We start from the raw sequence: 57,671 nt of genomic DNA, 5'->3' as shown, positions 1-57,671 counted from the left end.
TTGAAACTTCGCCTCAGCATTTTTCATGAGCCGAACAATCTGCAAGAGCATTCTTGTTTTATCTTACTGCTTTAGAATTTTGACTGTGTTGCAGTTATGGATATTAACTGTATTTGATTTACGACAAATGACCTAGCTAGCGATCCATTTAGAAGACATCACAAGTTTTCGTGGCATTTGAGTTGAAGTCTTTTTGAAGAAGATATTTAATAATAGTTACATTGCGAAGCATGTTAGACAGCAACAAAATATTAGAAATGATCTTAATCGAATGAGCAAATTGAATTGAGCAGTCTGACTATTTTTGAGGTCGAGAAGCAGGATGTTGGCAATGTAACTATAGCAGCAGCAAAAGTTTGAAATCGCAAATATCTAGCAAACTTAATTTAGCGGATATAGCCTTTTTAATCATGGCTGAGAATAGGAACTCGTAAACTTTTAAAATCATGCTCACCAAATAAGACCCATATTTTCGCCATAAAGACAGTCCAACAAAATTCAGCAAAACCGCAATGATCAGCGCTCCCTCCATATCCATTGGATAATGCACACCTAAATAGACTCTCGACCACGCCACAAGAAAAGCGAAAGCTAGAAATACATAGCCGACAGCTTTTTGCTTTGAAAAAATATAAGAAAATGCAATCGTACTAAAAAACAGCATGTGATCACTCGGGAATGATCCATTCGGTGAATGTTCTATAATCGTGCGTCCAACATCCAAGACAAAGGGCCTAGGATAGTAAAAGAAACTTGAAATCACTTGGCTGATTAGAAATGCGACAATTGTAAAAACAGTGGCTTTAACGATTTGTTTTTTGGTGTCAAAACTGACTTTAAACCAAGCCAAAAACATCAAAAGAATCACGATATAAAATAGATCATTGGCTATAAATATGGCAAAAGAAATGGTGAAATCTAAAGCATTGTCCGAAGCATTGATTGAATTAAATAAACTTAAGTTAAATTTCTCTATATTCATGAGATGGTTTAAAAAATGAAAAGATCATAGCTCTCTGTAAAATCAAAAATTGCGTTTTATTCATATAAAGATTTTTCAGTATGTAACCGCACAGTTTATTTATGAAAAACTGACGGCTTGAGGCTGAATCCAAATTAAATCCAATGTTATACCAATCGTTCTATTTGAAGAAAAATTTGCAATGGCAGTGCTGCCTAAATAAGCAAAACTTTGCAAATGTTCAGATCATTGAGTAAATCATTGTATACTAGCTTTTTCTTCTGAACTCAGAACAAACTGTCGATCTAGACCGTTTATTCATTTAGTGAATTTCGATGAGTACTCTATTACTAATTACCTCCTCACCCACTTCGATATTGGCTTGGCATGCTTTGGGTCTTGCCCAAGCGCTGAAGCAGAAAGGCGAAAACTTTCGGGTTTTTTTCTATCAAGATGGTGTAAATGTGGCAAATGCCCTGCAATGGGTGCCAGATGATCAACGCAAACTCAGTAGTGAATGGCAAAAACTCAGCATTCGCTTACCTGTTTGTGTAAGTGCAGCGCTCGCACGTGGGATCACAGATCAGGAAAATGCACAGCGTCACAATATTCAGCAACATAATCTAGCTGAGCAATTTGAACTTGTGGGCCTAGGCGAACTTGCCGATGCCGTCCAAGCTGCTGACCGTTTATTGCAATTCTAAGTATTTTGATTGCCGCGCATTTGTAGCATTGAAAAGGAAAATTACGTGAAATCTGTACTGGTTGTTTTAACCCATGCAAATCTTGCAAGCTTACAAGTACATGAAAGTCTTTCTGCGACCATGGTGCTTGCAACCTTCGGTTGTGACGTTAAAGTGTTGCTTAAAGATGCTGCCCTAAGCTTACTTCAAGCAGAACAAGAGTTTAGTCAGTTCAAGCATGCATTTAAACTCGCATCCAACATGGTTGATAGCTTTGAATTTTATGATCTCACCCCGATTTATATTGAACAAAAAAATTCACAGCATCCATTTGTGATCAACAGTGAACAAGAGCTTGAGTTTGTTCAATTTAATACCGAATTAATTCAACAATTTGATCATGTGTTGTATTGGTAAAAGAGGAATGATGATGTCAAATTCTACGCTGTATTTAGTCCAAGCCAGCTATGCCAATACCCTACAGCACATCCAGCAGTTAGCCAGTTTAATCAACCCTGAAGATGTGATCATCTTGATGGGTGAAGCAGTCTTACATATTGCAGATGAACAAATTCAGCAATTTGGCACATGTTATGTACTTGAAAATGATGCTGAGATTTTAGGTAAAACTATGAATTATAGTCATATGAAAGTGATTAACTATGCTGCTTTTGCTGATCTATGCCTTAGATTTAAAAGATGTATTTCACTCAAATAATTTGTGTAAAAGCGATCCATTTCTACAATCTTCTCTTTTGGAATGAATATGAATCTTGAATTAGACCAAGATGGCCATTTGGTGGATTACACTATTTGGAATGAAGCTGTTGCCCAAGAACTGGCTAAAAGTTTAGAGCTTGAGTTAAGCCCTTGGCATTTTGAAGTTTTACAAGCTGTGCGACAGTTTTATCAACAGTTTGGTCACTCACCGGCAACTCGCCCACTCATTAAATTTTTAATGAAAACGGTAAGCGCTGATATTAATAATGCGGTGTTACAAGACAAATTTAACACGGGTTTGGTCGCTCGGCATTTAAGTCGTTTAGCGGGAATCCCTAAGCCTGCAAATTGTTTGTAATTTTAAAGCAATCTAAATACTGCTTAGGCTATTTTGGCTAAATAGATGCAAATCAGCATCTTGAAGAAAGCCATAAAACAGCTTAGGCAGGTTTTAATTGGTTGAGAGCGATGTAATAGGCTTGGGTAAATATCGGTTTGACCTGTTTGGCTTGGATCGGTTCAGCACAACATGAGCACACCAAAACCGGTTTAAATTTTTGCCCACATGCCTGATGCACATATTCAACAGGTGATCCTAAGCCCTGATCCATATATTGATCAGCCCAATGGGTCATAGCTAGAAGGATGGGATACAAATCTAAGCCTTTTTGAGTCAGCCGATATTCAAACCGTTCCTGACGCTCGACATAAGCAACTTTGGTTAAAATACCCTCTTCAACCAAACGCTTTAATCGGTCAGATAACACATGACGCGTCACACCGAGATTTTGTTGAAAGTCATCAAAACGTCGAATGCCCATAAATGCATTACGGATAATCAACATGGTCCAACGATCCCCTAGCACTGAAAGTGCACGAGCGATTGAACACGGTTGTTGACCAATATCATCCCATTTCATTTTATGAACCATCAAAAATAACGACCAACACCCAATTTAATTCATGCCTGTTGATTTTGCAAAATCCTTTTCAATAATCTTTGATGTACAAATCATAAATCCACCATCGTTTCAACGCATTCATTTTATCTGCTTGATCTGTAAATGAACTAAAAATGTATTTTGTCTTTATTGTCCTCAATTATTTCTAGCCATGCACGCGTTGCGGGACTCATGGCAACAGTGGTATTCCAGGCCATACTGAGTTTCCAGTCTAGGTTTGGATTTTCTAATTCAGCCATATGGTATTTTGCCGCATCAAGTTGTTCACAATAAATTTTAGGCAGGAGTGCAATGCCGACATTTGAATCTACCATTTTGGCGATGAAGTCCCACTGGCTACTTTTACACACTACATTTGGCTCAAATCCGACGTAATTTGCCGCCTGTATAATGATGTCATTGAGTGTAAAGGTATCGTCATACAATAAAAAAGATTCTTCTTTTAATTCAATCAACGAAACGGTTTTTCGCTTACGCCACTGTGAGTTTTTTTTAGATAATAAACATAAAGGTGACTCCATCACTGGAATACCACTTAACACCGGTTTCAAGTGACCCAAAATGATCCCGACATCGACCTGTTTTTTTAAAATGGCATTTTCAATACCTGTTGCCCCTACCTCAAAAAAGCTCAATTCAATATTCGGGTATTTTTTATGAAACAGCGCGATTAACTGACTAAACATCACCGATGCCAATGGCGGTAAACCTAGAGTCAATTTACCTTGTTTTAAGGCACGAACTTGGGTGACTGTATCAAGCATCCGTTGTTGTTCATTCAATATCACTAAAGCATGCTGATAAATCTGCTCTCCCATATAGGTGAGCTGCGCTTCCCTTTTACGCCCTGCTTCACCTTTATGAAATAAAGGCACGCCGATCTCATCTTCTAACTGACGAATTAATTTACTAATGGTCGGCTGAGTGACAAAAAGCGCTTCTGCTGCATGACTAAAACTCTGTTTTTGTACGATGGTCACAAAGACTTTTAGGCTTTTAATGTCCATTATTATTCCATTCAAGCATAATTAATAATTAATTATTCATAATTATACAGGTTATGCACTTTTAAAATAGCGTCATCTCCTATTCTGCTGTTGTCTCATGGATACGTTTCCACAATCTACTTCCAAATTTACCCAGTTTCTTAAAACTTTAGCGCAGATAAGTTTATTGATATTGATCTGGTGGATCGGCTCTTGCATTCAATCATGGTTTAACTTGCCGATCTCTGCTGGCGTAATTGGTTTATTACTGCTATTAGCCGCATTATTGAGTGGTTTATTTAAAATGCAATGGGTCAAACAAGGCTCAGATTTTATTTTGGCTGAACTGGTTTTATTCTTTATCCCCTGTGTGGTTGGGTTAATTAAATATCAAGATTTATTACTCAGCTCTGGCTGGCAGTTAATTTTAGCCGTGGTACTGGGTACCGTCTGTGTCATGGTGTTTACAGCATTTACGGTTTATTGCGGCTTTAAACTCGAGGCAAAAATTAAAGCGAAACACCAAACTGCGACAGATCATGATGTCAACACAGCAGGAAAAACCTTATGAACGATTTTGGGTTGAACAGCATCTCTGTATTGTTTTTCGTCCTGACCCTTGTCGGTTATATTTTGGCGAAAAAGCTACATCGTAAGTTACCGTATCTGGTTCTTTCCCCTGCACTATTCGTCCCGTTTGTGCTGATTATACTCATGCTTTGCTTTCATATTTCATATGACACCTATATGCAAGAAAGCCAATGGATTGTATGGATGCTCGGCCCTGCCACTGTGGCTTTTGCTATTCCCATCTATGAATATCGACAAATTATCCGTCAGCATGCGCTGAGCATTAGTTTAGGCATCGTGATTGGCATGTTAGCTGGGATTATTAGTGCTTTTTATTTGGCACAGTTATTTCAGTTTGACCAAGAAACGTCTTATAGCTTAATGGCACGTTCCATTTCTACGCCCTTTGCCATGGAACTTACCTCGAATATTGGAGGTTCAGTAGAATTGGTGATTCTATTTACCATGATTACTGGGATTGCCGGCGTGGCTATGGCTGACCTAGTTTTGGCTGGGCTTAAATTGCATTCACGCTTTGCACAAGGTGCGGCTCTTGGCAATGCCGCACATGGATTTGGTACAAGTAAAGCATTATCACGCCATAAAGAAGAAGGTGTAGCAGCCTGCTTGAGCATGGTACTTGCTGGAGTATTTATGGTCTTGCTTGGGCCATCACTTATTCATTTGGTTATTTATCTGTTGGGATAAAATAAAAAGCCCAGTGCAATAGCTGGGCTTTTTTTTAAATCAGGAGTTAAGTCATTTCACTGTAAAAACTAAGCAATTACATAATGTAGTGCTACGACAAACGCTAAGAGACTCGACACTTCTGTGATTTCAATCGCGGCACCAATTGTATCTCCTGTCACACCACCTATACGCTGAATAAATTTCCATCGTAAATACAATAAAGTACAAATAAATGTAAGAATACTGACCACTCCAGTCCAGCTAAAATACAAACATGCACTTAGGCAGAGTATAAAGACTAGGTATGCCGACTTTCGTGGAATAGTTTCTGCTATCGATGAGCCTAAGCCTTTTTCGCGAACATACTGAGTTGTTAAAAACAAAAATAAAGGGGCTAAACGTCCCAAGACTGGAAATACAATTAATGCCAAATACATTTGCTGTTGTAGCAAAACATAAAGTGCCGACCATTTGAGTAAGCAAATCACGACGAGGCTCAAAACACCGATCGGCCCACATGCAGGGTCTTTCATGATGTTAAGTGTACGCTCGGCATCACCAAAGCCACCGACCCATGCATCTGCCGTATCGGCTAAACCATCTAGATGTAATCCACCTGTGAGCCAAATCCAGACTACAAGCAAAATACTAGTGAGTAAGACGATCGGCAGACTATGCAATGTAAAAGCAAGCAAGGCAAGAATGCAACCGATCAACAATCCCACCGCTGGATAAAACAATAAAGACTGTCCATTTTGCTGTTTCGATGGCATCGCTTTAAGTTGAATCGGAAAAGTCGTGAGAAACTGTAGAGCAATCCAAAAAGGTGTCATTCACTTTGCTCCAAAAGACGAATATTTGCACGATTTTGCACAATGAATGAATTTAATTGTCCCAATTCAGCAGTCATTTTTAATAAATCATCTAAATGACTTTGCTGTGCCATACATTTTAATAATTTAATCACACCACCATGGGAAACCAATAAAACGCGTTGCCAATGATGCTGTTGAGCCTGCAAGACTAGCTCATCTAGACCGCTTAAGATCCTTTGTTGAAATTGCTGAAGACTTTCTGCATTCGGTGGCGTAAATGTGCTGGGACTTTGCCAAAACTGTGCGAGTAACTCTGGAGTGTTTTCATAGATATGCTTGGTTAATACCGCTTCCCAGTCGCCAAAATGCATTTCTTGAAACTTCGCATTTTCAAACATTGGACGTTTAAGTTGTTGAGACAAATCTAAAGCAAATAAACGGCAGCGCTGTAAGTCAGAAGTAATGATGACATCCCAGCTCGCTAAACCGTGTGTATGAATGACGTTCAATACATCATCTATGGTCTGCTGCATCTGCTGCCAACCTTTTTGCGTCAAAGCATCATCTGTAGAGCCACGTAAGGTATGGCTCAGCTCAGTCTCACCATGACGCAATATATCTAAACGGAAATGTTCCATTTAAACTTTTTCACCAATCACAGCAGCTTGTGCAAAAGTCGCCATGTTGTTATGTAAACGACATGCCAAACGAATTAAACCCAATGCCGCACCGGCACCGCTGCCTTCACCTAAACGTAAATTCAACTTTAAGAGTGGTTCAGCTTCAAGGGCTTGAAGTAAACGCTGGTGCCCATATTCAGCCGATTGATGACCAAAAAGCATCCATTCACGTACAGCAGGATTTAAACGAACAGCGACCAAGGCAGAAACCGTACTAATAAATCCATCCACGACCATTGCCAAACCCAATTGCGCACAGCGAATGTATGCTCCAACCATTGCGGCAATTTCCAAACCACCTACAGCACATAGAGCTTTAAAGACATCTTGGCCAACATAGTCCTGATGTAAAGCCAAGGCCTTATCAATCACTTGTTTCTTATGTGCCAATTGTTCAGCACGAATACCTGTACCAACACCTGTCAATTTTTCGGCCGGCTCATTAAATAAAAAACATGCAACAGCAGAAGCCGAACAGGTATTACCAATGCCCATTTCCCCTGCGACATAAATAGACGCACCTGCAGCGATAGCATCTTCAACACTTTTACGACCAAGATTCATCGCTTCAATACATTGTGATTCGGTCATCGCAACAGTTTTAGCAAAATTTGCTGTACCCGCTGCAATACAGTAACGCTCTACCCCTGCATATTCATAAGCGTCACCTACCGAACCACAGTCAATCACTTGTAGTTTGGCTTGATACTCACGTGCAATGACACTAATACATGCACCACCGGTCGTGAAGTTTTGTAGCATTTGGCGTGTGACAACTTGTGGGTAGGCCGAAATATTTTCTTCCATCACGCCATGATCACCTGCAAAGATGGTGATCCATGGGAAATCGATATTGGGCTGATCTGTGTTTTGTAATGATGCAAGTTGCACCGCTACATTTTCAAGTTCTGAAAGCGAGCCCGTAGGTTTAGTTAGCTGTAACTGGTGATTTACCGCCTGTTGCTTAGCTTCGATACTCGGATTTTGACAGGGTTCTTGCCACCAGTTCATGCTTTATCTCCTTTTAAGATTATTGGAAAACCTGCAACACAAAACACCACATGGTCAGCAATTTGACCAATTTGTTGATGTAAGCGCCCAGATTCATCGACGAATTTTCGACTGATTTGTCCCATGGGTACAACGCCCAGTCCAGTTTCGTTACTGACTAAAATAATGTCTGATTTTAATGTCGGTAACACCGCAAGTAATTTTTGGCATTGATGCTGTTGAAAGTCTGCTTGTTCATGCAGCAATAAATTACTCATCCAGAGCGTTAAACAATCGATAAGAATGGTTTGATGAGCTTGGTCTAATTCAACTAAGCGATCGGCTAAATACAAAGGCTCTTCAATCAGCCCCCAATGTTCAGGTCGGTCGGCTTGATGATGCTGAATTCGCTCCTGCATTTCCTCATCATAGGCTTGTGCTGTAGCCACATAGATGACGGCTTGAGCACTTTCTTTGGCTTTTTGTTCTGCAAGTCGGCTCTTACCTGAACGTGCCCCACCCAAAATGAAATGAATCATGACTGTGCCATCTCTATATTTTGTATAAAATGATGTTGATAATAAGGACTCAACGCCCCTTGTAGTACTTGAGCCTGATAATGACCAAAAGTCAGCTGCTCACTTTCAAAATCAAAGCTGTGCTGTTCAATTCGTTGGATTCTTTCAAAAATATCATCGCTATACCATGCCTGTTTATACAAGCCCAATGTGATATGCGGACAATATTCGATTGGTGCAATTTCATTCGAACTTAAATTCAAAGCTTGACGTAGATGCTCTAACTTACGCTCTAAATCCACAATTTCAATAAACAACGCGCTTTGAAAGCTATTGATCTGACCTGTACGTAACCGAATATTAGATAGCGATAACTGTCGAAGTTGTTGTTGGTGCAGTGCCAATTCATCTGCTGAGAAATTATCATTCCATCGTTGTTCAGAATCATCGATTAATTGGGCTTTATTTAACTCTTCAATAAAGCCACAAATAAACACGGTAATATGAAATTGGCGCGTATTTGGCGTGTATAAAAGATCTGAAAACTGCGCTCGAAGTGCTGAGAGATACGCCAATAATTCAGGATCCTGTATTTCTATATACCACAAAGCATAGTGCTGACGACCTTGATGCCAATCGGGATAATCCTGATTGAGCGTCGGTACGACTTGCATTGAGGGTTTTAAAAACACAGATAAATCACTTTAAATTTAATCCGCTTTATTAAAGCATGAATCAAAACAGACTTTGCCCAATTTTGATTTAGTAATATTCATTTAAAGCTGAAATTCATTCATCTAAAGCTTCTTTGTAAGAAAAAAATGCCGAGTCATACTCAGCATTTTGATTCAATATACATTGCGCACAGATAAGCATTATATTTTAGGCAAATTTCACAGTATCTTTCTGATTTTGCGTTACAGCATGGTTTTTCCAAGATGTGAACTGCTCTGTGGACTGATCAGAAAAATGCTGCAACTGTATCATTACATTGGCCTCAATCTGTTCAATACGTTCCAGTTGTTCAAGCTCGTTTGTCTTTTTCAGTTCTGAAAATTGCAACTGGATAAAGTTGATAACCTGATCCATCGAACATTGATTTACACTCACGGCATACATCAAACCATAGACAATCCCTTGCTGTAGGTGCTTTGTCTCCAGTCCATATTTCACATTGGTCGCCAACGAGCCCAACACTCGTTCATTAATTGCAAGTTTACGTAAAGGATCTCGTGCCACACGCGCACATGGGTCTTTATACGCATGTTCACAAGAGTTTATAAAGCTTTCTGCCAGTCGTGTTAAATCAAAAGCACGATTTGGTAAGCGCAGTGCTAAACCAGCCTGCACCTCGTCAATGAGTTCATGCATAAATTGATCAACACGATGATCTGCAAGTGCCACACCTATGGTTTGATGATTGAACAGTGCAGATTGCCAAGCCAACATGGCATGTACGCCATTCCATAAGCGATTTTTGATTAGCTGAATATCTTCAATATGATCGACCAAAATCATTTGACGCATTTTTTCTAACAAAGGACTGTTATTTTCTACATAGATCGGCATGTCAGATTCTGCGTTAAATAAAATTAAATCCATGCTTTGCAATATATGACTTGGGTGGAAATTTCGGCGCATATCCTCAACATATAAAGTGGCTTGACGTTCCTGATCAGGATTTAATTTCGTCGCATCTTCTAAGTCTAATTGAGCATTCACTTCAACTTCATCTAATTGAAATTGTTTGAAGATATTATATTTTATACGGAGCTGACGATATAAGTTTTGGTCACTTAACTTAGATACCATGCGGTTGACCACGGTATCGCAAAAATAGTGTTGTTGCATGATTTTCTCTGCAACAACCGCTCCAGCAAGCTCAGTTAAAGCCTGTTTTAAATGTGACATTAATAATTGTTTTGCTCCGACTTTGTTCAAAATGATCAGCATCGTTAGAGGTTCGATGGCTTTCTCATCATGTGCAATATGTCGTGCATACAGGCCTTGTGCAATGGTTTTGGCCTCTTCTGCAATCGCTTTTTCAGGCAAACAGATGGCAACCAAACTTGACTCTGTGTACATCTCTTGCATCTGCTGAATATTTTCAGCATCAATGACTGCCATGTTTTCAATGCGTTCGTCATAAGACAATTGACCATAGCGAATACAATAGGTACCAAATGCATTGACCGCAGAGCGATATAAAGGGTTACGTGTCGAAGCATAGATTTTTTTCGGGCGAGTATAACCATCCCAATGCGACAAAATTTGTGCTAAATAACCACCACCAATCGCCCCAAAACCATGAATACCAACAGTGAGCTGATTAAGGGTTTGTGGAAAAGCCTCTTGCACATGCGGCATCTCTAAATGCGCAGTGAACGGGTCAAGTTCCGTCAAACAGTCATACATACATTCATAATAATATTTGGCTTTGGACAGCATGTTTTGATTGGGCGATTTAATATCTTTAAACAGTACGGTAATACCGCCAGCGTCAAAGGCCGAAGTCACACCATTTTCCGAGTCTTCAAACATCAAACAATCAGCAGGATTTAAATTCAGCTTTGCGGCAGCACGCATAAATATTTCAGGATGTGGCTTACCATTTTCAACTTCATCGCCACAGACTAAGACATCAAAGAACTTATACACATTGGCATTGATGAGATATTCTTCTGCGATTGCACGGCGACTCGATGTTGCCACGGCCATCCTCAGTCCTGACTTGCGTAAGCGTTCTAATACTTGAACCAAGCCTTTTTTGATCGGTACACCAAACTGACGAACATGCTCCAGTTCTAATTCATCTGCCCGTTTGCGAATATCTGCGTATGGAATGTTTTCATCATATTCGGCTTGGGCCAATCGATGCGCGCTTTGTGCACTTAGCCCCAAACAATTCATCAGATATGATTCGGAAAACTCAACACCGGTCAATTCAAGAGATGCCTGTTTCAATGTTTGAAACCGTAAACGTTCAGTATCAAACATTGTTCCATCCATATCAAAAATGGCGCCCAGAACCAAATCATTATTAAATTTAAGCATTTAACCTCCGTTATTTTTTATGTGAAAAGAATAACGGAGAAAACTATTGATTCAGTACTTTGAGAATTAATGAAACAATTGTGATTATTTTTTAATCAAAGTGCTTGCTCTAAACATCTATTTTGTAAGATCAATCACCGATCAAGTAACATCATGTAATCAAAACCCACTATTGTCAGGATAGTCCTATCTTCACACCGACCTATTGAAGTAAGTATACAAGTCTCTGCATATTTCACTCAGTTACTCGCTTCACGGTTTGAATTTTGGTTTGAAATAAAAAGAATACGATTAAACCAAGCATCACTAAAAATAAAAAATAATACGGAAATTCTTTGTGCCACTGGTATAAACCCGTACTAATCAATGGCCCAACAACAAAGCTCAAAGCCTGAGTGGCCGTACACCAACTTGCCACCTTGGTCTGTAACGCACTGGGCGCCGTTTGCGCTGCACCCGTTGTAAATGCAGGGATTAAACACGCAACCGATATACCATATAACAGGTACGTGGCTTGAAATATCCGTAATTCATTGGTGAAAACCGAAATCAGCAAGGCTGCTGCCATGCTAAACAGCCCAACCCACAGTAAGCGATATACGGACCAATTTAAATACTTAGAAATCAGCGTTTGCATAATCACCAAAGCGATACCCACGACGAGAGAACACTCTGCAAAATGCACTGCACCCTCTGCAGCAGTCATATTAAAGCGGTCTTGAATATAAAACCCTGCCGTTAAATTCACTGTCACGATGGCAAGATAGAGACTGAATCCCAAAATTAACCATGGATAGCATTGCTGAATGCTCAAATCCGTAGCTGCTGCCTCATGCTTTTCTGTCACTGGCTTTTCAACGCTATGCTTTTCGGTATGTCGATCAAAGCTGAGTACCAAGACCGCAGAAATCAACGCTAAAATAATGATTGCTGCCCAAAGCGGCGTCATGATTCCACCAAAGCCCAACAGTAAGGTTGTTAGAAATGGACCAATGATCACGCCTGCACTGTTTAATGCACCGAATTTTGACATTGCTTGTGAACGCTGCTGCTCATTGTTAAAACGAGTCATCACATAAGTTTGCAAGGCAATCTGTGGCATCGCCATAAATACCCCAGTGGCTGCGCGTGACAACATTAATAAACTAAATAGCAGCAACATCCCTATATGAACAGTAAGGCCATACATCAACACGGCTGTAAATAGCCCCCATGTCACTGCCATGCCCACAAAACCGATACTCAAGAGTTGATAAATCGAAAACTTGGATTGATTTTTTGAAATGTAAATCGCACCGATGGCCATCAGCAGCGCACCGACGGAAACCATCGCGCCACCTTGTAGTTCAGAAAGTTTTAACTCACGAACCAATGGCGCCAACAGCGGCAATATCATCGAGAAACTTGCACCATTGGCAAGACTGGCGGCAATAAACAGTTTGTTATTTCGATCCATTATTTTTGTTATCCATTTTTAATGGCTACGTTATAAACAATAGAGGTGACTTAAGCCACCTCTATTTTGTAAGTCACGATACCGTGCTTTAAACCTGATTCAGGATTTAAATCAGTATTTCACTGTATAACTTAAACCGTAGGTACGACCTTGAGCAGCTAGACTAGAAATTGGGCCATAGACAGTTTCAACCGACTGACTGTATACCGACTTATAATCCGTATTCCACACGTTGTAGACACCAAAGCCCACATTACCCGGTCCTACTTTTGCATTGGCAATCACGTCCATCGTTGCAAAGCCTTTAATTGCCGCTGCTGGAGCAGATCCATATTTCACAGCGTCTTTTTGGGCTTTGTCTGTACCGCCAATCGCTAAAGCTTGAACACGTAGGCTCATGTCATTATCAAATTGCCACTCTGAAAATGCTGTACCTTTTAAAGGTGCTACACGAATGGCATCCAATTCTTGCCAGTCACCTTGGGTATTTTTAAATTGGCCCGTGGTATATGCAACTGTGCCCCCAACTGTCCAATTCGGTTGAACTTCATAACTGGCATTGGCTTCGACACCATAGATACGTTCATCGGTATCAATAACATCAATGGTGTAATTCGGCGCACCAAATTTCAGGCTTTTATCTGAGTCATTATAAAAAGCCGTCACTCCTGCATTTAAACCACCGGCATTTTGTACACGCCAACCGAGTTCATAGTTATTGACTTTAATCGGGTCAATGGTTTGGCTATTAATCACAGAATTTGCAGGCACATCACGCAGCATACGTTGCACATCGGGCAAGTTTGAACCTTGTGAGAAATTAGCAAACACTTGCTGTGCATCTGTTAAGTGATACACCGCGCCAACATTAAACAGCGTTGCATCATGTTTTACTTTACCGCCATTCAGCGTTTTCGCTACATAACCTGGGGTTAAATCTGCAGTAATGGCTTCCATATAAGGCACAGATGAATCGACATCACTCTCTACCCGCTCATGGCGAATGCCGGCCTGTAAGCCAAGACGGTCGGTTAATTCATATTGCGCTTGGGCAAATACGCCAAGTTTTTCTGTTTCAACATCTGGGCCAAAGGCATAATAGTTAAACGGCTGATAACTCAGACCATTACTTTGAATAAATGTAGCACTGTCATACATTTGGATATTTTGTTGATCTTTTTCATTTTCATAGTCCACACCATAGGTTAGCCCCAGTTCACGACCATTTAAGTTAAGATCTTTTTGTAGAGCAACACGCGCGCCTAAAACATCGATATCGGTTTCTGACTGATACACCAAGAAGAGTTCAGGTGCCATTTGACGTGCAGATGGGAACCACCGTGCTTTTTCATTTCGATAATAGGTTTCAGCATTTAGACGGTAGCCTAAAATATCTTGATTTTCATATTGTGCGTTGACGCTATAACGTTCAGTTTGTGGTTGTTCGGCAAGTTGTAAGCCTTTTACCGCATTTAAAGACAACGGCAGCTTGCCACCCACGGGCTGTGAGCGCAGCGCATTTAAATTTGGACCATAGTCAGGTCCATAATCACTATCTTGCTCATCATTATAATATTGCGCACCGAAACTCAGCGTTTGACCATCGGCAATTTTCCAACTGACACGACCATTTAGATCTAAGGTGTCGGTATCTTGACGGTCTGTTTGCGCAATCTCAGGTCCAATACGATTGCCATGGCTATCTTGTATTTCACCACGTTTGGTATAGCTAGCACCTAAAGTTCCGCGTAAATTGCCTTGATTAAAGTTCATGGTTTGAGCAGCTTCATAAGCTAACGCATCGGACTTAAAGTTATTACCAGAAGTGACACCGACTTTTGTTTCAAAACTCAGCGGTTCCGATCCACCACGTTTGGTGATGATATTGATAATACCGCCTGTTGCACCTGAACCATAAATACTACTTGCACCTGAGACCACTTCAATTCGTTCAATCATCGACGGGCTAATACTCGCCAGTTGTCGAGATCCATCACGATATCCCGTTTGCGGCACACCATCAATCATGTATTGCACCACACGTCCACGCATGGTCATCCCATAGTTAGACGTTGTACCACTCGATGGAGTCAGTGATGGCACCAATAAACCGACAATATCAGCTGTGCTTTTACCTGCATTGGCTTGTTTTTCAATTTCTTCTTTAGGAATGCTGTACACCGTACCCGCAATATCGGCAATGCTTTTCGCAGAACGAGTTGCCGTCACAACAATCGGTGCCATTTTAGTAGCTTCTGTAGTTTGTGTTTCAACTGCTGTATTTTGTGCAGTGTCTGTCGTGACGTCTTGCGCATAAAGCTGAGTGCAAATTGCTAAGCTGAGACAAGTCAGTTGCATCGGTAGAGCTAAACGTTTCATATTCTTTTCCATTTCTTAGAGTTCCGATTGAGTCGGAAGAGTTTGAGTTTTTAAATTTTGTGTTTTTAAAACAATGCGTTGACTAAGTAAGACACTGATTACTGAGCCGATTGCCAATACCAAGTAAAAATGTCCATAGCCTAATGATTTTGCGAGAAAGCCTGAAAATGCGCCGCCAATAAAGTAAACGAGCAATTCAAAGCACACTAATATAGTGAAATCGGTACCCGCCTGTTCTTTAGAACTGGTCTGCATGAAATAGGCATAAAGTGATGTCATGGCGATATAACGAATGGCTAGCATCAGCACGACAAATAGACCTAAAAGCAGATGCCATTGATTCAACCACCCCAATACAACGGCTGCCCCAATGACGGCATATAGCAATGTACGTAACCATCCTGCCCAGACCAACAATTGCGTTGCTTTGATTTTTTTCAGCAATACAGCTGCACTAACGGCAGCAATCAGACCGATACCAGCACCGACCACAGACATCAACACCCCGATCTGAGACAGTGACCATTTTTGATCGATCAACATGGGATTCAGCATTGCCATAGCGGGTGCTTCCACCACGCGATAACAAACAATGAGCAGCAAGGCCCAACGAATCTCAGGTCGTTTAAACGCTTGTCGTAGGCTTGGTTTGGCTTTGGCAAGTTGAGTTTCTGGTTCTTCTTGAATAAAAAACACAGCAAACATGGTTAAAAATGTCAGCAGCGCTAAAGTTGTGAGCGCGGACTGCCAACCCCAATATTGGTAAATCCATAAAGTCGCAGCGCCACCGAGCATGCTACCGACGGCCACCCCAATACTCTGTGCCATACTGCCCAGACGGTAATTGCCTTCAGTAAATTTCTCTACGGTATAACCATCAATCGCAATATCTTGCGTTGCTGCAAACGTTGAAATCCATAAACCAACAATGACAAATAAAGTCAGCCCATAAGAAAACTGCGTAAAGGCTAAAACCAATACCCCCAGTACCAATGCGATTTGCGTGAATAATAGCCATGTTTTACGTTTACCGAGTTTTTTGACATAGAGCTGATCGATCCAAGGCGCCCAAAAAAACTTGAATGCCCATGGAATGTAAAGCAGCGATAACATGCCGATCCAGCGTAAATCTACCCCTTGATGTCGTAAAATGGCAGGCAAAGCCACATTGTAAAAATACAAAGGCAATGCATGTGCTAAGTACAAAATGATCACGACGCTCAAACTCAGGACTGAAATTTGAGATGGTGAAATTGCATGATTTAATTTTCTTGAGTGTTGTTGCATATCCACCTCTGCACTGCCCATTGCAGCGCATCAGACTGTTCTAATGAAACGTAATAAGGCACACGCCACGCTGCATGCAGCGCGGGTGTATTTAAACGTTTGAAGTCATCTGGATCTTGCGCAATACGCACCAGCCCCAAACAATATTGAAAAAAGAGATGTTTAAACTTCTTGTACCAAACGGCCTGTATTTGCCGATATTCTTCAGGAAAAGTTGTTCCCTCAGCCGTTTGCATAACCAAAACAAAGGACTGACTTTTCAGAAAAAAGCGCTCAACTTGAGTCAACCATTGTTCAAACTCTTCCACTGAAACATGCGCTGAAAAGCGCATGTCCAGTATGTGCATGTGGGTGCAGCGATAACTCATGACACCGCCTTAGCTAATTGCTGATGCTGAAATGCCTTGGAGTCGTTTAAGTAATGACCAAATTTTGCATAAAAAGTTTCTCTAAAGCAGTAATACAACATGGCGGTCTTTTCAGGCATTGGGATTAGGCGCTGCGCTTCATAGCACATGTCTTCAACCACAACGGCATAAGGCTTCACACTATGATCAGGCTCTCCCACAATCTTGGCTGATGCGGCATTTTCAAAGATATAAAAACTCAATAAACGCATGACGGGACGTAAATAGCCTTTACCAAAAACGGACTTTTCACCAAATAACAAATGCCAACCTAGATCCAGCTCGTCACCGTCGTAGTACAAACCTAAACGATCCCGTTTTCCTTCGTAGATCTCTGTGTAGCCCACATCTTTACCGTTTACCCCTACGATCAAAATTCGGTGATGATCATCTGCCAGCATTTTTTCGTAATACACTTTTAGTTCAGTTTCTGACTTATTGAGTTGCCACTGTGGAATCACATGCGGTTCATGCATCCATTTATGAACCAAAGCCATATCTTGTGGATATTGCATTTGTCGTAAATAGTATTGCGTCTCATTCTCATGATATTCATAAAAATCAGGTAGTTGTCGTGATAACGTGGTCATGATGTCGTCCTTTAAATTTATTTAATCTTTTCTGTTCTTAGCTCAAAAATCTGCTTATGACGCAATACGGTTGGTTGTCGTTTTCTGTTCGGCGGTATGCTGCTGTTTCGCCCACTGATTTAACGTGTTTGGACTCACAGGATTTGCAATTGGATCTAAAAATACAGGTACTGGTCGTTCTGCTTCGTCGTTATAACTGGTGGTAAACAGCCGAACGCGGTTCAGACAAATTTTCTCGAAACTTGGACGGAACATACTGAATTTTTCAATACGATCTGCCAATTCAGGATGTGCCTGATGAAATTCGTCGATCACGCTGGAGATGGTTTGCCAAAACTCAAGTTCTGTATGCTCTGGATAATCTTCAAGGAAGACATTACAGATATAGCGGTAATGCACCATGAATAAACCTGTAAAGATAAAGTGACTAAGTTCTTCAGCATGATGGCGCAGTAAAATTTGCCCTTCGGGTGGTAAATTTTCGAGTTCTGGAAAATCTTCATCAACTAAATTGACATCATCAATAAAGTCCTTCAGCACCATTTTTTTCGGTAAGCCATTTTCATGGATCAACATGGTGTTTTCACCGTGCGGAGAAAACGCTAAACCATATTTGTATAAGCAAATCAGTAGTGGTGTTACGCAGACTTCAGCAAAACGCTTCAGCCATTGCAAAGGCGTCAAACCTGAAGCCTGAATCAACACGGATAAAATAGATTGACCGTTTATGTCTCGATGTAACAATGCGGCTTGGGAAAGTGCCAACTGATGTTCACCGATACAAGGCTCGACACTTTCACGCCATAAGCAACCAAACAATTCTTTAAATTGGTAAGGTGCACCATCTATCTGATCAAAACACGGCTGTTGTAAAGTGAGACTCGCAATTTCGCCCAAAAATGCCACCTGTGTTTTTTTCAGGTCTACATCATGACGTTGAATGTCCTTCAGCCAAGCGGTCACTGCCGGTGCAGCCAAATTTCGTTTTGAAGGCAGACCTCGATATACCGCGGTATTAAAGATACTGACAGGTAACTTTACATAATGACGTTCAGGATGACTGGTATTGCATAAAGTACGAATTGATTGCATTGGGACATAGTCATCTTGTCCAATGTCCAATTCGACAATGCGCTGATCGACGATTTCATTGGCATAGGTGGGGATTAACCACTGATGCCATTGCCACGCATGTACAGGAATAAAGAAATACTCAGCAGCATCTAAGGCATTGTCCGCTAATTGCTGTTGAAAATCATGTAATTGTGCAGAGTTCAACTCATGGCGATATAAGCTTTGCGCATCCCAAGCCTCGGTCGAACGAAACTCAGCTAAATCACGATGAACAGCTAACCACAGGACTTTAACCGTTGGAGAAATCTCTGGTGCGGAGCTTAAATAATCATCATAGCCAAAACCCATACGCCCTTTACTCATAATGAGCCATGGGTGTCCACGCAACATGCCTTCAATTTGATAGTGCGGTGCTGACAGCACAGCCTGACTCAGCAATCGCTGTTCATCAAAAACGTGTGCTTCAGCCAACCATGTATTGTTCATTTCTTTAATCAAATAAGCCTTGGTAAAAGGTTTCACTTCAGCTTGATTTGAAAAAGCACGAATAAATTCATGCAGATTCCATGCGGGCTCTGTTGTCGATTCACTTAACTCTCGAACGCTCCCTTCAACAATACGCCAATGCCCAAGCAGAAACTGTGTCGCTTGAAATTGATAGGTTTTGTCATCCAGTTTAAGTTGCCAAGTGTTATTTTCAACTTGCTGAATTTGAATAATTTCTTCATATAAAAATTCAGCAATCGCCATTTCAATCAGTCTTTGCCCTGCACGGCGCCACTGCGTTTGATTTATCTGTAATTTTGCAAATGTCATTATAATTTCTCGAGTTTAACCATATTCTGTTCTTGCTTATTTGGCATGGTCGTATTGCGGTTCATTGCATAGTTGGCAATGGTTTTTTTTACGGATAATGGTCTTTGGATATTGGTTGGTGCTGATTTCTTCACAATGCCCATACTGTGCATTTCAGCATTATCACTGGGTGAAAAATGTTGGAAACTTTGCGCTTGATCACCCAAATCGTATAAGTTAAAACCCAATAATTGATTGGCAATGACCGCTGCACGATGAGCACCCAACCCTAAATCAGGAGTCCCGACACCGTGACTATGCATTTCCTGATTTTGAACAAAGATCTCCCCAACAGCGTCATGCTGTACTCGGTAGTCCTGACTAATTTTCCAGCGACCGAATTCATCACATTGAATCAGTGGTTTTAGATATTTGAGATATTGCCACTCTGGACTGTGATATCCCGTTGAAGCCACGACAAAGTCCGCATCCAGATAGAATTGTTCTGCCGTGACTTTATGCTGAAACTGCAAACGGATGCCCGCACCATGAGGCTCGGCAGCAACCAAACCCACCTGAGCATGTAAATGCGTCTGTTGAATATTTTGACCAATGCTTCGGTGATACAGTTTTTGGTAAATATCACGGATGGTTTTTGCACTGATGCCCTTATATAACAAACCTTGTTGTTTCAGTTGTTCGGCTTTATTTTCAGGGCTCAGTTGATAAAAATGCGTAGTATAATCCGGACTAAAATGCTCTAAACCAAGCGGCGCATATTCCATCGGGAAAAACCCATTAGAACGGGTCAGCCAATGCAATTTAAACTGCGCTGTTGTGGTTTGATCCTGCAAATATTGACGATCAAACAGATCCATAAAGACTTCGGCCGAAGACTGGCCTGATCCCAGTACAACCACATTCCCTTTCAAGTGATTTAACGCTGCATTGCAATAATTTGCAGAATGTAAGCAGCGCTCCGGATATTGCTGTTGTATGTCTTTTAGACACTGTGGTAAATGCGGAACATTACCCGAACCAATGACCAAATTTCGGCATTGATAACGTCTAAAACGTCCATCTTGCTCAACCATGACTTCAAAGCCTTGCTCTTGGGCATAAATGGCTTTTACGGTTGATTGATATTGAATATGCTCTAGTTGGTCTGCAACCCATTGACAATAATGGTTATATTCACGTCTAGGAATCTGAGCTTGTTCTAAAAAATAGAATTTGTATAAACGCTGCTGCGCCTTTAAGTAATTTAAAAAACTAAAAGGACTGGTTGGATCGACCATGGAAACCAGATCGGCCATAAACGGCACTTGCAGTACTGTATTGGGCAATTGCATACCCGCATGCCAGTCGAACTGTGGTTTCTTTTCAAAAAATTGATACTGCAAATGATTTTGCTTATGTAGCAAACTCGCCAAACTAAGGTTAAATGGCCCTAAGCCTATCCCAATAAAATCAAGCATATTGCACATCCTTCTGTTCCACACATAAAGGATTTGGCAACTGTACATAAACCGATTGCAGATCGACTGGGGCAATCAATTCATCCAGCTCATACAAGCGCGTCAACAGATTACCCTTATACGGCAAGGTCGGCTGATAAAGTAATGAATGAATCAATGAACTTTCTGGATATGCCCGATGTAAGTCCAACAGTTCATTTTGCAATATCGATATCAACACTTGCTCTGTGACATATCCAGTTGCACCAATTGCATTGATAATGCCGAATAAATTATTACCAAAGAAATAATAGCTAAAGCGCTCATCGACAAAGGCTTTGGAACCCACGGCATGCGCTTTTTCTTGCAACTCTGGAAATGCGCTTAAGACCTCACCTGCAAGTTCTTCGATATAGTAAAAGCCTTGATTGTCACGCAGCCATAGATATTTAGGCATTGCATGTTCAAGCTCAAGTAAGACATTTTGCTGATGTGATTCAAAGGCCATTCCGTATTGATGGTACAAATACATTAATGATTTTAGACTGATAGCTAAGAATTGTTTAAACCAATTGATTGCAATGGTACTTTGATCAAGTTCAGGTTGTTGTTTTGCGATTTGTTCGAATAGTGCATTAAAACGGCTTTTCGGCTGTGCAGGATGCTCTTGGCACAATGACGCAATACAACTCACCTGCTGCTTTTCACTGAAAGGCTGATCACGGAAGATGCAAATAGTTTCTTCGACGATTTCATCATCTATGCTCAATGCCATCCACGCAGGATCATTCACCGCTTTGAGCGTTGGGCATTGTTGTAAAATACGTTCACCGAGACTTGAATGCCAAAGTCGATGGGTCATTTCACCACGGTGGCATTCTTTGGCAAGGTTGACTCGGATTGAATTGGTGATCATTACAGATAGTGATGGTTTTAACATCCACGGCGCTGCAAAACTTGCCATAGTCCGTACCGAAGTTGTTGGTGAAAATGCCCAACCTTTCTCGCCAAAATCGATAATTTTTAATTTGGTTTTTAAGTTTTTAAACCATACTTTTGACTGTAAATAACGTGCTTGCCAAGGATGCAAAGGCAATAACTTATAATGCGAATAAGCATTCAGTAGTGCTTGATCAGTTTCTGATAAATGCCATTGCAATTCGCTTTTCAATTGCGCTGATACAGCTTGATCTAAAGCTGAACCTTCTTGAATATATTCTGGAGCTACCAACCAATAATGCAGTTGGCTTAGACCTTTGGCTTCTGGCGAATACCTTTCCCAATCTTCATGCACAAAACCGACCCGACTTTTCGGTGCAGGATGCATGCTGTGCCCTAAAATTAAAGCTTGTTCCGATTCAATGAAACTTTGTTCCGCTTGGACCAAAGCCTCAAAATCATGTTCACGTAGTGTCAAAAATTGAATAAGCGCTTCACGACTTTCGATCCAACGCTCTAATAATGATGAAGCATCCAGTGTATGACCTGACTCTTGTACGAGCTGTTCAAGTAATAAACTCGCTATCGCGGTGATACTAAATGACTGTTTCTGTCCTTTATTAAAAACGTATGGGATATCTGCAAGACGATGTCTACCAACAAGGCTGACATAAGATAGTGGTACAAATAACTGTGATTGTATGCAATCTAAGGGGATGCATAACAACGTCAAGCCTTGGCTAAACGTCAATTGTGATGAATTCTGTTGATACTTTTCCAGCAAAATACCTTTACCGGTTTCTTGTGAGTATGCATTGACAAGATGCTGCATCGCCAAGCGATTAGCAAGCTCTTTCATCTGACCATATCCTCTATTTTTAAGCTTTTCCAAGCTTTGTCATGTAATTATGTTTCTTTAACTGTGCAAATAATGCTTAGTACGCTGGCCAGCGTGAAACTATGTTAATGATAATCATTATTGTTAATAATTGCATTTTTGTGAAGATTTGCTTCAGGATTGCAAATTTGGTCTTATCTCTATGTATTTAAAAATTAATTTTTTTGATATGAACTTTTCTGTTTTTACTTATACAATTTTCTGAAATGGAACTAAATGATAATTTTCTCATTTAGCATAGAACAAATAAATCATTTTGCTTATTTTTTAGCCGTATTATCACATTGTGCAATTTAAACTAAAAAACCCATGTCTATTACATGGGTTTTTATATTCTGCATCCAACCGAGCTTTTTTTTTAAATCAAGGTACAAAATGTGCAGTTAACTTTTAATCATTAAAGATTTTACTGGCATCATACTGATCATGCATCTTGATTGCCTATAAGCATGTATTTCATAACAAACACCTACTGATTTCTGATCTATATCTTCTATTCAGACTGGTTATACAGCATGAATTATGTACTCCAATGATTTGGTTGAAATCAATCAATTGATTTAACAACCCAATCCAAAAATTTGTGCTTATCAAAAAAGTCTGGCGCAGCATTCGCAAATATACTTTTTTCTCTGTTATTAAAAATTCCTTTGTAATAAAAAGACCTATCTGCGGTAAATTTTGACTCATCCCCTTCATGCAATTCTCTAAAGAAGATCGATAACTGCATAAATCGACTTTTAGAAGCTAAACCATGTTTTTCTAATACAAAATTATAGATTTGCTCAATAATCGCTTTAGTATTTGAATAAGGCATTTTGTTGTCTCTTTATTAGATCGCTCTTTCAAATTACAGCTTTTAAATTAAAATACAACTGTTTTAGTCTGATTTTAAATACCTATTTTTTATAGGTATTTTTAGATTTAAATATAATTAAGCACTGTTAATGAATTAACCTCTAACATGAAGTTTTACTAAATTCTACTTCTGCGACTACATACATTTTCGTTATTCAAAGCTAAAAACGAAACAACAAAAGTGTAGTCTTAGCTAGAACTTCCAAATTATAAATAATCAGTTGAAGTGAAATGAGCCGTATTAGTATGTACAAAATACGAATTAACCAAGATTAAAATGTTAAAAGTTTTAGCTGAACAAGGAATTCACCTAGATGCATAACAAAATTTTAAAGTTTATAAGTTTTCTCATTTTTAGCAGTATTTTAACAACAGGATGTAAATCTTCACCGTCTCCTCAACAAGAATTAGATGTACAGGCAAATTTTTTCCCGTCTATGTTGAGAATTGATGGAAATCTCTTTGCCTTAGCGAATCAAACACCTCCTAATGATTTAACTATGGAATTATTTAAATCAACACTACTCAAAGCAACTATGTTGAGAAAATACGAAGTTGAAGCCAAAAATAATTTTAGTTTAGAAAAAAATAGAAATCTAATTGAGCTGAATTCAATGTGTTTGATGACAAAATTTCTTCTAAATAAATCATATATTCAAAAAGCTAATCTCAATCCTGAATTTTATGAAGATATTTATAGTTGGATTAAAACAAAGAATAGTTCTTGGGAAAACTTACTTAAAGAGACTAAACCCGGAGAGTTCGAATATTCATGTGTGATTTCTCCTTCAAATATCCCCAATTAAGATGCGACATCGAACCACAAAGCCGCTCAATGCGGCTTCTGTTATTTTATAGATTGTGAAGTGGAAGGTATTCCCTCTAAATTCACTTAAATTTAAGTAGTGAAAAACCGCACTTAAACATCAATCACATCAGCAAAATTTGCACCCAAGACTTTTGCTAAATCTTCGGGTTTTAAACCAATATCCAAACCACGCTTACCGCCACTCACATAGATTTTAGCTAAGTTCTGTGCAGAAGCATCGATCACAGTTTTTAAGCGTTTTTTCTGTCCAACTGGACTAATACCACCAACCAAATAACCGGTTAAACGCTCTGCATCTTTTGGGTCAGCCATTTTGAGTTTTTTACAGCCAAATGCTGTGGCCACTTTTTTCAAATTTAGCTGATATTCAACTGGCAATACGGCAACAAAGTAATTTTTATCGTCCGTAACCATCAAGGTTTTAAAGACTTCTTCGACCGTTAAACCAAGTTTTTCCGCAGCTTCCAAACCAAAACTTTTTGCTTCTGGGTCATGGTCATATTCATGAATTGTAAAGTCGATTTTATTAGATTTTAAGAGTTTACATGCAGGTGTCATTGCTTTTTCGTCATTCCATTCGGACAACTAAGAAAACTCGATTATAAGCCTATTCTCGAAAGACCGGCGAAGACTTTTATATTTTTCATGAAAACGACTTGTGTAATAAGTTTGAGTTAAATACATTTAAACAAAGCAAAAATTTTAAAAAATATGACAACGCTGACTCAAGACCTCATCCAATTATTATCTGTAGTACCCAAAGATCAGGGCTACTTTTTAGCACAAAGTAAACCTCTGTTTGGTGACCATATTTTTGGTGGACAATTACTTGCTCAGAGCATAGTCAGTGCATCCTTTACCTGCACACTCCCACTCCACTCTTTACATGCCAACTTTATTTCTGCGGGTCTTGCAAATCAGCCTGTATTATTTAAAGTCGAAAATTTACGTGATAGCCATAGTTTTTCTACACGACAAGTGACCGCCATACAGCATGGCAAACCAATATATATGGTGATGTTGTCCTATATGAAAAACGAAACGGGTATGGAGTATCAAATACCTGAACCAGATCTGATCCAACAGTTTCCACCAAGTATGCTCAAAGAAGAGCAATTCTATAAAGCGCAAATCCAATCATCTATTTCACCTGAATATCTATCCACATTTTTACAGCCTTTTTAGCTTATATCTAAACCAATTGAATACGTGCTGACAGATTTGCCACCGTCCGGTCAAGCTTCTGTCTTAAATCAAAATCAATATGCAGAATATTTAAAACTCCATGATGCCTTAGATGCCCAATTTGACCAACTTCATATACATCAAGCCATTGCAGCATATTATTCAGACTATAATTTATATTCTGCGGCGCTCAAAACACATGGTTTAAATTATCTGTCTCCTGAACTCATCGCAACTAGTCTTGATCATTCGATGTATTTTCATCATACCTTTAGGGTAGATAATTGGGTATTCTATGACATGAATACTACCCGAACCTCTCAATCACGTGGGCTTACTCATGGGCAAATGTGGCAAGATGGAAAATTAGTCGCAAGTACTACACAAGAAAATTTAATGCGTTATATAGGCGAATCGTGAGGCCTGTGACAATCTTTAACATTCAAATTCTTGTTAAGCTAAGCATCAAGCGTATAAAATTCATGCAAATCATACCGCTATAACAATAATATGCCTTCGATCTACCAACTTAAACCTGCATTTCAAAACCTGCTTCGACCTTTGGTTAAATCACTTCATCATCTTGGTATTACAGCAAATCAAGTAACACTACTAGCAATGTTCATTTCGCTAGCTGTGGCATTTTTTATTTATATCTATTTCTCTCACAACGGTATTGGCATTTTACTGTTGATTTTCCCCGTGTGGATGCTTATTCGAATGGGCTTCAATGCCATAGATGGCATGCTGGCACGTGAGTTCAACCAACAATCCAAACTCGGTGCTTTTTATAATGAATTATGTGATGTGATTTCTGACTCAGCACTCTATTTTAGTTTAATTTGTTTTGCTTTTATTCAAGCCGAATTACTTATTTTAACCTGTTTTCTCGCCATACTTACTGAATATACAGGTGTGATGGCGCCATTAGTGGGTCAAGAACGTCGCTACGATGGTCCAATGGGAAAAAGTGACCGTGCTTTTGTATTTAGTATCATCTGTATCGTGATCGTGACTTCTTCTATATTTAACTTCGGTTTAAATACATTGTCTCTTATTTGCAATAGTATTTTGATTATTATCATCTTTTTATTATTTATCACGATTTATAACCGCATTAAAAATAGCATTATCAACCCACAATAAATTTCAGTTTAGATCGTCAGTCGATTTATTATTTTGAGAACAACACAATGTATAACAATACTCAGCATACCTTTACGAGCCATGATGGAACATCCTTGTTTTATCAACATTGGGAAAATAGCAGTTTAAAAAGCAACCGTAAGAAAAAAGCGGTGATCTTATTTCATCGTGGCCATGAACATTCGGGACGAATGGCGCATTTGGTCAATGAATTGAATTTGCCTGATTTTGATTTTTTCGCTTGGGATGCGCGAGGTCACGGCAATACCCCAGGTGAACGTGGTGATGCTCCTAGTTTTTCCGCATGCGTTCAAGACATTCAATATTTTGTTCAGCATATTGAACAGACTTACCAAATCCGATCAGAAAATATAGCAATTGTAGCTCAAAGCGTTGGCGCTGTTTTAGCCGCGACATGGGTGCATGATTATGCCCCTAAAATCCGTGCTTTATGCCTTGCCTCGCCTGCATTTGACATCAAACTCTATGTGCCTTTTGCAAAATCTGGCTTAACACTCCTCAACAAATTCGCTGGCAACTTTTTTATTAATAGTTATGTCAAAGCCAAAATGCTGACCCACGATACTGCACGTGCGCAAAGTTATGATACTGACCCAAAAATCGCTCGGGCCATATCGGTCCGTATGCTGCTGGGGCTATATGCAGCCTCAGATCGAATCGTTAAAGATGCACAAAATATTTTTGTTCCTACACAGGTTTTATGTTCGGGATCTGACTACGTGGTGCATCAAAAACCCCAATTGGCGTTTTATCAAAAACTCCCTCATCCAATGAAGGAATTTCACGTCTTAGATGGTTTTTATCATGATACCTTGGGTGAAAAACATCGCAAAATCGCCATAGATAAAATCCATCGCTTTATTCAACAATGTTTTAAACAACCCTATTCTGCACCTAAACTTTTAGATGCCGATAAAATTGGCCCGAGCTGTGCTGTAGCAGAAACCTTAAGTTCAACGCTTCCAAAACATTCTTTAAAACATGCATTTTGGAGCTTAACAAAACAAAATCTCAAAATTGGCAGTCTCTTTTCTAAAGGTTTAAAAATTGGTGAAGATACAGGATATGACTCTGGCAGCACCTTAGATTTTGTTTATCGAGATCAATCAGAAAGCCAAAATGCTCTTGGTAAAATCATCGATCGACAATATTTAAATGCGATTGGTTGGCGTGGTATTCGCGTTAGAAAACAAAATATTGAAGCACTAATAACGAAATATGCTTCTAAGTTAAATGATGCCCAACACGCGGTACGGATTATGGATATTGCAGCAGGCCATGGTCGTTATATTTTAGATGCTGTACAAAAACTGCCTGAGCATCCTGAATCCATCCTGCTTAGAGACTATAGCTCGATCAATGTACAAGCAGGTCAAGCAATGATTGAGCAAAGAGGTTTAAGCCAGATTGCCAAGTTTGTAGAAGCGGATGCATTTGATACCACATCACTAGCCAGTGTTGAACCTAAACCTACTCTAGCCGTGGTCTCAGGTTTATACGAATTATTTAGTGATAATGATTTACTTAGACAGTCCTTATCAGGCTTGAGTCAGGCCATTGAGAAAGATGGTTATCTCATCTACACGGGTCAAATTTGGCATCCGCAACAAGAGTTTATCGCCCGTGCCCTGACCTCACATCGCCAAGGAGATGCGTGGGTCATGCGTTTACGCTCACAAGCCGAAATGGATGCCTTGGTTGAGCAAGCAGGATTCAAGAAAATCGATCAAGTTATTGATGAGTTTGGTATTTTCACCGTTTCCGTTGCACAAAAAATTTAAGCTTGGACGGTCAATCTTATGCATAAACTGGATCCAGAAACAGGAACTTGGAAATACGGCCTACTGTGTTTGGCATTTCTGGCACCTTTTTTCTTCTTAAGTTATGGTTTTGCCAATCAATACGCTGCGGGTTTAGCGTCTGTACCTGTTATCGTCTTTGAATGGGAAAAATATATTCCACTTTGGCCATGGAGTATTGTGCCTTATTGGTCGATTGATCTGTTCTATGGATTGTCTTTATTACTTTGTTGGAATAAGTTTGAATTAAAACAACATGTCCTGCGACTATTTTCGGCACAAATCCTTTCAATTAGCTGCTTTTTAATTTTCCCGCTACGTTTTAGCTTTGAACGCCCCGAACTCACAGGTTTTTTCGGCCTATGGTTTGATGTCTTGATGGGCTTTGATAAACCGTTTAATCAAGCACCTTCCCTGCACATTGTGCTACTGGTGATACTTTGGGATTTTTTCCGTCGGCATAGCACAGGTAAGCTAAAATATCTGGTAGATGGTTGGTCCTTTTTGATTGGTCTCTCAGTTCTAACCACTTGGCAGCACCATTTTATAGATATCCCAACGGGTTTATTGGTCGGTGCCTTATGTTTATGGCTATTCCCAATGTCTGGCTCTGCGCCATGGGCTAAAAATATACAGAGTCGTCTAAGCTTAAAGCACATTAAAATCGGCATCCTTTATCTGTTTGCTGCCTTATTTTGTAGCGCAATCGCACATGCAAAAGGTTGGTGGCTTTGGCTGCTCTATCCTGCAAGCAGTCTGCTTTTAGTTTCGTTTGCATATTTATTCAATCGACCCCATTTTTTTCAAAAACTCAGTCATGGTGATATGACCATTGCTGCAAAAATATTGTTTGCGCCTTACTTTATATTTGCTTGGATCAATAGCCGAATCTGGACTTATCGCCATCCTGAAGATTCTAAAATCATCAAAATCAATCAGAGTTATATTTATTTAGGTCGCTATCCGTCCAAACAGGTCATGCAACAATATGATGCTTTACTCGATTGTTGCGCAGAATTGCCCACTTATCCAAAGTGCTCATATGCCCAAAACTTGAGTTTAGACCTGATTCCTTTACAGGCTAATCAGCTGCATCATGCTGTAGAGTCTTTAGAACTATTATTGAACTCTAAAAAAAGTGATGAAGCACAAAACATCTTGGTCTTCTGTGCTTTGGGATATTCACGAAGTAGTGCTGTAGTTGCCGCATTATTATTGAAACAACATCCTGAATATTCAGTCGAAGATGTTTTACGGATTATTCGCCATAACCGTCCGTGGGTCGTGCTTAAAGCACCGCAAATAAAACATTTAAATACTTATCGTTTAAAACTTAAAGGACTTGCACCATGAATTTACAACTTGTGGTGCTGTCAAAGTTGTTGCAATCCACCACTGGATTGCTCATCTCAGCTTATGTGGCAGCCATTTTCACGCTCTGGCTCATCATCCAGTTTGGCAATGTAATGCTATTCGATTTGCTATATGTAGTGATTTGTCTAGTTTTGCTCGGAATACAGCATTATTTAAGCTTGAGAATCAAATTTGATTCGGCACTTTTAGCCACTGTCGCTGAATGCAGCCAAACCCAAAGCCTAGAACAAACCACCAAAGAGCTGGACTTAAGTTTAATTAACCTAAAATTAATGCCTGCAAATAAATGTGGCCGCGCATGGGAACTACGTGAGTTAGGTTGTCTGGCTTTATTTAAATGGCAGATCTTTGTGCTTTGCTTGCAATACATCGCATTCATCTGCATATTTTTACTGTATAAATAATTCACAATAATTTGAATCTATGCCAAATCCATTAGACACTTTAGGGAATGCTCACTCACCAATGAAAGGTAATTTTTTAAGCCGTTCAATTGCTCGCTATATTGCCTTTCTCACTCGTCGTGGTGCGCGGCTGCTCACGGGTGCGCGGAGTCTATGGGTCGGGTGCAAACCGGTTATGAAACAGCGTATTTATTATGCAAATCATAATAGCCATATCGACTTTATTTTACTTTGGTCATCACTGCCGACAGATCTCAGACGGAGGACCCGTCCTGTAGCAGCATCAGATTATTGGCTAAAAGATGGCTTTCGACGTTTTCTCATTCAAGACACGTTTACTGGCGTCACTATTCAACGAAATCGTGAGCAAAATCAAGATCCATTAGAACCGATCAAAACCGTATTAGCACAAGGTGACTCGATTATTTTCTTTCCTGAAGGTACTCGAAATTTAAATGATGACGTTGAATTATTAGAGTTTAAAAGCGGTTTATTCCATCTCAAAAATCAATTTCCTGATGTTGAAATCGTACCAGTGTGGATCTCTAATTTAAAACGTGTCATGCCTAAAGGCGCGCTTATACCATTGCCATTATTATCTACCGTTATTTTTGGCAAACCTTTAGAAGCCCATAATGAACACAGTAAAACTGAGTTTTTAAACTACGCTCAGGAAGAATTACTCAAATTAAAAGCATTGGAGTATCAATAATGGAATTCACCAATGCGCAAATGACCTATGTATTGTTTGGTATCTTTGCAGTTATTTTGATTATTGCCTCAACCATTGGCTCCATTTTAAAATTTAAAGCGGGTTATGCACCTGCACCGGTCATCGACAATTTAAATGCGCGGATCAATGCATGGTGGGTCATGTTGTTGGTACTTGGTGTAGCAATTTCATTAGGTAAAATCGCCTTTGTGATCCTGTTTGCATTGATTTCACTCTTTGCTTTACGTGAATTTATCAGCTTACTTCCAACCCGTCGCGGCGATTATCTTCCGTTGCTGATCGCTTTTTATTTTGTCATTCCATACCAATATTACTTGGTGTATATCGACTGGTACGGGCTATATTCTATTTTTATTCCGCTGTATGTATTTCTTCTTATCCCTATTGCTACACTTAAAGCCGAAGATACCACGCGATTTTTAGAGCGCAGTTCAAAAATTCAATGGGGTCTGATGATCAGCGTATTCTGTATTTCGCATGTGCCTGCGCTATTAAATCTTAAACTTCCCGGATTTGAAGGTGAAAAAATTTGGCTAGCGATCTGGCTGATCATGGTGGTACAAGCCTCCGATGTCTTACAATATGTCTGTGGCAAGCTATTTGGAAAACACAAAGTCGCACCGATACTTTCACCATCTAAGACCGTTGAGGGTTTAATCGGAGGCATTGCTTTAGCCACTGCACTAGGTGTTGCTATGTCATGGCTTACACCCTTTAGCTATCTACAGGCTGCATGTATTGGTTTTATTGTTTGTATATTCGGTTTCTTTGGTGGTCTTGTCATGTCAGCCATTAAACGCGATCGTGGTGTAAAAGATTGGGGACAACTTATCCAAGGCCATGGTGGCATGCTCGACCGAATTGATTCCATCTGCTTTTCAGCACCGATTTTTTTCCACATTTTGCGCTATTGGTGGTCTTAAAAAGTGACTAAGTTTCAAATAGAAAATTTGGGATTTTAAATGATGTTACGCACGTAGAATTACTTTTACATTTTAAAGATGATTTTTAAGTTTATGCGACGGTGTCTTACATCTAAAGATTGAATAAAGGTATTAGCCTTCGGCTGGAGATACTCTTACGAAACGTTGTTTCTCATTCGGCAAAGTGAGAAGCGAAGCTTCGAAAGGAAACCATCTTGCGGTGCAATGCACCTCACCGACAAAACTCGTTCACTAGCGTCAAATTATTCAAAGAATCGCATAAACATTTTTGATTACAATAAGTCTTGTCTCAAACAATTTCGGATGACGTTACCGTGTATCGTTCTTTTATTTGAATCAACGTGCACTTCTGATGTTACTGCGTAACATCGGTTAATAATACGCACAATAAAAAATCCCAAGCAAATAAGCTTGGGATTCTTCTCATCATGTTTTCAATTTAAACGTCTGAAACCGCAAACTTTTTAAAAATACTTGCACGACGTTTAGGATGAATATTGGCTTTAGTTAAATCACCTTGATAGTGATCATAGACACGTTTATCCATCATCTTAAACCAAATAGAGGGTATTAAAGCAGGAATTAGCATAGTGGCATAGCCGCTAGGCAACTCTGGCGCTTCATCAAAATGTCTTAATGCCTGAAAAGGGCGAGTCGGATATGCATGATGGTCTGAATGTCGCTGTAATTGATACAAAAATAGATTGGTCACAATATTATTGTTATTCCAACTATGTTCAGGCATGGTTCGCGCATAACTTCCATCCGCTTTTTGCTCACGTTTCAGGCCATAATGTTCAATATAATTAATAATTTCAAAAAGGCTGATTCCATACAAGGCCTGTGTAACTAAATACGGTGTCACGCCTTTACCAAACATTTTCAGCATCGCGGCATGAAAACCTGCACTCATCGCCCAACCATGAAACAGTTCATTGTCCTTCGAAAAGAAACTTAAACCTTTACGTTTTAAACGTTGTTTTTCAATCTGTACCGCCGATTTAATTCCACCAAATACAGTGCGTGGCCAAAACTCATAAAAAGTTTCGCCCATTTTTGAAGATGCAGGATCTTCAGGCGTTGCCGCACGTTTATGGTGCCCATAAGGATGTTCAATGCGGAAATGGCTATAACCCAAAGGCGCGAGAGTCGCATGTGCCCAAAAATGGTCTTTTTTATGTGGTCGATGGCAGAGTTCATGTGCTGTATTTACACCGACGCCATTGATGGCACCCATCGAAATCCCAAGTAGAACTTGATCTAATAATGAAACATCTTTACGGGTAACCACATAGCCTGCAAAAGCGTTCGCTGCCATTTGCAGTGGAATAAATAATTTGACGATCCGATCATAATAGGGATCATTCACTAAAACTTTGATGTCATCATCTGTCGGGTTATTGGCATCATCACCGATCAGTGCATCCAGTGCAGGAATAATGACATGCAGTAGAAGCGGCCCGCCCATGGCAAATAGTTTTTTTGTCGGTTTTGGACCAAAATGATAACCCGCCAAGATCCCCATACCAATGACTGGTAAACCTGGACTCAATAGCCAACCATAACGTTTTTTATCTAAAACACTACCGATTTTGCTTTCTAACTGAGCGAGCTGCTGTTCATTTAATTTTACTGGTGCATTCATGCGCTAGACTTCCTTAATTACTTCTTCTGTGTTTATATTCGTAAAATATGGGCAGCCAGAACAGTTTTAAGCGTCCAAAAAAACTATGTGATCGTCTTTGGCATTTAAGGATAAATGTTGACCTTTAAACACATAGTGACCATCTATAAATACAAAATTAATATGAGTAAATATTTGAAATATGGATGCTTTAAGTAAAATTTTTGATGATATTCATCTCCACCGATCTGAATATATTTATTTGAGATCAAAGCATCCTTGGGCTTTTCATTTTCAAGATCACAATGCCATGGTTGCGTATGTGGTGATTCAAGGTCAATGTGTTGTGCATATAGATCAAGAGCAGGTTTTGCTTGAAGCAGGTGACCTCTGTCTTATTCCCTCAGGGCAAAATCATCACTGCAAATCTATACAGTCTGATGTCTTGGTCGAATCAGTGAACATCACACCACTGTTTCAAGAGCAACGAAATAAAACCATTGAATTAAATTCTACTGAGTCTCATGAAGCAGAAGAATTATTTGTACTCGCGATCCGTGGGCATGTCGACAGCATTATGGCAAAGCCCTTAGTGAATGCACTCCCCACGCTGTTACATACACCACATATCATGAGCAGTACCGCACCGGAATGGTTGCAAATTGGCTTACATTTTCTGGCAGTTGAAGCGCATCAGATCCGTCCAGGCCGCGACAAAATTTTGGATCATCTGGTGAGTATTTTATTTATCGAATGTGTGCGTGATTATATTGCAGCCTTGTCAGATTCAAGCAGTTGGTTGCATGCCTTGAGTCATCCTGAATTATCCAACGCTTTGGCCGCGATTCATGAAAAACCGCAGCATGCTTGGACCGTCGAAAGTTTGGCAGAACAATGTTGTATGTCGCGTTCTAAATTTGCCAGTTTATTTACTCAAATGCTCGGTGAATCACCACTCGCCTATTTGCAGCAACATCGTTTGCGACTGGCAACACAGCACTTACAAATGGGGCAACTGACTATTCAGCAAATCGCCCATCGTATCGGTTACTCATCTGAAACGGCATTTAGCCAAACTTTTAAAAAGTTTTATGATCTCACACCGAGCCAGTATCGACAGCAGCATCAGCTCGCAAAAACTGAGTCACCTTAGAGGTTTATTTAACTGACGTTACGCACATAAAAGTAATTTTGCATTTTTAAAATGATTTTTAATTTTATTCGACGGAGTCTTACATCTAGGGATTGAATAAAGGGATTAGCCTTCGGCTGGAGGTACTCTTACGAAACGTTGTTTCTCATTCGGCAAAATGAGAAGCGAAGCTTCGCAAGGAAACCATCTTACGGTGCAATGCACCTCACCGACAAAACTCGTTCAATAGCGTCAAATTACTCAAAGTATCGCAAAAACTTTTTTGATTAGAAGTAGTCCTGCGTCGAACAGTTGCGGATGACGTTACCGTGTATCATACTTTTATTTAAATTAAATTACGCTCCTGATGTTACTGCGTAACATCAGTTATTTAATTTAAAAGCTTTAAAATCGCTTCCACAGGGTTTTCACTGTTGCCTGAAAGCAGTTGTTTATGCATGGTGATGTGCTGCATCACTTGAATTTGCGATTTTTCAACATCCATCAAGCTTTCAATTTCTGCTGCTAATTTTTCAGGTGTTGCATCATGTTGAATAAGTTCCTGAATCACCTTTTTGCCCGCAATAATATTTGGCAATGAATAATACGGAATTTTGATCAGCAATTTCACCACATGGTAGGTCAGCCAATTTAACTTATAAAAAGTCACCATTGGACGATGTAAAAGCATCGCTTCTAAAGTCGCTGTACCCGAAGCCAAAGCGACAATATTCGATGCGTTCATCACCTGACGGCCAATTTTAGATTCGGTATCGGTGTTTTCCATCAAGCGAACTTTGGCTTGTAATGTTTTAGGGTACTGCTTGAGCAACAATTCGATTTGCTGTTTACGTGCATCATTGATTGCAGGAATCAGGAACACATAGTCTGGATGCTGCTCCGTCAAAATCTGTGCGGCAGACAGTACCAAAGGCCCTAAGCGCTCAATTTCACCGCGACGGCTGCCCGGAAGTAATGCAATGTGTTTTTGATGCTCATCTAAGCCTAACTCGTGTTTAGCCGCAACGAGTGGATTATCTAAAGGCAACTGACTTGCCAATGGATGTCCGACAAATGCAGCCGGAACTTGCCATTTTTGGAAAAACGCTTTTTCGAAAGGAAATAAACAAAGGACTAAATCGATACTTGCTTTAATGCCATGTACACGCCCTTGACGCCACGCCCACACTGAAGGGCTGACATATTGCACTGTTTTAATTGGTAGCTGCTTTTGCTTCAAGCTCTTGGATAAACGCAAATTAAAATCTGGCGCATCAATCCCCACAAAAACATCGACAGGGTTTTCAGTCCATTTTTCTACCAGACCATCACGTACAGCAAAGAGTTTTTTAATATCTTTTAAAACCTCAACAATCCCCATCACCGATAAGATATCCATCGGATAATAGCTGTTAAAGCCTTCTGCAATCATTTGCGGACCACCGATGCCTTCAAATTCCGCATCAATCCCTTGCTCTCGAAAACTACGGATAAGCTTGGCGCCTAATGTATCCCCGGATACTTCCCCAACCACGATGCCAATTTTAAGTTTCCGATTTTGCAAAAGTCTGTCCTTTTAACTCAATTTTCTTTAGCTATAGATTCTATACGAGTCCTTCACAAAGTTAATAGATTTCCTAAAAAAAGCTGCACAGCTCTAATTCAACACTTTAGAAATATTCCTCACTGTGCTTAGCTACTAACTAAAATTTTTTATACCAATGGTTCTGATTTCTACCGTATTTACTCTTAAACAATTTACGAAATAGTACTGCGGTTTTAAAACCCGTGCTTTCCGCAAGTTTATCAACTGAATAATCTGTCAATTCGAGCAATTCAGCCCCACATCGCAGTCTTTAATTATTTGACCAAGTGACAATAGGTCGTTCTGACGCATGTTTAAAATGTCTAGTTAGTGTCCTTCTACTCATATTCGAATAATGGCGAAACCTTATCTTTTTAAGGCGTATGAGACTTAGCAGCAGTGGAATTTATATACACTGTTGCATATATCGATAAATAACAAATCAAAAGCTTAGAATTGAAAACCTACAGTGCATTTAGGTATTGGATATCCACTTCAGATATTCAAAGCCTTATATTCAAAATTTATGATTTCACTGCAGCATAATCTCCATTTTAACTATTAACTACTTGAGAAAACCATAATCAATAACTTAGTTTAGATAAAATTCATTTATTTCAAAATTAATGACATTCTTTATCTATTTTTTTCACAAGCAAATCACTAATCGAGACAACGACTTATATCAATTAGTCATAAGATATGCACGTTTTTTGATATTTGGCATTCAGCGATGGTCGGTCCTTTAGAGTTCATTCTGGCAGGTGTAATTGTAGGTTTCTGCGTAGGTATTACCGGTGTTGGTGGTGGTTCATTGATGACCCCGATCCTGATTAGCCTATATAAAATTGAACCCCACATTGCGATCGGTACAGATCTACTGTATGCCGCAATTTCAAAATTTTGTGGTTCTTTAGTCCATGCCCGTAAAATGAATATCGTTTGGACCATTGTCATTTGGCTTGCAGTCGGCAGTATCCCTGCGTCATTTGCGACCCATTGGGTACTGGAAAACTATCTCAGCCAATCGACACATTACAAAACCGTGTTAACCATGTTTTTGGGTTTTATGCTGACGATTACAGGGATCTCAATTATTTTCCGTGGTCATATCGAAAAATTCTTTAATAAATTTCGAAAAACTGATCAGTTGGATGATATGAGTGCGGATCTTGAACGTATCAATTTCCAAGCTAAAAATAAGCGTGCATATATCATCATCATGGGCATTATTTTAGGCGTATTCGTTACCCTATCGTCTGTGGGTGCAGGTGCTTTCGGTATTATGGCATTGGTACTCATGTTCCCGAATTTACCAATGATTCGAATTATTGGTTCAGACGTCGTACATGCCGTGCTTCTTACACTGGTTGCTGGCTTGGGTCATATGAGCTCAGGTAATGTCGATTTTCATTTATTGGGTTGGTTATTGGTGGGTTCTATTCCCGCGATTGTGGTCGGAACTTTGATCAGCTCACGTTTACCTGAAAAAGTCATTCGTAAAGTCTTAGGCATTACCTTGTTTGTTTTAGGCATGAATTTCATCATTAATCCAGTAAAATCAAAACCTGTCGAAAAACCAACAACTGCAATGTTGATCGCACCGACGGTGAATAGTCAGCAGGTTTAAATTAACTGCCCGATTCATCACTTTTTTTTCAGAGACTTATTGATCTTTTTTATAACATTTGAATGCTATATTCATGTTATATTCGGCTCACGAAACAACCTTTTGTATAATCAAACCAGTGACGGCAATGAATACTTTACAGTCAAATTCTATTACCCAAAACGACATTGATGACGTGAATGTAAAAAGCATTCAGCCTCTTGTTACTCCTGCAGAACTAAAAAAAGAGCTACCTCTGACTGAAACTGCCTATCAAACAGTCCTTAAGGGCCGTGAAACTGTACGTAATATTTTAGATGGAAATGACAAACGTCTTTTTGTTGTCATTGGTCCATGTTCAATTCACGACACAGTCGCTGCACATGATTATGCTGACCGTTTAAAAGTTTTAAGTGACAAAATCCAAGATACGATTTATGTCGTGATGCGTGTGTATTTTGAAAAACCACGTACCACTGTGGGTTGGAAAGGTCTAATTAATGACCCAGACATGAACGATTCTTTCAACATCGAAAAAGGCTTACGTATTGGCCGTAAACTTTTACTTGAATTGAATGAAAAAGGTTTGCCTTGTGCAACTGAAGCACTCGATCCAAACTCACCACAGTACTACCAAGATCTTATCTCTTGGTCAGCGATTGGTGCGCGTACCACTGAAAGCCAAACACATCGTGAAATGTCTTCTGGGCTTTCTTCACCAGTCGGCTTTAAAAATGGTACAGATGGCGGTTTAACCGTTGCGACCAATGCTATGCAATCTGTTAAACATGGTCATAGCTTCTTGGGCTTAAGCGACCAAGGTCAAGTTTCAGTTATTCGTACCAGTGGTAACCCATATGCACACGTTGTACTTCGTGGCGGTAACGGTAAACCAAACTACGACGCAGGTTCTGTTGCAGATGCCGAAGCGGCATTAGCCAAAGCAAAAGTTAGTGGCAAAATCATGATTGATACCAGTCATGCAAACTCAAACAAAGACCCGTACCTACAACCCCTTGTTCTCAAAAATATTACTGAACAAATCCTTGACGGAAACAAGTCAATCGTGGGTATTATGGTAGAAAGTCACTTAAAAGGTGGTCGTCAGGATATTCCTGCCAACTTATGTGACCTCGAATATGGTAAATCAGTGACTGATGGCTGTATCGATTGGGATACGACTGAAAAAGTCTTGTTAGAGATGCATGAAGCACTTAAAGACGTGTTACCGACACGCTAAGTGAATGAAAAACGCCATCTTCGAGATGGCGTTTTACTTTGAAGGATTATTTGTCAGATGAATGAAATCGAAAATGCGTTAAGTCACATTGAAAACTTCCAATATATACATGAACATTTATTAACGTCCGGTCAACCATCTCCTTCTGAGCTTCAAACGATCAAAGAATATGGTGTTTCAACGGTTATCAATTTAGCACTGACCGATGCATCCAATCATATCGAGCATGAAGACCGCATTTGCCTAGATCTAGGCCTGAACTATATCCAAGTTCCGATCTCTTGGGATACCCCTTCAGATGATCAATGCCTTCTAGTACTCGATATGATTGACCATTTGGTTCAAGGTCAAACGGTTTGGCTTCACTGTGCGAAAAACTTCCGTGTCAGCAGTTTGATGTATTTATATCGTCAATACTATATGGATGTTGATATGCCAAAGGCTCAAGATTTGATGCATCAAATTTGGGAACCCAATGAAACATGGACAGGTTTAATCCATGCGGTTGCCTTACAACTTCAAGGCCGTAAGGCAACTCAAGATTTACAACATGCACTGATCCATCCAGATCATTTTGCGTGAGAAATCAGTACAGTTGCTGTAGAAAGAATACCTTCTTGGCGACCGGTAAACCCTAATTTTTCGGTGGTGGTCGCTTTGATGCTAATTTGTGTGACTTCAACATCCATAACATTTGCGATACTTTGACGCATTTCTAAATTATGTTTTGCTAGTTTAGGGCGCTCACAAGCCACGGTAATATCAGCATTATTAAGTACATATCCACGATCTAAAATCATTTGGTAGACGTGTTTTAAAAGTACTCGACTATCGGCACCTTTAAATTTTGGATCTGTATCTGGAAAATGCTGACCAATATCTCCAAGTGCCAAAGCACCTAACAATGCATCACAAAGCGCATGTAGTACTACATCACCGTCTGAATGTGCTTTGAGTCCATGTGTATGTGGAATTTGAACACCAGCAAGCGTTACAAAGTCACCTTCTTCAAATGCATGCACATCCATGCCCTGACCGATACGAATTTGAGCTATCATGCTTGAGTTCCTTGAGAAAATAATGATTGAAATCTTGTATTCACGCTTTCTATTTCGCTATAGTGTGGGCAAGCGCAACATAGTGAAAGTATAAGCGATCATGCTGTTGAAAACTGAAATAAATATCATCAAAAAATTCGGACTGGTTCTGCTAATAGGTTCTGGCCTAGCGATGTTTACGCATGCAGAAAAGATAGACTGTGATCAGGCCAATACTCAGGCAAAAAAAAATTACTGTTCTGACGGTTTTGAAGAACAGCGTGAAAAGTTAGATGGGCTTTTTTTAACAGCGCAGTTAATTACCGATGCCCCAATACGCTTACTGATAGATACGCAAAAATTATGGTACAGTCGTGTTCAGCAATGCAAAAACTTGGAGTGTTTTAAACAACAATTTGAGCTTCGCCATGAAGATTTGAATATTTATACCTCGATGAACCAAAGTTTAACGCAGCATTATCTTAAATTTGAAAATGGTCATTTTGCGACATCACCTGTACATTTAAAAGTGCATCAACTGGGCAAAGACAGCATCAAAATAGAAGGCATTGCCTATCGTAATCCGAACAATCGTGTTGAAACACAAACCATTCCATTTTTAGCTTACACAACACCCGAACAAAAAAATCAAATCACCGATAATGAACACGACTGCAAATATCAGTTCAATTACAGTAAAGCTTTACTCTCAGTAAAAACCGAACAAAAAGGCTGTGAACGTTTTGCAGGGATTTATCGCTTATATGATTAAGATCAAATTCGAATGACTTAGAAAAATACAAAAAAGCCTCAACATTGAGGCTTTTTTGATGTCTACAATATGTCAGTTAAATCGGATGTGTTTGCTGCACTTGCTGGCTAATCATTGCAGCTGTTGCCGCAGATAAAGTCCATCCAAGGTGACCATGCCCTGTATTATAGAAAATATGATCTCGCTTACCAGCATGTACCACAGGCATCATATTGGGCATCATTGGTCGTAAACCCGCCCACGGCACCACATGTTCTGTTGATAGATTAAAATTACGATTCGACCAATCAATTAAAGGCTGAATGCGATCGGCACGAATATCTCGGTTATAGCCATTAAACTCTGCCGTACCTGCAACACGGAGTCGATTTGCACCTAAGCGTGAAGTCACAATTTTGGCACTTTCATCCAACAGACTTACCCAAGGCGCATTGGCCTGACTTTGTTCATCATTTAAATTAATGGTGATTGAATATCCTTTGACTGGATACACATTTACGCGATCACCGAGTTTATGTGCAAGTTCATAACTACCTACGCCACCACAGACCACCACAGCATCTGCTTCAAGTATGGTATCAGCATCAGGATGTTCCATATTTTCATCACTGGCTTTTAACTGAACATTGACACCTTTTGCATGATGTTCAAAGTCAGTCACCTCAAAACCCCACATATATTTCACTTCAAAGCGTTCTGTTGCTTTAGCAAGCTGCGTCGTAAATTTATGGATGTCGCCCGTGGCATCCCCCGGACAATAAAAACCACCATAGTATTCACCTGTCAGACTAGGCTCGATATCACGGATTTCAGCTAATGTCACAGGATGACGCTCTAAGCCACCCTCACAGAGCATATTATTAACTTGAGTCGCCACCTCATAATCATGTTGATTATGAAAGAAATGTAAAATGCCGCGTTTTTCTAAATCAAACTGTAAGTTTTCATGCTCAGCAATTTCAAATAAACGCTGACGTGCCATCAATGCGAGACGGACGGTTTCGTGAGTATTTTCACGATAATCTTTAATATGTCCCATAAACTCAAAAAGCCATGAATATTTATGAAGATTAAAACTTGGATTTAATAGTAATGGCGCGGTTTTTTGTGACATCCATTTGATGCCTTTCACCACCGTTGCTTTTTGATTCCAGACTTCAGCATTACATGCTGATAATTGACCACCATTGGCAAAAGAAGTTTCCATTGCAGGATAAAGATGTTTATCGACCACGGTGACACGATAGCCGAGTAATCCGAGTTCGTAAGCTGTCGTTACCCCAGTAATACCTGCACCAATCACAACAATATGACACATATAGGCTCCTTGGAAATTATATTTCCTATGCTCGCCCCATCTGTCATTGGTACCTGAGAGCTTTGGTTCCTTGCGAAGCAAGTGAACCTTCCCCTTCGGTGAGTAGATCCGGCCTACTTCTCTCCAGATTTTTTATATGATTACAGTCCTTTTGCCTGAGAGTTTCCTGGGGGAACTTGCTCCTTCGGCGAGCACAATCTGTGCTTCTCTCCTGCAATCATCCTTTCGTTTTTTATTTCGCATTCTTATTGATATTGCCTTAGTTAGATATGAGCAATATTTGTACCAAATCTCAAGTCCTATTTGGGTCAATATTGTTAAATATTATTTTTATATCGATTTAAGTTGTTAGTCTATAAATTTAAAATCATTTTTTCTAAACCTAAATACTTCATCTTTAAAATAAAGGTTTAAAATATTAAATGAAATTTATAACTAGAAAGATTGAAGTTTTATGTCGGATTCTACGCTTTTCTCTCGCTACGCATCTGTGATCAAAACACATGCTATTGAAGAATTAACTCAAAGTGATTTACTCCTACTTAAGACTCTGGGAACTATTCAAAGCTTTTATGCACCATTTGAGGCCATAAATCATGATGCAAAAGTGGTTATCGTCGGCATCTGCCCAGGCCAGCAACAATGGCGTAATGCATTAATTGCAGCGAAGGACGGCTTAGAACAGCAATTATCTGAGGAAAACATTCTTAAACTTGCCAAGAATAGTGGTGCTTTTAGCGGCCCTATTCGCAAAAATTTAACTCAACTACTAGATCATATTGGATTACACAATCAATTAGGCATACAGACCACTGCTGAGCTATTTAGCATTCATCAAGATAAGGTGCAAATGTGCTCGGTTTTACAGCAATGCATTTTGGTCAATGGAAAAAATTATGCTGGCTCAACACCCGCAATGCTAAAAAATGAATTATTAAAACAACATATTAATGATTATTTTATTCCTATGGTCCAACAGCTTCCTAACGCAATTTATATCCCACTAGGCAAAGGTGTAGATGAGGTTTTAAATTATGTAAGCAGCTTAGGCTATTTAAATGATCAACAGATTTTAGCTGGACTTCCCCATCCATCAGGTGCAAATGCCGAACGGATCAAATATTTTTTAGGTGAAAAACCACGTGAACAATTATCTCGACAAACCAATCCCGAGCAGATTGATAACGCGAAATCACAGATTTTGCTTAAGTTATCTAAATTTCAATGAAATAAGATTTACATCACTTAATAATATTTTTTATTTGAATATCGACCACTTATATCAAAGCAGTGCTCAAACAAAACTAGAAAAGTGTGATGTATTTTACTTTTTTGTTTTTCTGTGTGAATATGCGCCAAAATAAATATTGCTCATAAAAATAACGCTAACATGGAAATACGCATGAAAAATTATTTAGTTCTAGGATTCACACTCCTACTACTCACGGGTTGTATTACCGTACCTAAAAATAAACCTGAAACAAGAACCTTGAAGCTAAAAGGTGTGAATACCGTTGAAAACAGCAAAGTGATCCAACGGACCATTACTCGAGGTCAGTTACTATGTGAAGCTGGGCAAAAATGTCCTGAACTTGCAATTGATTGGCAAAAAAACAAAGGTGAGTATGCACTTTCACTGCATTCTTATGATCAACAGCAGCTTGATATGAGTGAAATATCTTTTGTGATTGACGGTAAAGTTTTGTCTTATCCTGCAATTGGTCAAACAAATTATCGTCGCTTAGATAATTCAAATGTAATTGATTCTTCTAATACCGTGATGATCCCAGATGCTGTGCTTAAAAAATTTCGGGACGCAAAAAATATTGCTGTGATTATGAATACCAACCAAGGTGAAATCGCACACTATATGTTAAAAAACCAAAAATCTTCAGATGCCTATCGTCTATTTTTACGTGCTTATTCTTAAGACCAAATAGTCTAAAATAAAAATCCCAGAAGTTAGTGTATGTTTTCTTTTGGGATTTTTTATTCATCTCATCTTATAAATTAATCAAATGCATCACATGATCTTTATTTTATTCGTTTAATTAATTGTTTAATTGTCAGTTCACAAATCGGTTGACCTACCTCTAGATGAAGAGGATAGGCTTGATTTTCATCTGTTATGTTATAGCCACGTCGTTGATAATATTTTATTAATTCTAAACGCTGATCAATCATATACATGACAAATTCTTCAACATTGGGTTCCATCAACATCGCTTGCTGTTCTGCAAATTGCAATAATTTTTTTCCTAAGCCCTGAGCTTGCTCATTTGGATGAATTGCAAAATGACCAATTTCACAGCTCATCCCCTGCATTTGAATACCAATACACCCCTTGATCTGCGCATGTACCGACTCAATCACATATAGATAAAAATCCTTTTTTTGTAAGAGTTGACTGAGTTGAGAGACATTTATTCGATTTCCTCGAACAATATGATGTTCCGTGGTCCAACTCTTGGGATGATTTTCCCGATAGGCTATATTCATTAAGCTTTCGAGCTGCTGAATATCACCAAGTAAAGCATGTCTTATATTCATATTTTTTAGCTATTTATTTTCATAGGCCTATTTTACTGAAATAAAAAAACCAGACAATTGTCTGGTTTTTTTAAAGCAATGTGCTCATCAGTGTGACTTGCTAACGCTATTCACCAACAGCATCGGAACAAAAAGCAGTGCTTTGTTATTTATCCTCTGTGACGCGCTAACGTTACTCACCATACCGCGTTCGGAACAAAGCAACGCTTTGTTATTTATCCACTGTGACTTGCTAACGCTATTCACTAACCGCGTTCGGAACAAAGCAACGCTTTGTTATTTATCCACTGTGACTTGCTAACGCTATTCACTAACCGCGTTCGGAACAAAGCGGCGCTTTGTTATTTATCCTCTGTGACTCGCTAACGCTACTCACCGAACCGCGTTCGGAACAAAGCGGCGCTTTGTTTCCTCACTTGGGTTCAATTGGAGCAAATGGTGCAATAACGTCTGCATTTTGGGCACGGTTACGCATGAAGTGATCCATGAGCACAATTGCTAACATCGCCTCTGCAATTGGTGTCGCGCGAACACCGACACAAGGATCATGGCGACCTTTGGTCAACACATCTGTATCTTCACGATTAATCGTAATGGTTTTACCCGGCGTAGTAATGGAAGCTGTTGGTTTCAAGGCGATCGCAACACGAATGTCTTGACCACTCGAAATACCGCCCAAAATGCCGCCTGCATGGTTTGCCAAGAAACCATCCGTTGTTAACTCATCACGGGTTTCATGACCAAACTGCTCAGCAACGCCAAAGCCATCACCAATTTCCACACCTTTTACAGCATTGATGGACATCATAGCATGTGCAATATCTGCATCTAAACGATCAAATACAGGCTCGCCCCAACCGACTGGCACTTGCGTCGCAATAATTTCCAGTTTGGCGCCACAGCTCGTTCCTTGTTCACGAAGTGACGTTACGAGAGCCTCAAAACGTGGGACGGCATCAGCATCACCACAGAAAAATGGGTTATTCGGAACTTCATTCCAGTCCAATTTCTCTGCTTTTTCGGTACCAATTTGGGTTACATGACCACGAATTTCTATGCCGAATTTCTCAAACAAGAATTTTTTAGCAATCGCACCCGCAGCAACACGCATCGCAGTTTCACGAGCACTCGAACGACCACCACCACGATAATCACGGAAACCATACTTATGTGTATACGTATAGTCTGCATGACCCGGACGGAAGGTTTGCGCGATGTTGCCATAATCTTTTGATTTTTGATCTGTGTTACGGATCAATAGACCAATCGATGTACCGGTCGTTTTGCCTTCAAATACGCCTGAAATAATTTCAACTTCATCGGGTTCTTTACGCTGAGTTGCAAACTTAGATGTGCCCGGCTTACGACGATCCAGATCCTTTTGCAAATCGGCTTCAGTCAGTTCAATACCCGGTGGAACCCCATCCACAATGGCCATCAGACCAACGCCATGAGATTCACCACAAGTCGTTACACGGAAGAGTTGCCCTATACTATTACCTGCCATGTCAAACGACTCCTTATGCTTGAACAGATTGAATAAATAAATCTCGGTATTCGCGGCATTGAGCAGCAGTCAATGCAAAGATACCTGTACCGCCTTTTTGGAATTGTAACCAGTAAAAATCAACGGTATTGAAGTTTTGGCGCATTGCCCATTCTGAGTTACCCACTTCAATCACAATTAAGCCATCTTCAGTCAGGTAATCTGCAGCTTGTGCCAACATTTTACGTACAAGATCCAAACCATCTTGACCCGCAGCAAGCGCCATTTCAGGTTCATGGTGGAATTCTTCTGGTAAATCTGCCATGTCTTCAGCATCCACATATGGTGGATTCGACACGATCAAATCATATTGATTTTCTGCTGGAATTTTGGCGAATAAATCAGACTCAAGTAAAGCAACTTGATATTGTTTATTGTGGTGTTCACAGTTAATTTGCGCCACTTCAAGTGCATCTTTAGACAAATCTGTTGCATCAACTTCAGCGTCTGGGAATGCATAAGCTAAAGCAATCGCGATACAACCTGAACCCGTACACATATCTAAAATGCGCTGAGGAGTTTTTGGATTGGCATTTTCAGGTAGATTATTAACCGCAGCACCCATTTCGCCATTTTCACCTAAGCAATATGGCGCAAAACGGTTTTCAATCAATTCTGCAATTGGAGAACGTGGAATCAGTACACGTTCATCGACATAAAATGGCTTACCAAAGAAATACGACAAGTTAAGTAAATAAGACGTCGGAACTTTTTCATTAATACGACGTTCTAACAATGCTAAAAATTCTGCAACTTCACTTGGCAATAATTTCGCATCTAAGATTTCCGCATCTGCATTCCAATCTAGAGATAACGTTTGTAAAACCAATGCTGAGCTTTCAGCAAAATAGTCTTCTGTACCTTGTCCTAAGTGGGCATCATATTGACGTAAAGCTGTTACCCCAAAGCGGATATAATCACGAATTGTAGATAGGTTTTCAGCTGCTTCCTGTAAATGTTCAGGGCTAATAGTCGGTCGATCCACTTAAGGCGTCTCCAGTTCATAATTTTTTAAACGCCCTATGATACCTTGTTTTGATGCTATTTATAATAAAAATACGGCATTATTCACCGCTTGCAAGCGTTTCATAACCTGCATATATAGGTCAGATACATTCGCTGAAATGAAATTTGTACTTTAGGCTTTGCTTCAGCATGCTATAAAACCTAATAGATAAAAATTACGAATAAAAACCAATTCAAGCTCAAATGTTTAGCAATTTGTACTTGATCCTAAGCTTTATTTTCTTAAAATCATCCCCATACAAACAGTTAAATTTTAAATGCGGAGCTCCAATGAGCTATAAGCACAATAACCTCATGGCTATGCGTCAAAGCTATTGGGAAGACACTCAGTCTTTAAACGTGCAAAATGAAAAGGCATTTTTTCAGCAACTGCTGATCGAACATCAAGTTTTCCCTGATCCGAGTTTAGAAAACGCTCGTACCCTATTTTTTAGCTTACCGAGCATTATTATTGTCAAAGGTTATGCTGCCGGATTTAAAGACGAATCTGTCCAACACCTTATTCATCAACATATTGAAGAACATAAAACGGCATTGATGCAAAATGATACGGTAAAAATCAAATATCGTTTATAGTTTTCATTCCAATATACCTGTCTACGCGGCATCGTGATTAAGTTTGCAAATGCTTACTGCATATTCAGTAAGTTGAACTATTTTAATACGTTAAGAAACGTTAAAATTAGCTACAATGTATTTTTCTGCGAATTGCTGATTAAAGGATTTAATTTACATGTCAGATCAGAACGATAAGCTCAAACACTTGAAAACGTCTTCTATGGATCGACGCTTATCTATCGCAAAGGCATCGCTACTTGCGGGAACTCGTTGGGCAGCATCAAACGCCACTTCTATTTTTTCGAGTGAGGAAGAAAAAGAGAAAAAGCGTAAAAAAGCCATGAAAGATCAGGCCGAATATCTCGTCGCAGAAATTGGTAAATTAAAAGGTTCGATTGTAAAAATTGGCCAAATGATGGCGTTGTATGGTGAACATTTTCTGCCTGAAGAAATCACCCAAGCCCTCAACACCTTGAACAATCAAACAGTTGCATTGGCATGGCCAGCCATTAAAGTCCAATTACAAAATCAACTTGGCTCAAAACTTGATGATCTCGTGATTGATCATGAGCCACTTGGTACAGCTTCTTTGGCACAAGTTCACCGTGCAAAACGTAAATCTGATGGTTTAGAACTGGTTTTAAAAATCCAGTATCCGGGTGTGGCAGATGCAATCGATTCGGATATGAATCTATTCAAAAACATGCTCAAACTGACACGAATGGTTCCTCAAACCCGTGAATTTGATCAGTGGTTTGATGAAGTTCGTGAAATGATGCATCGTGAAGTAAATTATAAAATCGAAGCAGATACCACTCGCCGTTTTGCTGCACGCTTAAAAGAAGACCCGCGCTATATCGTGCCGCAAATCATTGATGGTTATTCAACACCTCAAGTGCTGTGTATGACTTTTGAACGTGGTGTACCGATTAACAGCCCAGTAATGCTGTCACTTCCTCAAGAGCGTCGCAATGCCTTAGGTGAAGCATCACTTGAGATTGCCGTACGTGAAATTTTTGAATGGGGTGAAATGCAAACCGACCCTAACTTTGGAAACTATTTGGTCCGTTTGGGCAATGGTGCGGATGTACCAGATAAAATCGTACTCCTCGACTTTGGTGCAATCCGTCAGTTCGATGAGCATCTATTAGGCGTTGCACGTAATTTGATTACCGCGGGTTATCACCATAGCTCTGAGCAAATGGTCAAAGCGATGACAGGTTATGAGTTCTTTGATGGTATTCCACAAAGTATTAAACCCGATATGGCCAAAGTCTTTCTGTTAGCGACAGAGGCATTTAGTAGCACTGAAAATAACCCAGACATCCCTGCTGGTGTTATGGACGAACAACAACGCTATGACTGGAAAAAAAGCCAATTACATAGCCGTGTAATGCAACAAGCGTCAAAATCGATGGCATCTCGTTACTTCTCAGTTCCACCTAAAGAGTTTATGTTTATTAGCCGTAAATTTATCGGTGCATATACCTTTATGACCGTCATTGAAGCGAAAACCAATGTTCGTCGTATGATTCAAAAATATCAATAAACATTCAATGCACATCTTAAGACTTGGCTGACTCAAATGTCAGCCAAGTCAATTTCAAAATAAAAATCCATTTAAGCCTTTTTGATTTTCCATTCTTAATTAATCATTTAGCTATCAAAAATCGCCTAAGTGCTCCGTTTATCTTTGACAATCACGCATGTCATTTATGACATGGTTTTTCTATCTTTGGCATGTCAGCATTAAATAAGAACAACGCAAATGGAAAACAACAATGACCAATATGGTAAACAAGGCACAAGGATTTGGACTCTCACTTTTAACTAAAATTGCCGGAAGTGATGTACTCGATCAGTTTAAACTGCGCAAATTTGTTGAAAAATCTTTGTATCAGAGCTCAAAAGCTGGTTTTAAAACCTTGAGCCAAACGCAAAAAGTATTTCAGACCAACAAAGATGTGCATAAGCAACGTTTGCCTAATCAACAAAAATCATTATTTGATTTAAACCTGACTGAAGAACAACAAATGACTGCTGATGCGATGCAGCAGTTTGCCACAGAAGTCTTGTATCCACTTGCTCATCAAGCCGATCAAGAGGAAAGATTTCCTGAAGCGTTATGGCAACATATCCAAGATCTAGGTCTAAATTATTATGCCTTACCTGAAGATTTGGGTGGCGTCGCGGCAGAAAAAAATATCATTAGCAATATCTTAATTGCTGAACAATTGGCTGAAGGTGACTTTAGTTTAACAGCAGGTTTACTGTCGACATTTAGCTGTATCAACACCATTACCCAATGGGGTTCCGAATCTGTTCAAGCAACCTACTTAGCGGCATTTGCAGATGATTCAGCCCTACGTGCAAGCTTTGCGGTTCAAGAGGCAACAGCGGCATTTAATCCCTATCAACTTAAAACTCACGCGATTGCTGATGGCCAGCAGTATAAAATCAGTGGGGAGAAAACCTTAGTCCTTCTAGGCGAACAGGCAGATGTGCTGTTAGTGAGTGCCATGCTCAATGGACAGCCTGAAGTTTTTATTGTGCAACGCGACCAGAGCATTAGCGCAAAAAAAACACCTGCTATGGGTTTGAAAGCCACTGAAACGGTAACTTTAAAATTTGATCAGACCCCTGCCCAACGCTTAGGAGATCAAGATTTCAATTACACCTCATTTATCGATCTTGGCAATTTAATGTGGTGTGCCATGGCTGTTGGTACCGCAACTGCAGTCAAGAAATATTGCATTCAATATGCCAACGAACGTACAGCTTTTGGGGAGCCAATTTCGCACCGTCAAAGTGTGGCATTTATGATTGCAGATATGGCAATCGAAATAGATGCCATGCATATGCTCATCCTTAATGCAGCAAGTCTAGCCGAAGCCGGCAAGCCTTTTCATCGTGAAGCCTATTTAGCCCGCGTGCTATGTGCTGAAAAGTCAATGAAAATTGGGACCGATGGCGTGCAAATATTAGGTGGTCACGGCTTTACCAAAGAACATCCCGTAGAACGTTGGTATCGAGACTTACGTGCCACAGCGATTCTTCAATCTGGCTTACATGCTTAATTCAGCAAAATAAAAACAAGGAAATGTCCATGAACTTACAAAATCCGAAAAAATTTAAATTGCTGATCGACCAAGCCCATGAAGTCGCTTTAAATGTTCTACGTCCTATTTCACGTAAATATGACAAAGCCGAACATGCCTATCCTAAAGAGTTAGACATGTTGTCTTCCCTCGTCGACGGTATGAATGATGGCGGTGATGGCATGAATGCAGGTGCTGCCGTCAATAAACGTGGCGACACAGACACGGGTAATAAAAACGGTGTCAATATGTCAACAGCCCTCAGTATCATCGAGATGTGCTATGGAGATACAGGTCTGTTGCTCAGTATGCCTCGACAAGGGCTTGGAAACTCGGCTATTGCCGCAGTAGCCAATGATGAACAACTAGAACGCTTAAAAGGAACTTGGGCCGCTATGGCCATTACAGAACCCAATTGCGGCTCTGATTCAGCAGCAATTCGGACAACAGCGACGAAAGATGGCGATGAATACATCCTCAATGGTGAAAAAATCTTTGTTACCTCGGGCGAACGTGCTGATTCAGTGGTGGTTTGGGCAACACTAGATAAAAAATTAGGTCGAGCAGCGATTAAATCCTTTGTTGTTGAAAAAGGTACACCAGGAATGACTGTAGAACGCCTAGAACATAAATTGGGTATTAAAGCTTCTGATACTGCTGCCATTAGTTTTGTAGATTGTCGTGTCCCTGCTGCAAACTTATTAGGCAATGCTGAAATTGATGTAGCAAAGGGTTTTGCTGGGGTTATGGAAACTTTTGATAATACTCGCCCACTCGTTGCTGCGATGGCTATAGGTTGTGCAAAGGCATCTTTAGAGCGAATTAAAGAAATCTTTAAAGATGAATTAGACGAACAGTATTCAACACCCATCTTACAAAGTTCGAATATTGCTGCACAAATCTACCGAATGGAAGCAGACTGGGAAGCAGCACGTCTACTCATGCTCAAAGCTGCATGGATGGCTGACAACAAAAAACCTAACTCACGTGAAGCATCCATCGCTAAAGCAAAAGCAGGCCGTGTAGGTAATGAAATCACCTTAAAGTGTGTAGAGCTCGCAGCTGCAGTTGGTTATAACGAAGATGAATTATTGGAAAAATGGGCACGTGATTCAAAAATCCTTGATATATTTGAAGGAACACAGCAAATTCAACAATTAATCGTTGCACGACGTGAACTGGGTAAAAGTTCAAGCGAATTAAAATAATTACTTTGCTTGAGCAATTTGAAACTTAAAGATGGATTTTTATATAGGATCAGTCTATAAACAATCCATCTTTTTGTTTTTCGATGATTATGTTTCAGATCCGACCACTTCAACTTGAAGACAATGCAAGCATTGCCAATGTCATTCGCACAGTTTCCAAAGAATTTGGATTAGCACCTGAATCAGGATTTGCCGTTGCAGATCCAATATTAGATGATTTATATCACGTCTATGCGCAAGCAAATGCACAATATTGGGTTATTGAAAATCAACACGGTACAATTTTAGGTGGTGGCGGCCTTTCTCCTTTAGCTGGAGATTCAAGCATTTTAGAAATCCAAAAAATGTATTTTATGCCTGAATTACGTGGTCATGGCTTAGCCAAAGATATTTTAGAACTTTGTTTTCAATTCGCCAAAGATCATAATTTTAAAGCGTGTTATTTAGAAACTACACATACACTTGGACAAGCGGTAAAACTCTATGAAAAAGTAGGATTTCAACATTTACAAGCTCCCAAGGGCAATACAGGTCATAACCAAGCATGCGAAATTTGGATGCTTAAAACACTTTAAATTATACTTAGATTCCATTCATACCTCTGAAAAAAGTTATAGCTTTTTCAAATAGGGATATTTCATGAGTGGATATTCTAGTTTTTTATAACTAAAGTTCTCGGGATTTGAATGTCCCCACAATCTTAATAAGTACCATGTCAAGAGAGAAATACTGACACAAGTAATGCTGTCTGTTTTTCTCTCTTCACTTAAATAATTATGTAATTTGAGTACATTTCCATCAATTCTTACAATTTCACTGTACAGAGCATCTTAAGAAAATATTGACCTCTAAGTCTCCAGTTCATAATATCGCTTTAGTAATTACACTTAGCCATGATTATTTTAAAGTGAATATAAATGCAGAATGTACTGAATAAAACTCGCCTTTCAACTCATCTTTCGTCGCTCCTAAGCGCTCACAGCTTAAAATTTTCAACTGTTATTATATCTTTAACCCTGATTTCTGGATGTTCATCACTCGGTGGTGGCTCTGTAGAAAAACGTGCCGTTAAACTTTCATCAGGGATCCAAAAGGCCTATTCAGTCAATCCTGAAACTGCAAATCGAGTGTCACCCTACATTGTGCAAACTGCTGATCAATACAACTTAGATCCTTTACTACTGGCTGCTGTTATTCGCCAAGAATCAACTTTTCGCCCTTATGTCAGTTCACCTGCAGGTGCAGTCGGTTTAACTCAGGTGATGCCACGTTATTGGCAAGCAACATGCCCTGGGGATTTATATGACGAATTAACCAATATTAATTGTGGGTCATTTATTTTAACTAAATATAAAAATGCCGCTGGCAGCATGCCAAAAGCTTTAGCCTACTATAATGTCGGACCTACCGCTTATAACACCAATCGAAAAATGAAAAAACAAGGCAAACGTTATGCAAAACAAGTGAAACAACATCGAAATAATTTAAAAAGTGCATTATAAGAAGTAAAGTTCAATCCTATTACCCCATGATTGAACTTTTAACATATATCACAAATACTTGAATTTAATAGACTTAAATCACAAATATAGATTCTAGAATAATATTATATGATGTATTTTAATGAGTAATAAATAAACAAACAGCATATATTTTTAATATTTATTTCATCTTACATAATCGTTTTTTGCATATTAAATTAATGAAATAATACATTAAATCTATTAATAAAAAAACTCTTATAAAACAACAACCTTAATTGAATTTCATATACAACAATTCTATAAAAAGTTTAAATATTCTACACAATCCCACAACTATTAGCAGCCAAGAATCATTTAAAGACCATTTTTACTTTATTTATTATTAACAATAATCAACCAGCTGATTTTTTTAGCATTGTTTATTCATTATTTTTAGCTAATATCATATAAGTCAGTAAAACTATATTACTGATTAACATATAATTTATTGGGGTTAATAATGGCCAAATTATCTTTAAACGCTTTAACAGACATTGACGGTTTTATTGCTGCAGCTTTGGTTGACAGCGAAAGTGGCCTTGCTATGGCGACACAAGGCAATAACGACATCGATTTAGAATTAGCTGCTGCTGGTAATACTGAAGTTGTCCGCTCAAAGCGTAAAGTTGCCAAAGCGTTGAATTTAAATGACTCTATTGAAGACATTCTAATTACTCTGGGTAAACAATATCACTTAATCCGCCCACTCGACTCAAATGAAGCATTATTTCTTTACCTCGTATTAGACCGTAGTAAATCAAACCTTGCTATGGCTCGCCATGAACTTAAACATTTCGAAAAAGAATTAGATTTTTCTTAATTTAAAGTTGGGTTATTTCACAAGAAATAACCCAGTTTTTCTGGACCATTTCGTGAATAGCACATTATATATTTCTATCTTTGGCTTAAATCTAAATGTTATCAATGACATTAAATCTATTATTTCAAATAAGCTATCTGAAACTTTTACTATTCATTGGACAAACATTGCAGATTCGAAACTCCAAGTCCTATTAATCAATGATGACTTTATCGACCTGCCGAATATAAATAAAATAAGGCACGAAGCTTTAATCATACTTAAACTTAAAAAAAATGAATTGAAAGCAAATCAAATCGAACACGATACCCTGTTTTTACCCCTAACAAATACCAATCAATTTGAGCATTGGTTAGAGCATTCAGTTGCGTTAAGGTTCCGAGACATTAATCCTGTAAATGTGTCCAATCCTATTGTTGTTCAAGACACAAAACCTAAATTAAATGCACTCCAGATCTCACAGGCTTTTAAAGATTTAAATAAACATCAACGTCAACTATTGCTTTTAGATCAAAAACCAATCGCACTCATTGATAACTTAAGCAATGAGTTTTGGATAGAACAAAATATACAAATCACACAAAATTCTGAAATCACACTCATTTCAGCAGATACAAATACAGTTGTCACTTTTAAATATGGGTTGGAATCAATAAATTTACAGCATGGATTATGGCAATTTGTTTGGGATTACGTAGATGATACTCCCCCCAATTACACAAGCCACTATAAACTTTTGCATTGGCCACAGCCTATACATTGTGCTGAGCGACAATCACTATTGAAAATATCCGCTTTTTTTATGGAAGGTAGTTCTACTCAATATATTGCTGAACAAATACATTTAAGCCAAAACTTTATTAATCGTTATTTATTTGCATGCCACATAGCTCAAATCATAGAAGAGATACCAGCCATGGCGAGTGTATATCATAGCCAAAAAACAGCTCAAGAATCTTCAAATCCACTACAGAGTTTTTTCCGTAGTCTTCGAAAAAAATTAGGAATCTAAAATTTCATTATGATTTTACAGCAATACAAGATCGTATTTGCCGGAACGATGGGTGCCGGAAAAACCACTGCTATTCAAAGTATTTCTGATATTCCTGTACTGAGTACAGAAGCGCTTAATACTGATCAAAATGCGCATCAAAAAATGTTGACTACTGTTGGAATCGATTACGGTGAACTTACTCTCGCCGATGGTACTAAACTTGGTTTATATGGTACACCGGGCCAAGAAAGATTTAACTTTATATGGAATACCATTTGTAACGGCGCGATTGGTACAATTATTTTGATTGATCATACACATGACCATCCAATTCAGCAGCTGAATGATTATTTAAATTATTTTTCTGAAAATAATGAAAACATCATCATCGCGATTACACATTTAGATAGTACTCAGTATAAATCCACCAAACTTTATAAAGAATGGCAAGATTCACAACAGATACATCACCCCATTTTTTATATCGATGCTAGAAATAAAAAAGACATTCTTTTTATTCTAGAAGCACTTATTGCAAAAGCCGAAGTTCAACTTTCAATCTGATGAAGATATTATGAATACAGCAATTCGTACAACACGTTCAGCACCACTACAGCTTATTGAACAAGCACATAAACTCATGAAGGAGTTAATTTCTGATGTGTCCGGTGTTGAATATATGATGTTATGTTCAACTGATGGTTTTGAATTAAAATCTATAGAAAAGAAAAATATTGAAAATTCTGGAAAACTTGCAGCTGTAAGCAGTTCAATCTTAGCAATGGTTCAAGCTTTTACTAATGAAATTAATTTAGTCGGTTGTCAAACCATTACATTAGATGCAGAAAATGGTAAAGCATTACTCACAGCGATCTCTCACCCTCAGCACCCTATGATATTAGTTGTCTTGACATCAAAAAATGTATTATTAGGGCAATTATTATATTCTTTAAAAAGAGTGAGTAATGAACTAAGCGAATATCAACTGTCAAATACATTCACCTAGTCCAATTCAATTTATTTCATCGATTCACGCATTTTATCTTCATCAAAATATTGTGCAAATGATGCAATACGTTTTTCAACAACTGGATTTTTCATCAGGTTCTCAGCTGCACGATTCCCCAATAGTTCAAATGCTTTACCCAAAGCATTTGTTCCTTCATTTTCTGTAACAGCTTTGATTTCAGCATTACAACGTTTAGTAAATAAATCTTGAAATAAATTTGCCATATTTTTATCAATCTTTTGCATCTCAGCGGACGTCACTTTACTATACTTAGAAATTTCTGGATGTGCTGAAAATGCCAAATAAATCCAAGCCGTTAAGTTCTGACTCTCTTCTGCTGAAATTTTATTTACCAAACATTCACTTAGTTTATCCTGATACACACCAGCTGTAGTATTTAAAGAAACAAATGCAAATAAAACTATAGTTAATAATTTTTTTAAAAACATCTTAAATACCCTATATATTATTAATGAAATAAACGATTTTATTATATTGATTTATTACACATTTTCATTAGCAAAAGATTTTAAAATGATATAGATGGATTGAGCATTTTAGTTTTATTTTCTTTAAATATCTCTCGTTTTCCTATTTTTTGAATTTGCTTCTCTTATTATTTTTCTATTTTGATAACTTTCCCTTTTTCCCAGCACATAAAAAAACACCCCCTTCGCTTTGAAGGGGGTGTTTTCGAATAATGAGCTGGCGATGACTTACTCTCACATGGGTAACCCCACACTACCATCAGCGCTAAGAGGTTTCACTTCTGAGTTCGGGAAGGGATCAGGTGGTTCACTCTTGCTATTGTCGCCAGC

At 39.1% G+C, this 57,671-nt stretch carries 59 protein-coding genes, 1 rRNA gene and 1 riboswitch; of the genes, 32 read left to right on the top strand and 28 right to left on the bottom strand.

What is annotated here, in order from left to right; all coding sequences use genetic code 11:
* Window positions 1-337: 337 nt before the first annotated feature.
* Window positions 338-982, bottom strand: coding sequence for a phosphatase PAP2 family protein (locus FTU34_RS11300; RefSeq protein WP_180035732.1), 645 nt, complete (start codon window positions 980-982; stop codon window positions 338-340).
* Between the two features lie 314 nt (window positions 983-1,296).
* On the opposite strand from FTU34_RS11300, the gene tusD reads away from it, so the two are divergent.
* Genes tusD through FTU34_RS11280 form a run of 4 tightly spaced genes read left to right on the top strand, consistent with a single transcriptional unit; the run spans window position 1,297 to window position 2,722 of the window.
* Complete coding sequence (tusD, locus tag FTU34_RS11295) at window positions 1,297-1,665, top strand: sulfurtransferase complex subunit TusD (RefSeq protein ID WP_180035731.1); 369 nt, start codon at window positions 1,297-1,299, stop codon at window positions 1,663-1,665.
* 45 nt (window positions 1,666-1,710) lie between these two features.
* On the top strand, window positions 1,711-2,061 hold the full coding sequence (locus tag FTU34_RS11290; protein WP_180035730.1) for a hypothetical protein: 351 nt from the start codon (window positions 1,711-1,713) through the stop codon (window positions 2,059-2,061).
* A gap of 13 nt (window positions 2,062-2,074) precedes the next feature.
* A complete protein-coding gene (locus FTU34_RS11285; RefSeq protein WP_180035729.1) occupies window positions 2,075-2,362 on the top strand; it encodes a DsrH/TusB family sulfur metabolism protein in 288 nt (95 codons plus the stop codon).
* Between the two features lie 48 nt (window positions 2,363-2,410).
* Window positions 2,411-2,722 carry a TusE/DsrC/DsvC family sulfur relay protein gene (locus FTU34_RS11280; protein ID WP_111884335.1) on the top strand — a complete coding sequence of 104 codons (312 nt, stop codon included), beginning with the start codon at window positions 2,411-2,413 and terminating at the stop codon, window positions 2,720-2,722.
* 82 nt (window positions 2,723-2,804) lie between these two features.
* Here FTU34_RS11280 and FTU34_RS11275 read toward each other — a convergent pair whose 3' ends face one another.
* Entirely contained in the window at window positions 2,805-3,284 is a 480-nt protein-coding gene (locus FTU34_RS11275; RefSeq protein ID WP_078191046.1) for a helix-turn-helix domain-containing protein, read from the bottom strand.
* Window positions 3,285-3,433: 149 nt separating this feature from the next.
* A complete protein-coding gene (locus FTU34_RS11270) occupies window positions 3,434-4,333 on the bottom strand; it encodes a LysR family transcriptional regulator (RefSeq protein WP_078193835.1) in 900 nt (299 codons plus the stop codon).
* A 97-nt stretch (window positions 4,334-4,430) separates the two neighbouring features.
* Here FTU34_RS11270 and FTU34_RS11265 point away from each other — a divergent pair, with 97 nt between their 5' ends.
* Window positions 4,431-4,883, top strand: coding sequence for a CidA/LrgA family protein (locus FTU34_RS11265; RefSeq protein WP_180035728.1), 453 nt, complete (start codon window positions 4,431-4,433; stop codon window positions 4,881-4,883).
* Window positions 4,880-5,590, top strand: a complete 711-nt coding sequence (locus FTU34_RS11260; protein ID WP_180035727.1) for an LrgB family protein — start codon at window positions 4,880-4,882, stop codon at window positions 5,588-5,590. The genes FTU34_RS11265 and FTU34_RS11260 overlap by 4 nt, the downstream gene beginning before the upstream one ends.
* A 68-nt stretch (window positions 5,591-5,658) precedes the next feature.
* Here the strand turns inward: FTU34_RS11260 and FTU34_RS11255 are convergent, their stop codons facing one another.
* From FTU34_RS11255 to FTU34_RS11185, 15 genes are all read right to left on the bottom strand, one after another.
* Window positions 5,659-6,405: an adenosylcobinamide-GDP ribazoletransferase gene (locus tag FTU34_RS11255; RefSeq protein ID WP_180035726.1), complete on the bottom strand. Its 747-nt coding sequence runs from the start codon at window positions 6,403-6,405 to the stop codon at window positions 5,659-5,661.
* Window positions 6,402-7,025 carry a histidine phosphatase family protein gene (locus FTU34_RS11250; RefSeq protein WP_180035725.1) on the bottom strand — a complete coding sequence of 208 codons (624 nt, stop codon included), beginning with the start codon at window positions 7,023-7,025 and terminating at the stop codon, window positions 6,402-6,404. Before FTU34_RS11250 ends, FTU34_RS11255 begins: the two co-directional genes overlap by 4 nt.
* Window positions 7,026-8,078, bottom strand: coding sequence for a nicotinate-nucleotide--dimethylbenzimidazole phosphoribosyltransferase (gene cobT, locus FTU34_RS11245; RefSeq protein WP_180035724.1), 1,053 nt, complete (start codon window positions 8,076-8,078; stop codon window positions 7,026-7,028).
* A complete protein-coding gene (cobU, locus tag FTU34_RS11240) occupies window positions 8,075-8,596 on the bottom strand; it encodes a bifunctional adenosylcobinamide kinase/adenosylcobinamide-phosphate guanylyltransferase (protein ID WP_180035723.1) in 522 nt (173 codons plus the stop codon). Before cobU ends, cobT begins: the two co-directional genes overlap by 4 nt.
* Window positions 8,593-9,267, bottom strand: a complete 675-nt coding sequence (locus FTU34_RS11235; protein WP_180035722.1) for a 2'-5' RNA ligase family protein — start codon at window positions 9,265-9,267, stop codon at window positions 8,593-8,595. The genes cobU and FTU34_RS11235 overlap by 4 nt, the downstream gene beginning before the upstream one ends.
* A 190-nt stretch (window positions 9,268-9,457) precedes the next feature.
* Window positions 9,458-11,629: a bifunctional mannitol-1-phosphate dehydrogenase/phosphatase gene (gene mtlD, locus FTU34_RS11230; protein WP_180035721.1), complete on the bottom strand. Its 2,172-nt coding sequence runs from the start codon at window positions 11,627-11,629 to the stop codon at window positions 9,458-9,460.
* Between the two features lie 235 nt (window positions 11,630-11,864).
* Window positions 11,865-13,085, bottom strand: a complete 1,221-nt coding sequence (locus tag FTU34_RS11225; protein ID WP_180035720.1) for an MFS transporter — start codon at window positions 13,083-13,085, stop codon at window positions 11,865-11,867.
* A 111-nt stretch (window positions 13,086-13,196) separates the two neighbouring features.
* Window positions 13,197-15,464 carry a TonB-dependent receptor gene (locus FTU34_RS11220; RefSeq protein WP_180035719.1) on the bottom strand — a complete coding sequence of 756 codons (2,268 nt, stop codon included), beginning with the start codon at window positions 15,462-15,464 and terminating at the stop codon, window positions 13,197-13,199.
* Between the two features lie 15 nt (window positions 15,465-15,479).
* Window positions 15,480-16,751, bottom strand: coding sequence for an MFS transporter (locus FTU34_RS11215; RefSeq protein WP_257226276.1), 1,272 nt, complete (start codon window positions 16,749-16,751; stop codon window positions 15,480-15,482).
* Window positions 16,727-17,119 carry a hypothetical protein gene (locus tag FTU34_RS11210; RefSeq protein ID WP_180035717.1) on the bottom strand — a complete coding sequence of 131 codons (393 nt, stop codon included), beginning with the start codon at window positions 17,117-17,119 and terminating at the stop codon, window positions 16,727-16,729. Before FTU34_RS11210 ends, FTU34_RS11215 begins: the two co-directional genes overlap by 25 nt.
* Window positions 17,116-17,748 (bottom strand): GNAT family N-acetyltransferase, encoded by a 633-nt coding sequence (locus FTU34_RS11205; RefSeq protein WP_180035716.1) that lies wholly within the window; start codon window positions 17,746-17,748, stop codon window positions 17,116-17,118. Before FTU34_RS11205 ends, FTU34_RS11210 begins: the two co-directional genes overlap by 4 nt.
* 54 nt (window positions 17,749-17,802) lie before the next feature.
* A complete protein-coding gene (locus FTU34_RS11200) occupies window positions 17,803-19,638 on the bottom strand; it encodes an IucA/IucC family siderophore biosynthesis protein (RefSeq protein WP_180035715.1) in 1,836 nt (611 codons plus the stop codon).
* Complete coding sequence (locus FTU34_RS11195; RefSeq protein ID WP_180035714.1) at window positions 19,638-21,095, bottom strand: lysine N(6)-hydroxylase/L-ornithine N(5)-oxygenase family protein; 1,458 nt, start codon at window positions 21,093-21,095, stop codon at window positions 19,638-19,640. Before FTU34_RS11195 ends, FTU34_RS11200 begins: the two co-directional genes overlap by 1 nt.
* Window positions 21,088-22,872: an IucA/IucC family siderophore biosynthesis protein gene (locus FTU34_RS11190; protein WP_180035713.1), complete on the bottom strand. Its 1,785-nt coding sequence runs from the start codon at window positions 22,870-22,872 to the stop codon at window positions 21,088-21,090. The genes FTU34_RS11195 and FTU34_RS11190 overlap by 8 nt, the downstream gene beginning before the upstream one ends.
* A 586-nt stretch (window positions 22,873-23,458) precedes the next feature.
* The gene (locus FTU34_RS11185; RefSeq protein ID WP_180023592.1) at window positions 23,459-23,728 is read right to left on the bottom strand and encodes a hypothetical protein; all 270 of its coding nucleotides are present in this window, start codon (window positions 23,726-23,728) and stop codon (window positions 23,459-23,461) included.
* A gap of 355 nt (window positions 23,729-24,083) precedes the next feature.
* Here FTU34_RS11185 and FTU34_RS11180 point away from each other — a divergent pair, with 355 nt between their 5' ends.
* Complete coding sequence (locus FTU34_RS11180) at window positions 24,084-24,575, top strand: hypothetical protein (RefSeq protein WP_180035712.1); 492 nt, start codon at window positions 24,084-24,086, stop codon at window positions 24,573-24,575.
* A gap of 113 nt (window positions 24,576-24,688) precedes the next feature.
* Here FTU34_RS11180 and ybaK read toward each other — a convergent pair whose 3' ends face one another.
* Window positions 24,689-25,156 (bottom strand): Cys-tRNA(Pro) deacylase, encoded by a 468-nt coding sequence (gene ybaK, locus FTU34_RS11175; RefSeq protein WP_180022788.1) that lies wholly within the window; start codon window positions 25,154-25,156, stop codon window positions 24,689-24,691.
* Between the two features lie 153 nt (window positions 25,157-25,309).
* Here ybaK and FTU34_RS11170 point away from each other — a divergent pair, with 153 nt between their 5' ends.
* The 8 genes from FTU34_RS11170 to FTU34_RS11135 all read left to right on the top strand — a co-directional run bounded on the left by FTU34_RS11170 (window position 25,310) and on the right by FTU34_RS11135 (window position 32,183).
* Window positions 25,310-25,783: an acyl-CoA thioesterase II gene (locus FTU34_RS11170; protein ID WP_180035711.1), complete on the top strand. Its 474-nt coding sequence runs from the start codon at window positions 25,310-25,312 to the stop codon at window positions 25,781-25,783.
* 24 nt (window positions 25,784-25,807) lie between these two features.
* On the top strand, window positions 25,808-26,203 hold the full coding sequence (locus FTU34_RS11165; RefSeq protein ID WP_180035710.1) for an acyl-CoA thioesterase domain-containing protein: 396 nt from the start codon (window positions 25,808-25,810) through the stop codon (window positions 26,201-26,203).
* Window positions 26,204-26,293: 90 nt separating this feature from the next.
* Window positions 26,294-26,929 carry a CDP-alcohol phosphatidyltransferase family protein gene (locus tag FTU34_RS11160; protein WP_180035709.1) on the top strand — a complete coding sequence of 212 codons (636 nt, stop codon included), beginning with the start codon at window positions 26,294-26,296 and terminating at the stop codon, window positions 26,927-26,929.
* A 47-nt stretch (window positions 26,930-26,976) separates the two neighbouring features.
* A complete protein-coding gene (locus FTU34_RS11155; protein WP_180035708.1) occupies window positions 26,977-28,731 on the top strand; it encodes a bifunctional alpha/beta hydrolase/class I SAM-dependent methyltransferase in 1,755 nt (584 codons plus the stop codon).
* Window positions 28,732-28,749: 18 nt separating this feature from the next.
* The gene (locus FTU34_RS11150) at window positions 28,750-30,102 is read left to right on the top strand and encodes a phosphatase PAP2/dual specificity phosphatase family protein (protein ID WP_180035707.1); all 1,353 of its coding nucleotides are present in this window, start codon (window positions 28,750-28,752) and stop codon (window positions 30,100-30,102) included.
* Entirely contained in the window at window positions 30,099-30,527 is a 429-nt protein-coding gene (locus FTU34_RS11145) for a hypothetical protein (protein WP_180035706.1), read from the top strand. Before FTU34_RS11150 ends, FTU34_RS11145 begins: the two co-directional genes overlap by 4 nt.
* A 61-nt stretch (window positions 30,528-30,588) precedes the next feature.
* Window positions 30,589-31,239, top strand: coding sequence for a lysophospholipid acyltransferase family protein (locus FTU34_RS11140; RefSeq protein WP_180035759.1), 651 nt, complete (start codon window positions 30,589-30,591; stop codon window positions 31,237-31,239).
* Window positions 31,239-32,183 (top strand): phosphatidate cytidylyltransferase, encoded by a 945-nt coding sequence (locus FTU34_RS11135; RefSeq protein ID WP_078191012.1) that lies wholly within the window; start codon window positions 31,239-31,241, stop codon window positions 32,181-32,183. The genes FTU34_RS11140 and FTU34_RS11135 overlap by 1 nt, the downstream gene beginning before the upstream one ends.
* Before the next feature lie 460 nt (window positions 32,184-32,643).
* Here the strand turns inward: FTU34_RS11135 and FTU34_RS11130 are convergent, their stop codons facing one another.
* Entirely contained in the window at window positions 32,644-33,849 is a 1,206-nt protein-coding gene (locus FTU34_RS11130) for an alkane 1-monooxygenase (protein WP_180035705.1), read from the bottom strand.
* Between the two features lie 181 nt (window positions 33,850-34,030).
* On the opposite strand from FTU34_RS11130, the gene FTU34_RS11125 reads away from it, so the two are divergent.
* Window positions 34,031-34,981: an AraC family transcriptional regulator gene (locus FTU34_RS11125; RefSeq protein WP_180035704.1), complete on the top strand. Its 951-nt coding sequence runs from the start codon at window positions 34,031-34,033 to the stop codon at window positions 34,979-34,981.
* Window positions 34,982-35,351: 370 nt separating this feature from the next.
* On the opposite strand, the gene lpxB is transcribed toward FTU34_RS11125, so the two are convergent.
* A complete protein-coding gene (gene lpxB / locus FTU34_RS11120; protein ID WP_180035703.1) occupies window positions 35,352-36,524 on the bottom strand; it encodes a lipid-A-disaccharide synthase in 1,173 nt (390 codons plus the stop codon).
* 754 nt (window positions 36,525-37,278) lie between these two features.
* Between lpxB and FTU34_RS11115 the strand changes: the two genes are divergently transcribed.
* The 3 genes from FTU34_RS11115 (at window position 37,279) to FTU34_RS11105 (ending at window position 39,976) form a co-directional block, all read left to right on the top strand.
* Window positions 37,279-38,175 carry a sulfite exporter TauE/SafE family protein gene (locus tag FTU34_RS11115; protein WP_078193863.1) on the top strand — a complete coding sequence of 299 codons (897 nt, stop codon included), beginning with the start codon at window positions 37,279-37,281 and terminating at the stop codon, window positions 38,173-38,175.
* Window positions 38,176-38,302: 127 nt separating this feature from the next.
* Window positions 38,303-39,394 carry a 3-deoxy-7-phosphoheptulonate synthase gene (locus tag FTU34_RS11110; RefSeq protein ID WP_143221612.1) on the top strand — a complete coding sequence of 364 codons (1,092 nt, stop codon included), beginning with the start codon at window positions 38,303-38,305 and terminating at the stop codon, window positions 39,392-39,394.
* A 57-nt stretch (window positions 39,395-39,451) separates the two neighbouring features.
* The gene (locus tag FTU34_RS11105) at window positions 39,452-39,976 is read left to right on the top strand and encodes a protein tyrosine phosphatase family protein (protein ID WP_078191020.1); all 525 of its coding nucleotides are present in this window, start codon (window positions 39,452-39,454) and stop codon (window positions 39,974-39,976) included.
* On the opposite strand, the gene ispF is transcribed toward FTU34_RS11105, so the two are convergent.
* Window positions 39,964-40,452: a 2-C-methyl-D-erythritol 2,4-cyclodiphosphate synthase gene (gene ispF, locus FTU34_RS11100; protein ID WP_078193864.1), complete on the bottom strand. Its 489-nt coding sequence runs from the start codon at window positions 40,450-40,452 to the stop codon at window positions 39,964-39,966. The genes FTU34_RS11105 and ispF overlap by 13 nt on opposite strands.
* Before the next feature lie 100 nt (window positions 40,453-40,552).
* On the opposite strand from ispF, the gene FTU34_RS11095 reads away from it, so the two are divergent.
* Window positions 40,553-41,203 carry a hypothetical protein gene (locus tag FTU34_RS11095; RefSeq protein WP_180035702.1) on the top strand — a complete coding sequence of 217 codons (651 nt, stop codon included), beginning with the start codon at window positions 40,553-40,555 and terminating at the stop codon, window positions 41,201-41,203.
* Window positions 41,204-41,279: 76 nt separating this feature from the next.
* Here the strand turns inward: FTU34_RS11095 and FTU34_RS11090 are convergent, their stop codons facing one another.
* Entirely contained in the window at window positions 41,280-42,521 is a 1,242-nt protein-coding gene (locus FTU34_RS11090; RefSeq protein ID WP_180023581.1) for a D-amino acid dehydrogenase, read from the bottom strand.
* A gap of 133 nt (window positions 42,522-42,654) precedes the next feature.
* Window positions 42,655-42,745, bottom strand: a riboswitch (glycine riboswitch).
* Between the two features lie 230 nt (window positions 42,746-42,975).
* Between FTU34_RS11090 and FTU34_RS11085 the strand changes: the two genes are divergently transcribed.
* Window positions 42,976-43,749, top strand: a complete 774-nt coding sequence (locus tag FTU34_RS11085; RefSeq protein ID WP_180035701.1) for a hypothetical protein — start codon at window positions 42,976-42,978, stop codon at window positions 43,747-43,749.
* A gap of 174 nt (window positions 43,750-43,923) precedes the next feature.
* Complete coding sequence (locus FTU34_RS11080) at window positions 43,924-44,451, top strand: hypothetical protein (RefSeq protein WP_180035700.1); 528 nt, start codon at window positions 43,924-43,926, stop codon at window positions 44,449-44,451.
* Window positions 44,452-44,555: 104 nt separating this feature from the next.
* Here the strand turns inward: FTU34_RS11080 and FTU34_RS11075 are convergent, their stop codons facing one another.
* The 3 genes from FTU34_RS11075 to prmB all read right to left on the bottom strand — a co-directional run bounded on the left by FTU34_RS11075 (window position 44,556) and on the right by prmB (window position 47,602).
* The gene (locus FTU34_RS11075) at window positions 44,556-45,071 is read right to left on the bottom strand and encodes a GNAT family N-acetyltransferase (protein WP_180035699.1); all 516 of its coding nucleotides are present in this window, start codon (window positions 45,069-45,071) and stop codon (window positions 44,556-44,558) included.
* A gap of 412 nt (window positions 45,072-45,483) precedes the next feature.
* Complete coding sequence (gene aroC / locus FTU34_RS11070) at window positions 45,484-46,578, bottom strand: chorismate synthase (RefSeq protein WP_111884302.1); 1,095 nt, start codon at window positions 46,576-46,578, stop codon at window positions 45,484-45,486.
* Between the two features lie 13 nt (window positions 46,579-46,591).
* Window positions 46,592-47,602, bottom strand: coding sequence for a 50S ribosomal protein L3 N(5)-glutamine methyltransferase (gene prmB / locus FTU34_RS11065; RefSeq protein ID WP_078193871.1), 1,011 nt, complete (start codon window positions 47,600-47,602; stop codon window positions 46,592-46,594).
* A 311-nt stretch (window positions 47,603-47,913) separates the two neighbouring features.
* Here prmB and FTU34_RS11060 point away from each other — a divergent pair, with 311 nt between their 5' ends.
* From FTU34_RS11060 to FTU34_RS11015, 10 genes are all read left to right on the top strand, one after another.
* Window positions 47,914-48,219 carry a hypothetical protein gene (locus FTU34_RS11060; protein ID WP_180035698.1) on the top strand — a complete coding sequence of 102 codons (306 nt, stop codon included), beginning with the start codon at window positions 47,914-47,916 and terminating at the stop codon, window positions 48,217-48,219.
* A gap of 157 nt (window positions 48,220-48,376) precedes the next feature.
* Window positions 48,377-49,750 carry an AarF/ABC1/UbiB kinase family protein gene (locus FTU34_RS11055; protein WP_180035697.1) on the top strand — a complete coding sequence of 458 codons (1,374 nt, stop codon included), beginning with the start codon at window positions 48,377-48,379 and terminating at the stop codon, window positions 49,748-49,750.
* 241 nt (window positions 49,751-49,991) lie between these two features.
* Window positions 49,992-51,278 carry an acyl-CoA dehydrogenase family protein gene (locus FTU34_RS11050; RefSeq protein ID WP_180035758.1) on the top strand — a complete coding sequence of 429 codons (1,287 nt, stop codon included), beginning with the start codon at window positions 49,992-49,994 and terminating at the stop codon, window positions 51,276-51,278.
* Between the two features lie 29 nt (window positions 51,279-51,307).
* Window positions 51,308-52,507 carry an acyl-CoA dehydrogenase family protein gene (locus FTU34_RS11045; RefSeq protein ID WP_180005578.1) on the top strand — a complete coding sequence of 400 codons (1,200 nt, stop codon included), beginning with the start codon at window positions 51,308-51,310 and terminating at the stop codon, window positions 52,505-52,507.
* A gap of 89 nt (window positions 52,508-52,596) precedes the next feature.
* Window positions 52,597-53,082, top strand: a complete 486-nt coding sequence (locus FTU34_RS11040; protein ID WP_180035757.1) for a GNAT family N-acetyltransferase — start codon at window positions 52,597-52,599, stop codon at window positions 53,080-53,082.
* A 342-nt stretch (window positions 53,083-53,424) separates the two neighbouring features.
* The gene (locus tag FTU34_RS11035) at window positions 53,425-54,009 is read left to right on the top strand and encodes a lytic transglycosylase domain-containing protein (protein WP_180035696.1); all 585 of its coding nucleotides are present in this window, start codon (window positions 53,425-53,427) and stop codon (window positions 54,007-54,009) included.
* Window positions 54,010-54,490: 481 nt separating this feature from the next.
* On the top strand, window positions 54,491-54,850 hold the full coding sequence (locus FTU34_RS11030) for a hypothetical protein (RefSeq protein WP_078193877.1): 360 nt from the start codon (window positions 54,491-54,493) through the stop codon (window positions 54,848-54,850).
* A gap of 52 nt (window positions 54,851-54,902) precedes the next feature.
* Window positions 54,903-55,862: a hypothetical protein gene (locus FTU34_RS11025; protein WP_180035695.1), complete on the top strand. Its 960-nt coding sequence runs from the start codon at window positions 54,903-54,905 to the stop codon at window positions 55,860-55,862.
* A 9-nt stretch (window positions 55,863-55,871) separates the two neighbouring features.
* Window positions 55,872-56,408 carry an ATP/GTP-binding protein gene (locus FTU34_RS11020; protein WP_078193879.1) on the top strand — a complete coding sequence of 179 codons (537 nt, stop codon included), beginning with the start codon at window positions 55,872-55,874 and terminating at the stop codon, window positions 56,406-56,408.
* Between the two features lie 10 nt (window positions 56,409-56,418).
* Window positions 56,419-56,850, top strand: a complete 432-nt coding sequence (locus tag FTU34_RS11015; protein WP_180035694.1) for a roadblock/LC7 domain-containing protein — start codon at window positions 56,419-56,421, stop codon at window positions 56,848-56,850.
* 11 nt (window positions 56,851-56,861) lie between these two features.
* On the opposite strand, the gene FTU34_RS11010 is transcribed toward FTU34_RS11015, so the two are convergent.
* Together FTU34_RS11010 and rrf are read right to left on the bottom strand one after the other, a co-directional pair.
* Window positions 56,862-57,302, bottom strand: a complete 441-nt coding sequence (locus tag FTU34_RS11010; RefSeq protein ID WP_180035693.1) for a hypothetical protein — start codon at window positions 57,300-57,302, stop codon at window positions 56,862-56,864.
* Window positions 57,303-57,556: 254 nt separating this feature from the next.
* A 5S ribosomal RNA gene (rrf, locus tag FTU34_RS11005) occupies window positions 57,557-57,671 on the bottom strand.

The organism is Acinetobacter sp. YH12094 (assembly GCF_013419295.1).
Taxonomy (GTDB): Bacteria; Pseudomonadota; Gammaproteobacteria; order Pseudomonadales; family Moraxellaceae; genus Acinetobacter; species Acinetobacter amyesii.
The sequence above is the reverse complement of the archived record's forward strand: the minus strand, read 5'-3'. Positions and strand labels throughout refer to the sequence as shown.

Excerpts from the sequence above, each read along its gene's own strand:
- FTU34_RS11300 (WP_180035732.1), bottom strand. The coding sequence starts at position 982 with ATGAATATAGAGAAATTTAACTTAAGTTTATTTAATTCAATCAATGCT.
- tusD (WP_180035731.1), top strand. The coding sequence starts at position 1,297 with ATGAGTACTCTATTACTAATTACCTCCTCACCCACTTCGATATTGGCT.
- FTU34_RS11285 (WP_180035729.1), top strand. The coding sequence starts at position 2,075 with ATGTCAAATTCTACGCTGTATTTAGTCCAAGCCAGCTATGCCAATACC.
- FTU34_RS11280 (WP_111884335.1), top strand. The coding sequence starts at position 2,411 with ATGAATCTTGAATTAGACCAAGATGGCCATTTGGTGGATTACACTATT.
- FTU34_RS11275 (WP_078191046.1), bottom strand. The coding sequence starts at position 3,284 with ATGAAATGGGATGATATTGGTCAACAACCGTGTTCAATCGCTCGTGCA.
- FTU34_RS11270 (WP_078193835.1), bottom strand. The coding sequence starts at position 4,333 with ATGGACATTAAAAGCCTAAAAGTCTTTGTGACCATCGTACAAAAACAG.
- FTU34_RS11265 (WP_180035728.1), top strand. The coding sequence starts at position 4,431 with ATGGATACGTTTCCACAATCTACTTCCAAATTTACCCAGTTTCTTAAA.
- FTU34_RS11260 (WP_180035727.1), top strand. The coding sequence starts at position 4,880 with ATGAACGATTTTGGGTTGAACAGCATCTCTGTATTGTTTTTCGTCCTG.
- FTU34_RS11255 (WP_180035726.1), bottom strand. The coding sequence starts at position 6,405 with ATGACACCTTTTTGGATTGCTCTACAGTTTCTCACGACTTTTCCGATT.
- FTU34_RS11250 (WP_180035725.1), bottom strand. The coding sequence starts at position 7,025 with ATGGAACATTTCCGTTTAGATATATTGCGTCATGGTGAGACTGAGCTG.
- cobT (WP_180035724.1), bottom strand. The coding sequence starts at position 8,078 with ATGAACTGGTGGCAAGAACCCTGTCAAAATCCGAGTATCGAAGCTAAG.
- cobU (WP_180035723.1), bottom strand. The coding sequence starts at position 8,596 with ATGATTCATTTCATTTTGGGTGGGGCACGTTCAGGTAAGAGCCGACTT.
- mtlD (WP_180035721.1), bottom strand. The coding sequence starts at position 11,629 with ATGCTTAAATTTAATAATGATTTGGTTCTGGGCGCCATTTTTGATATG.
- FTU34_RS11225 (WP_180035720.1), bottom strand. The coding sequence starts at position 13,085 with ATGGATCGAAATAACAAACTGTTTATTGCCGCCAGTCTTGCCAATGGT.
- FTU34_RS11220 (WP_180035719.1), bottom strand. The coding sequence starts at position 15,464 with ATGAAACGTTTAGCTCTACCGATGCAACTGACTTGTCTCAGCTTAGCA.
- FTU34_RS11215 (WP_257226276.1), bottom strand. The coding sequence starts at position 16,751 with ATGCAACAACACTCAAGAAAATTAAATCATGCAATTTCACCATCTCAA.
- FTU34_RS11210 (WP_180035717.1), bottom strand. The coding sequence starts at position 17,119 with ATGAGTTATCGCTGCACCCACATGCACATACTGGACATGCGCTTTTCA.
- FTU34_RS11205 (WP_180035716.1), bottom strand. The coding sequence starts at position 17,748 with ATGACCACGTTATCACGACAACTACCTGATTTTTATGAATATCATGAG.
- FTU34_RS11200 (WP_180035715.1), bottom strand. The coding sequence starts at position 19,638 with ATGACATTTGCAAAATTACAGATAAATCAAACGCAGTGGCGCCGTGCA.
- FTU34_RS11195 (WP_180035714.1), bottom strand. The coding sequence starts at position 21,095 with ATGCTTGATTTTATTGGGATAGGCTTAGGGCCATTTAACCTTAGTTTG.
- FTU34_RS11190 (WP_180035713.1), bottom strand. The coding sequence starts at position 22,872 with ATGAAAGAGCTTGCTAATCGCTTGGCGATGCAGCATCTTGTCAATGCA.
- FTU34_RS11185 (WP_180023592.1), bottom strand. The coding sequence starts at position 23,728 with ATGCCTTATTCAAATACTAAAGCGATTATTGAGCAAATCTATAATTTT.
- FTU34_RS11180 (WP_180035712.1), top strand. The coding sequence starts at position 24,084 with ATGCATAACAAAATTTTAAAGTTTATAAGTTTTCTCATTTTTAGCAGT.
- ybaK (WP_180022788.1), bottom strand. The coding sequence starts at position 25,156 with ATGACACCTGCATGTAAACTCTTAAAATCTAATAAAATCGACTTTACA.
- FTU34_RS11170 (WP_180035711.1), top strand. The coding sequence starts at position 25,310 with ATGACAACGCTGACTCAAGACCTCATCCAATTATTATCTGTAGTACCC.
- FTU34_RS11160 (WP_180035709.1), top strand. The coding sequence starts at position 26,294 with ATGCCTTCGATCTACCAACTTAAACCTGCATTTCAAAACCTGCTTCGA.
- FTU34_RS11155 (WP_180035708.1), top strand. The coding sequence starts at position 26,977 with ATGTATAACAATACTCAGCATACCTTTACGAGCCATGATGGAACATCC.
- FTU34_RS11150 (WP_180035707.1), top strand. The coding sequence starts at position 28,750 with ATGCATAAACTGGATCCAGAAACAGGAACTTGGAAATACGGCCTACTG.
- FTU34_RS11145 (WP_180035706.1), top strand. The coding sequence starts at position 30,099 with ATGAATTTACAACTTGTGGTGCTGTCAAAGTTGTTGCAATCCACCACT.
- FTU34_RS11140 (WP_180035759.1), top strand. The coding sequence starts at position 30,589 with ATGAAAGGTAATTTTTTAAGCCGTTCAATTGCTCGCTATATTGCCTTT.
- FTU34_RS11135 (WP_078191012.1), top strand. The coding sequence starts at position 31,239 with ATGGAATTCACCAATGCGCAAATGACCTATGTATTGTTTGGTATCTTT.
- FTU34_RS11130 (WP_180035705.1), bottom strand. The coding sequence starts at position 33,849 with ATGAATGCACCAGTAAAATTAAATGAACAGCAGCTCGCTCAGTTAGAA.
- FTU34_RS11125 (WP_180035704.1), top strand. The coding sequence starts at position 34,031 with ATGGATGCTTTAAGTAAAATTTTTGATGATATTCATCTCCACCGATCT.
- FTU34_RS11115 (WP_078193863.1), top strand. The coding sequence starts at position 37,279 with ATGGTCGGTCCTTTAGAGTTCATTCTGGCAGGTGTAATTGTAGGTTTC.
- FTU34_RS11110 (WP_143221612.1), top strand. The coding sequence starts at position 38,303 with ATGAATACTTTACAGTCAAATTCTATTACCCAAAACGACATTGATGAC.
- FTU34_RS11105 (WP_078191020.1), top strand. The coding sequence starts at position 39,452 with ATGAATGAAATCGAAAATGCGTTAAGTCACATTGAAAACTTCCAATAT.
- ispF (WP_078193864.1), bottom strand. The coding sequence starts at position 40,452 with ATGATAGCTCAAATTCGTATCGGTCAGGGCATGGATGTGCATGCATTT.
- FTU34_RS11095 (WP_180035702.1), top strand. The coding sequence starts at position 40,553 with ATGCTGTTGAAAACTGAAATAAATATCATCAAAAAATTCGGACTGGTT.
- FTU34_RS11090 (WP_180023581.1), bottom strand. The coding sequence starts at position 42,521 with ATGTGTCATATTGTTGTGATTGGTGCAGGTATTACTGGGGTAACGACA.
- FTU34_RS11085 (WP_180035701.1), top strand. The coding sequence starts at position 42,976 with ATGTCGGATTCTACGCTTTTCTCTCGCTACGCATCTGTGATCAAAACA.
- FTU34_RS11080 (WP_180035700.1), top strand. The coding sequence starts at position 43,924 with ATGAAAAATTATTTAGTTCTAGGATTCACACTCCTACTACTCACGGGT.
- FTU34_RS11075 (WP_180035699.1), bottom strand. The coding sequence starts at position 45,071 with ATGAATATAAGACATGCTTTACTTGGTGATATTCAGCAGCTCGAAAGC.
- aroC (WP_111884302.1), bottom strand. The coding sequence starts at position 46,578 with ATGGCAGGTAATAGTATAGGGCAACTCTTCCGTGTAACGACTTGTGGT.
- FTU34_RS11060 (WP_180035698.1), top strand. The coding sequence starts at position 47,914 with ATGAGCTATAAGCACAATAACCTCATGGCTATGCGTCAAAGCTATTGG.
- FTU34_RS11055 (WP_180035697.1), top strand. The coding sequence starts at position 48,377 with ATGTCAGATCAGAACGATAAGCTCAAACACTTGAAAACGTCTTCTATG.
- FTU34_RS11050 (WP_180035758.1), top strand. The coding sequence starts at position 49,992 with ATGGTAAACAAGGCACAAGGATTTGGACTCTCACTTTTAACTAAAATT.
- FTU34_RS11045 (WP_180005578.1), top strand. The coding sequence starts at position 51,308 with ATGAACTTACAAAATCCGAAAAAATTTAAATTGCTGATCGACCAAGCC.
- FTU34_RS11040 (WP_180035757.1), top strand. The coding sequence starts at position 52,597 with ATGTTTCAGATCCGACCACTTCAACTTGAAGACAATGCAAGCATTGCC.
- FTU34_RS11035 (WP_180035696.1), top strand. The coding sequence starts at position 53,425 with ATGCAGAATGTACTGAATAAAACTCGCCTTTCAACTCATCTTTCGTCG.
- FTU34_RS11030 (WP_078193877.1), top strand. The coding sequence starts at position 54,491 with ATGGCCAAATTATCTTTAAACGCTTTAACAGACATTGACGGTTTTATT.
- FTU34_RS11020 (WP_078193879.1), top strand. The coding sequence starts at position 55,872 with ATGATTTTACAGCAATACAAGATCGTATTTGCCGGAACGATGGGTGCC.
- FTU34_RS11015 (WP_180035694.1), top strand. The coding sequence starts at position 56,419 with ATGAATACAGCAATTCGTACAACACGTTCAGCACCACTACAGCTTATT.
- FTU34_RS11010 (WP_180035693.1), bottom strand. The coding sequence starts at position 57,302 with ATGTTTTTAAAAAAATTATTAACTATAGTTTTATTTGCATTTGTTTCT.